Origin of the sequence: Nostoc sp. 106C, assembly GCF_002154725.1 — a bacterium.
Taxonomy (GTDB): domain Bacteria; phylum Cyanobacteriota; class Cyanobacteriia; order Cyanobacteriales; family Nostocaceae; genus Aulosira.
The window spans coordinates 1-57,671 of sequence record NZ_MTAW01000077.1 but is presented as its reverse complement, the minus strand read 5'-3'; the positions used below and the strand labels follow the sequence as shown (position 1 = coordinate 57,671).

The window sequence follows — 57,671 nt, the reverse complement described above, 5'->3', positions numbered from 1 at the left end:
ATTGTTTAGTGAGTATAGATAATAATATTTTTGATAAAACCCAAAGAGAACTACTGAATAAACCATATATATTAGTAGTTGGTAGTCTGGCTCCTCATAAAAATATTAAAACTATTATGGCAGCCTTTGATTTATTAGTAAATTCAAATAATGAAGAAATAAATTTGCTTTTTGCTGGTAATAGAGGCTGGCATTTAGAGACTGATATGCTGATCGAGTCGAATAGAATGTATGGAAAGCGTATACATATACTAGGTGCAGTAACAGATGATCAGCTTAGTCTTCTCTATAGAAACTGTTACTGTCTAGTTCAAGCCTCATTTTATGAAGGATTTGGATTACCCGTTGTAGAAGCACTTCAGTACTATAAGCCTGTAATTGCAAGCAATGGTGGTTCTTTACCTGAAGTCGGTGGAGATTTTTGCTTATATTTTGATCCTAATCAACCATCAGAACTTTACCAAGCTTTAAAAAAGCTACTTAATTCAGATATTTACTACAATCAGTTAGTAAACCATATTAAAAATCAGTATAAGCCATATTCTTGGCAACAGTGTGCTGAAGAATTCCTCTCATATTTTTGTAATTAATTTTATATAAAGATTAAAAATTGTTAGTCAATCTTTCTTTTTTGTCTAAAAAACCTACAGGTATCACAACCTATGCTAGTAATATATTTCCTTATTTTGAATTGCTGAATCCAAAATTACTAGTTGCAGAAGCAATCCCTAACTATACATGCTATGATATTCCTTCAAATTTAACACCCGACCAAGGTACATTAGGCCATTTTCGGCGCCTTACCTGGACAGAATTTCAATTACCAAAAATTTATAAAAAGCTCAAATCTCATCTATTATTTTCTCCTCTACCGGAAGCGCCTCTCTATGCAAATTGTCGTTTTGTTGTGATGTTTCATGACTTAATACCATTACGCTTTCCTAGACGCTTTTCACCTCTAATACCCTACAATCGCTACTACATCCCCCAAGTGCTCACTCAAGCACAGCATATTATCTGTAACTCCCAAGCCACAGCTAAAGACATCATCAACTTTTACCAAATTCCTATTAGTAAAATTACTCCTATCCTCCTCGCACACGATCGCAATCATTTTCGTTTCCTCAACCTCCCAACCTGTAATTACTTTCTTTACATTGGTCGCCAAGATTCTTACAAAAATGTCCATCGATTAATTACCGCCTTTGCTGCATTACCAAATTGTAAAGAGTACGAACTTTGGTTGGTAGGGCCTAGCGATCGCCGTTATACTCCTGCTTTACAAGCGCAAGTTGAAGAATTAAGTTTAACTAATCAGGTAAAATTTCTGGACTACGTTCCTTACAAAGAATTACCAAAAATTATTAATGGTGCGATCGCGCTTGTCTTTCCTAGTTTATGGGAAGGCTTTGGCTTACCTGTCCTGGAAGCAATGGCTTGTGGTACTCCTGTGATTACTTCTAATATCTCCTCTCTTCCTGAAGTAGCTGGCGATGCTGCGATTTTAATCAATCCCTACAATACAGGAGAAATAACAGAAGCTATGCAGGCTGTTGCAAATAATTCAAATTTGCGATCGCATCTTTCTACTCAAGGTATTGCTAGAGCAAATCAGTTCAGTTGGGAGAAAACAGGACAAGCCACCGCCGAAGTTTTATCACGCTATCTGTGAGTGCTAGGCTAAAGTAAACTTGCTAAATATTTAGCCAATAAATCTTATGGTTGTGCAAACTGCCCCCCGTCTATATTCTATTGAGGAATACTTAACGCTTGAAGAGAGTGCTGAGTACCGCAGCGAATACCGTAATGGGGAAATCGTACCAGTGACTGGCGGCTCGATTAATCATAATCAAATTATTATTAATTTAATAATTGCTCTCGGACTTGCTCTTATACAACAAGATTATCTTGTCTATACTAGCGATCTACGTCTATGGATTCCTCGTTATCGGGAATACACATATCCAGATGTCCTGATAATCAAAGACGAACCCATCTTTCAAGAAGGACGCACAGACACAGTTATCAATCCCAGTATTATTTTTGAGATACTTTCTAAATCTACTAGTAGTCGAGATAGAGGAGATAAGTTTACTTATTACCGTTCAATTCCAGAATTCCAAGAATATATTTTAATTGACCAATATCAATTTCATATTGAACAATTTAGCAAAACATCAGAGGGTAACTGGCTTTTTAAAGAATCTGACGATGAAGATGGAGTTTTAACTTTAGCTTCAGCCAACTGCCAAATTCCTCATCGCCAGATTTATGAACGAGTCAAGTTTGAAAATCCATCAGAGTAGATATTTTTGAGTAATTCACGTTGAATGTGAATTAAGTCTTGAAACCCTTGTAATTTCGTTGATAGACACAATACCATGATTTTGGGCTAGTTGAGAAACTCTTATGGGGTAAAAGACCTTTCTCATTCACATCAGGCGTAATTCATAATTACAAATTAGCAATTTTTTAAGGTGTTCCCACCGCCCCAGAGTAAATCAAACCCCGTTGCATATCCAGCGTTAAAATTGTCCCATCCCGGATTACTTGTGTCGCTTTCTTTACTCCGACAATCACTGGTACACCTAGACGCAAACCAATGACTGCTGCATGACTGGTAAGACTCTCTTCTTCTGTAATAATTCCAGCAGCTTTGCGAATTGCCTCAACAAAATCGGCAGTGGTACGAGGGGCAACTAAAATATCTCCAGGATTAAAGTGACTTGCATCCATACCCGTGTGGGCAACCCTGGCGCGACCGCTCACAGAACCTTGTCCCAGTCCAATTCCTTGACCGAGAATCGCCGTTACTACTTCAACCTTAATTAAATCTGTAGAGCCTGAAACCCCTTGGAGTGTGCCAGCTGTCATCACGACTAAATCACCCTCAGTGAGTAGCTTATTCTCCTGAGCAACATTGATCGCGGCTTGAAAAGTCTGACCAGTAGAAGGTAGTTCTAAGACTAACAGTGGTTTTACTCCCCACACCATTTGTAATTGTCGTGCTACATTCACATGTGGTGTGATGGCCAAAATCGGTGTTTGAGGACGGAATTTGGACACATTACGAGCTGTTGCCCCAGTTTGGGTTAAGGTCATAATTGCTGCCGCACCTAGCTGCTCTGCAATTTGCCCCACAGCTTGACTAATGGCGTTAGGAATGGAACGCCTCGTATCTCTTAACTGCCGAACGGCATTTTGCCTCTCTTCCTGTTCAATGCGCTCAGCAATTCGTGCCATAGTTGCGACAGCTTCCACAGGGTAGTTGCCCACAGCCGTTTCGTTAGAGAGCATGACCGCATCTGTGCCATCTAAAATCGCGTTAGCCACATCTGACACCTCAGCACGAGTGGGGCGGGGATTACTCACCATGCTGTCTAACATTTGAGTGGCGGTGATGATAGGAATCCCTAAGCGATTTGCTGTAGCAATCAGCCGTTTTTGCAACACAGGTACATCTTCTGCTGGTAGTTCAACCCCTAGATCACCTCTAGCAACCATAACGCCATCGCACAAAGCCAAAACTGCTTCCATTTGTTCAATGGCTTCGTGCTTTTCAATTTTGGCAACTACTGGTACATTCTTGCCTGTGCTGGAAATTAGCTCTTTAATTTCTATGAGATCCTGAGGATTGCGGACAAAAGAAAGTGCTATCCAGTCTACGCCCTGATCTAGACCAAACATTAGATCCTCTCGGTCTTTGTCGGTCATTGCCTTAATAGAAAGGTAAACACCTGGAAAGTTGACACCTTTATTGTTAGATAGTTTACCAGCTACGGTAATGCGACAATGTAAATCACCTTTATCGCGGTTAATCTCCTCGACTAGCATTTCTACTCGTCCATCATCAAGGAGGATTTTGGCACCAACAGGAACTTCTTCGGCTAAGTAGTCGTAGGTAACACAGCTGATGTCTTGTGTGCCGATGACGGGGCGATTGGTCAAGGTGAAGCGATCGCCTTTTGCTACAACTATAGACCCATTTTCAAACCGCCCCAAGCGAATTTTTGGCCCTTGCAAGTCTTGGAGAATTGCCACTGGCTGATTTAGTTCAAAAGCGGTTTGCCGAATTAAGCGGATACTACGCTGATGGTCGGCATGAGTTCCGTGGGAGAAGTTTAGCCTTAGTGTCGTTGCACCTGCTTCAATAATCGCTTTGAGTACTTCTGGACTGCTAGTAGCAGGACCAATCGTAGCGACAATTTTTGTGCGGCGTAGAGAGTCTCTTAATTGCATAGGGGCTGATTCTAGGATCTATCTAGGAAACCATCGTAAATTAAGGGGCATTTTTATTTCCGTCACTGCTATATCAATAAAGAGGCAGCAGTTAGAAAAGGGAATAAAGGCTAATACCGCTGCGCGGAACTCAAAAGCCAAAAATCTTGTATTCTAGGCTTTTGCGCTGTCTTGAATAGTATATTTATTATCGCCGCGCTGCATTACATTAGTAGTTGGCTACTAAAGACTCCCTCTAGCGGGGACTTCAAAGGAGTGGGATAGACTAGTTATCGTACACTAATCTTGGTTCCATCCATCCCAAGGATGATATCCTTCCATGCAATTCTTGATATTGCTACACCCCTACTAACAGCAAATACTTAAGTCTTGTTTGGAATCATAGCGTTATTTATCTACACTATCCGCAAAACTGCCGATCAAGCTTGCTATACAAAATTTTATAAAAGTTTATTATTTACTAATCTTTATCGTATATTCGTAATGTTTGATAAAGAAGGAGATCAGAATGCTCACGTCGGAGGCAAAGAAGCCACTGACAGTCCCTCCCAAGGAATTTTTAGCACCTCCCGGTGATTTTAACCCGACAATGCTGCTGTTTTTTGCAGCAGTGACGATGCTAGTTCTATCTAACTTTGGTTACTGGCTGTGGGAATGGCCGCACTGGCTATGTTTTAGTGTTAATACTTTGGCCTTGCATTGTTCCGGGACTGTGATTCACGATGCTTGCCACCAAGCTGCCCATCGTAATCGAGTAATTAATGCGATGTTAGGGCATGGTAGTGCCCTAATGCTAGCCTTTGCCTTTCCAGTGTTTACACGAGTGCATTTGCAGCATCATGCCCATGTCAATCATCCCAAAGACGATCCAGATCATTATGTCTCAACTGGCGGACCGTTGTGGCTGATTGCGGTAAGGTTTTTGTACCATGAAGTATTTTTCTTTCAAAGGCAACTGTGGCGGAAATATGAGCTATTAGAATGGTTCATCAGCCGCTTGATTGTCGGTGCAATTGTTTATATTTCAGTTCAGTATCACTTTTTGGGTTACATTCTCAATTTTTGGTTTATACCAGCATTTATTGTGGGCATAGCACTGGGATTATTTTTTGATTATCTACCTCACCGTCCCTTTGTAGAGCGCGATCGCTGGAAAAATGCTCGGGTCTACCCTAACCCAATTCTCAATATCTTGATTATGGGACAGAATTATCACCTAATTCATCATTTGTGGCCTTCCATTCCCTGGTACAATTATCAGCCCACTTACCATTTGATGAAACCACTGTTAGATGAAAAAGGTTGTTACCAAACTTCAGGATTATTACAAAAGAAAGATTTCTTTGAGTTTGTTTACGACATATTTTTAGGCATTAGGTTTCATCACCACAAACCAACTGAAACTAACAAATCATAGCGGACAGACTAATGGTTAGTGGATTTTCATGTTGCCAATTAACCATTAGCCGACTTTAGCAGTTTTCTGCTGAACTGCTTACTTGTTGGCTAAGATTGTGTCATTAAAATAGCTGTAAAATAAGGTAGTGTAAATTAGGTTATTGTGGAAAAAACCATGAACCGCAAATCCTACCCAACTGACTTAGCTGATAACCCAACTAACTTGGGAAATAGCCCAAAGACGAAGGTTTGGATATGGAGCGCTATTGGGCTGCTAATTACTAACTTAGTTGTAGTCGGGATTGTAGCGTTTTTGATCCACAGAGATAGCGTGCAATCTCAGCCTAATCAACCAGCAATCCAACAAAGGCAACTATAACCGCAGGTTAACGCTACTCCTTTGGCATTTGCAGTCGCAAATCTTGGACTTGAGGAGTAGGAGTAACTATTTGCACAGACCAATAGCTAACAATCATTAGAACTAATCCAGAAAACACGCCTACTACTAAGCCAATCAGCAAAGCAGGTTTCCTAGAAAAAATAGAAACAGTAGCATTGGTTGTCTGGGCACTATTATCTTTTACCGATAAGGGATTGTGAGATTCTTGTATTTGCGGGTAGATATTGGTTATCGGTAACAGCGTATCGGATAGTGTAATATCGCTGGGGTAATCATCCTCATCCCTAGAAACTTGGTTCGTATCCTGCCCAGCTAAAAGTAGTTGATATTCTAATTTCATATTGACCGATGCCGGAGAAAAAGCTGACTCCTGCGTTGGCATATAGAAATTACTTATTGCTAGGAGCGCCTCCATTACTTCTTTTGCCGACTTATATCGGTCTTGAAAGTGGTAGCGTACCATTTTATTCAGTACTGAGGCTAGTTCAGTACTAACTTGTGCCAAGTTTTGCCAGATAATCTCACCTGTATTGGAATCTTCTGGTAATTGTGTCGGATGTACGCCTGTAAGCGCTTGAATGCCAATCATGCCAAGAGCATAAATATCACTATTCAAGCGTGGTTTACCTCGCTGTTGCTCATTAGGCATATAGCCAGGTGTTCCAATCGCAATGGTGGTGTATTGTTCAATTGGGGTAAAGATTGCAGTTTTTTCTTGACCTCTAATTAATTGATTCCAAATTGGCTTAACAGCACCAAAATCAATCAGAATTAATCGATTATCCTGCTTTCTTCTAATAATATTGTTCGGCTTGACATCTCGATGAATCAGCCCATGACTATGAACAAAATTGAGGATACTCAATATCTCGTACAAAAGTTGAAAAACTTTGCTTTCCGACCAGCAATGGCCAGGCGACAGTTCGGCACTCAGAGGATGACCTTCAATGAACTCTTGTACTAAATAGAATTCAAGGTTATCTTCAAAATCAGCTAAAAGTTGAGGCACTAAGTCATAGTTGCTCAGTTTTTTGAGGGACTCTACTTCTCTGGTAAATAGCCGTCTGCGTATTTCTACCGGAATTGAATATTTACTACTAGGTAAGAAATGTTTGACGACACGGGTGGGATGATTGGGAAGGTAGGAGTCTTGGACTTTGTAGGTTTGACAAAACGCTCCTTGACTCAAGACTTCAACAACCTGGTAACGCTCCCCTAGTAACTTGCTGCCTAACATGTTACGGTATCCCTGTCGGTTGTATTAAGTGATTTTACTTAAAAAATACCTTTATAGAAATAATATATACTTTTATTAAGAAAATTCACTGTAATTTGACGGAAGTCTTATCTAAACTTTATGAAGACTGTATTTAGCAGTTGCAAGAAGATTAGAAAATAGATGATATGAGTATTCGATGATAAAGTTCAGATCAATCCTGATTCTATCTTACTGAAAACCAGCTAAATGACAGGAAGATAAGCAAGATGACTAATGATAGCAAAAAAAGTGTCCCACTCAGCCAAGATGCCGTACAGATGATTAGAGGTCTGATTATTGGCGAACTGGTGACTGTTGCCATCATTGGTGGACTTTGGTTATGGCTGAGACCGCGGCTCCAAGTCGATAACGGTGCTTTCGCTTCCTCTGGCCAAGGTGCAGCAACTACCTCTGCGCTTGCAGCTTCAAACTTTAAGACTGTTACCAATGTTCCCATAGGATCGTTCAACTATGGTGGTAGCACAGCTTGGGCACCAATCAGGCAACTGGTTGATTCTCAGATTCAGATCACTCGTCCGGAGCTACAGTTGCGCTATGTGAACCCCACTACCACTAGTCCTGGTTCTGGTTCTGGTATTCGCATGTTGCTAGATGGGAAGTTAGATTTTGCTGAGTCCTCCCGTCCTCTCACAGATGAAGAAAAAGATATAGCTAGACAGCGAGGCTTCATATTAGAAGAACGTCAGGTTGGGATTGATGGGGTAGCAGTAGTAGTCAACCCAGCACTTAAAGTGCCAGGCTTAACTGTTGATCAATTGCAACAGATTTATCTGGGACAAATTACTAACTGGAAGCAAGTAGGCGGGCCAGATCTTGCCATTGCTCCTTTGTCCCAACATCCAGAAAATGCCGATGTAGTTTTAATATCTGGCAAGCAAGTTTTAGATGAGCAAGCCCTTGGCTCTAATGTGCAGTATGTTTACTCCACAACAGAAGCACTGCGTCGTGTCAACCAAACTCCTGGTGGATTGTATTACGCTTCTGCCCGAGGAGTGGTGCATCAATGTATGGTCAAGGCTCTGCCTTTAGGTCTTACTTCCACACAGCTAACTCCTCCCTATCAAGAACCCTTTATACCACTAAACGAGTGTCCACAAAAGCGCAATCAGCTGAACACAGAAGCCATCAAAAATGGTAGTTATCCCATGACCTCTAAATTATTTGTGGTGATTAAGCAGAACAAGGGTAAAGAACAACAAGTTGGGGAAGCATATCTCAGACTTTTAGCAACTGAGCAGGGGCAAAAGGCAATTGAACAAGCTGGGTTAGTTGCAGAAAGGAGCCACGAGCCAATAGCCAGAGGTCAAGTGAATTTAAAGTAGTCTTCATACTTTGTGCGTACACCAATAATATGGGAGCCAAAAATCGGTAATACAGCCCAATTCGGTTATGTGGAGGCTGCTACACTGAGTCACCATGTCATAAAATTGAGTGGCAGTTTAAAAAGACTGCGGGATGCGATCGCCATCAGTTATATCATGTCCGATTGAACACTTGTCATTGCCTACTCCTTCGGAGAACCCGTTCGCGTAGCGTCTCCGGCAGGAGAAGGGTACGGAGTGAAGCAATCGCTCCAGACCTTATGATTGCTACCTGAAGGACTTCCCTTCGGGTTCGGGGTGACGCTCCTGCGTCGCTAACGCAATCGACGGGAAGAAGTCAGCGAAACTGACATTGCTGAGATTATTGCCAAGTGGACAGCCATTCCAGTGAGCCGATTGGTGGAGTCGGAAATGCAAAAACTCTTGCATCTAGAAGACGAACTGCATAAGCGTATATAATGAAGAAAAAGACCGTGAAACATATAGTTTCACGGCTTTTTGTGTGGTGTGAGGAGCTTAACTACATATCATCATAAGGTAGCTGAGCAGTCACAACACGCTCGTAACAATTTTGGTAACAGAATATTTACCGATAACAGCATCAACTCATTAGCCTAGAAATTAATTCAATGGAAGTTTGACGGAACTAAAACAGGGAGCATCCCACTTTTTTGAACGTCATTGCGAGCGGAGCGAAGCAATCGCATGGACTCGTTCTTAGTTGAAGATTTTGTGATTGCTTCGTCGTTCCTCCTCGCAATGACAGTTACTCTCTAGTTGCAAAATAAAAACTGGGATGCACCCACTAAAAGACGGCAGGAAGTAGCTCAGATAAGCCTTTAAGATTAATGTCGAGTGATTGATTAAATTTATACTAAAGCACCACTGCAACTAGAACCACATCCAGCCGTACAACCATAGCAATAGGCAGCAGTTTGGATCTCACTAATCAAATCTAAACTACCAGATTTTAGTAATTTAGTAACTGTTAAAGTTTCACCATTGCGAGTTTTTGCAGGCAGATTCATCATTTGATTAAAATCGCAATCATAGACATTACCCAAATAATCAATTGATAGTTGATCGCGACACATTAAATGTTCAACGGTACTAGGATTAAAATGCAATTCTAAAAACTGTAAATAGCTACTGTATAATTTTTTGCGTTCTAGATGCATTTTAGTTCTACCAACTGGTAGATTTGTAATCGTAAATAGGTTGTTGAACACAATTACAAAGTGTTCTTGCAAGAACACTTTGTAATCTTTTTCTAGGTTCGTCTGTTCAGGAGCTAAGGAAAATTTTTCTGAGGTTGGTAACAGTGGATTATATACTAAGTCTAAAATTAAATCTGGTTTTTTCCCATAGCCGAGACGGTTAAGCCATTGCAAAGCTTTGATGGAATTATCAAAAACACCAGTGCCGCGCATTTTATCTACATTATCTGCTAAGTAGCATGGTAGGGAAGCAACTATTCTCAGTTTGTGTTTGGCAAAGTATTCAGGTAAATCAGCAAATCCATCTTCAAAATAAATGGTCAAATTAGAACGGACAATTACTTGCTTTCCCGTTTTGCTTCCTGCTTCTACTAATGGCTTAAATCCATAATTCATTTCTGGTGCGCCACCAGTTAAATCAATAATTTTGATTTCGGGGAATTTGTGAATTAACTCAATCAGCTGTTCGCAAATTTCTGGGGAAAGTTCTTCTGTGCGTTTTGGGCCTGCTTCGACATGGCAGTGTGTGCAGGCGAGGTTGCAAAGTTTACCCAGATTAATTTGTAATATAGATATACCTGTTTTTGTCAAGGTATCGTCAAGTTTTTGCTTGAAGGGAGTTAGTTTTATATCTAATGAATTTAGTGATTGAGTCTGCATTATTTACTCTTCCCCTAGAAGATAAAAATCTGCGCCGCTAAACAATTTCAGGTCAGATTACTTGTAAAAACCTAAGTTGTAGAAATTAGAAATTATGTCAGGATGGCTGCGATCGCTGAGTAGGCGATCGCCTGGTTCACTGTGTTTAAAACCTAACAGCAACCACCACCGTTATAGTGCCATGTAGAATCGGTAATCACGATTTCTGTTGGCTTTAAAGCCGCGAGTTTAGCAGCAGTTTTATCACAGACTGCTGCGGGAATACCACGCTGTAATACATGACCTGCTGAGTCATCAAACCAGGATTCTGCACCAGCATAAATTGCTGTTTTGCCAGTAAAAATACAAGCTCCATCTTCTGGTATGCCAACTTTGAAAGAGACAGAATCAAGGCTTTCTAGCAGTAAATTTTCTTCCAAGTTATAAGTCAGTGCATCTAACAGGCGGTAAGGACGACGGGCACGAATTTCGACTTGACCAAAGCCAGCATTAACAATTAATTGAGTATATTCTTGATATGTGAGTGCACCTGATAAGCACATGGCACGTAGCCGTTCATCTTGTTGTAAATGCGCTGGAATGGGACGAGTCGCAATCGGATCGCTCATCTGTAAACGTCCGCCAGGTTTCAAGACGCGAAATGCTTCTTTTAAAGCACGAGTTAAATCTTTTGGTTCAAATATATTGAAGAGACAGTTTTGTGCAACCACATCTACAGAAGCATCAGCGACGGGTAAGTTGAAAGCGTCACCTTCGCAGATTTCCACAAAACTGGGATCAAACCAGGGATTTTCTTGAGCAGCAATTTCTAAATTGCGTGTGGCGGCTTCTCGCATCGCTGCAACTGGTTCAACAGCAATTACAGCACCCACATGGCGGGAAAAGTAAGCGAATTGTAAGGCTTCTAAGCCACCACCAACACCAACATACAAAACTGTAGGTTGGTTAACTAGTTCATTGGGGTGAACGGTAGTCCCACAACCATAATTCATTTCCTGCATTGCTAGAGGAACTTTCAGCCCAGGTAGTTGCAGGGGTGTACTTTGGACACAACAAAGTCCAACTTGCGGTGTTTCTGCAACTTCGCGGTAGAATTGCGCCGCTGTTTCTAAATAGGTCATTGGGATTTTAATATTGAGTATCGTTCTCTAGAGTCAACTTTGTGCATCCTAATATAATTAAATCTCAATTGCATGAGCTTTAGGTAAGGGACTTGCGATCAAATGGTGTACCAAAAGATCGGGCTTCGACTTCGCTCAGCCCTCGACGCTCAGCCAGTGGGTTGAGCGCAGTCGAAACCCACGATCCTGGGTATCTGGTACTTTATTTTCATGCACATCCCTAAGAGCACAAGATTCTCAAAACACTTATAAAATAGAGGAGTTTAATTATCTGAATTTTGCTTAAAAGTAGAAGATCCCCTAAACAGACATAAAATAGGAAGTTTAGGGAATCTGTACGAGTCAGAATTAAGCATTTAAAACGTAGCCGATACCATGCACGGTTTGAAGGAGAGGCTTTTCGTTATTGGCTTCGAGCTTTTGGCGTAAATAGCGAATATAAATTTCAATTATTTTAGAATCGCCTATAAAGTCATGACTCCAGACTTCTTCTAGAATCCGATCGCTTGTAATTACCTGTTGTGGATGAATAAGTAAATATTCCAGTAAATCAAATTCTTGGTCGGTTAAATCAATTAACCGTTGACCACGGTACACTTTCCTTGTAAGACGATTCAATCTCAGATCTTCAAATTCTAAGATATCTGCAACGTCTGTTTGCTGGATTCTGCGCAAATGGTTACGGACTCTGTCCACTAACTCTTCGGCACAAAAGGGTTTAGGTAGATAATCATCAGCACCAGCGTCTAGGGCTGCAATGCGATCGCTTGCTTCATCTTTGGCAGTTAATAAAATTATAGGGACTTTATCGCCAGTACTTCGCAGGCGGCGGCAAGTTTCCAACCCCGATAAACCTGGTAACATCGATTCTAAAATTACTAAATCAGGATGCAACTTCTGTGCTGCGGCAATGGCAGTTAATCCATCGTAAGCAACACTGACTTGATAACCCTCATAATTCAGTTCCAATTCTACAAATCGAGCGAGTTTGACTTCATCTTCAACCAGTAAGATGTGCGTCATAGATGATGTTGATAATTTCAGCAGGATATAGTTACAGAGATACAGATTCGGCAAGTTTTCGAGAGGTACTAACTACTAAATAGTTAGACATCTAAATAGTACTCCGTCAGCTTAGTATAGTTCTAAGTACGTAACAACCGTAAATCTGCGGTTCCCTATGACTGCTACATCACAAAAGCATGGATATTTAGCAGTAGACTGCGACATCTTCACCACATTCATCCGCAAGAAAACAGAGAGCTTTAAAACGCAAAGTTACTACTTGTTCGTAAAGAGGATTTAACTTACACATCGGTGGAATGTGAACTAACTTCCGACCAAAGATTTTGATGTCTCGTTCAAACGGGCATTGGGCAGGAATGGCTTTGCACAAGAAATGAGCTAGTTTAGGGTTATGAATTTCTATTCCTTCTAACCATTCACGTACTGGATAAAGTAGGTCGTGATTTAACAGAATTTGTGTAAGGCATGTCATAATTTTTCTCCTAATAATTTATAATTGCAAAGTTCGCTTAATTGTTTGGATTTTCATCCCTATAAATTTATACGCTAGATAATTGAGTTTTATGCAGACCATTATGAGTTTTTACTTAGTTCTGTTGTGGTTGCATTTCTCTTTTTGTGACAAATCTGACTACACAATCAATTCTCTGCATTCCGGATGATTTGCTGCGCTGCGCCTATCAGTTGTTTTTGGATCTAATTTAGTGCTGTGTTCCTTGTGGATAGGGATTTTTAATTGTGCGATCGCTATCCTATCGTCTTCAGATAAATTTGCCACGCTAAATTAGCGGTTTTTGGGTAGGCTTATCCGAACTTGATTGGGCGTTTATGCCTAGATGCACAAGTGCTAGCTTTAGGCTAGAGTACAGAATAAGGAAGACAAGGAAGGAATAACTAATTAAGCCTTGACTGTTGCTAATTTTTCAATCCTGACTCCTTGTCCTTTGTTCATTGTTGGAGGCGCAGCTTAAACTTTTTCACTGAGGCTGTAAATATAAAAAAGCTGCGAAAACAGATGACTCGTGACTTTATCAGTAACAAAAAGCAAGTTTTTGACATCTGGGCACCAAGCTACGATTGGCTTTTACCATCAGTGTTTTACCAAAGCATCCACAAACGGTTGCTAGAATACGTTGATTTACCACCTCAACCTCATGTACTAGATCTGGGTTGTGGTACTGGACGCTTGTTGGATCGCCTCGCTACTAAATTTCCTGATTTGCGCGGTACTGGATTGGATTTATCTCCGGAAATGGTGCGAGTAGCCAGACAAAGTAACCGCCATCGTCCGCGTTTGATTTATGTTGAAGGTAAGGCTGAGTCTCTTCCCTTTGCTGACGGTCAGTTTGACGCTGTTTTTAACACTATAAGTTTCTTACACTATTTAGAACCCAAACAGATTTTGCACGAAGTAGCGCGGGTACTCTCCCCTGGTGGACGCTTCTATTTAGTGGACACCACTTTTAAAAGTAAGGCAGAACTGCATCTGACGTTGGGTTCGCTTGGCAAAGTTAGGCTTTACAGCCCCGATCAACGGGAACTGATGGGTGCGTCTGCTGGATTAGCTTGTGTCGGTCACTACTATTTATTAGGGCCTGTGCTGCTGACAATTTTTGCTAAATCAGTCTTGGATTAATAGCTGTTGAACTTAGATTTCTTCTGTTCGCGGGAGTTTGGCGCGATTCCCCGCTTCTGTTTGTTGATAGTGCATGAATACTACAGGAACTCGAATCAGCTTTTTAGCTAACTCCGACAATCGAAACTTAGGCTTGAGCGATCGCGGTAAATCTTCAAAAGCAACGGGTACAAAGCCAAAGCGACTGTAAAACTGTGCTAATCGCTGACCTAGACATTCCAAATATAAAGGCTGAGTGGTTGTAGAGATCAAATGCTGTGTCAGAAAACTGCCCAAACCACGACCTCGCCAAGTCGGTGCAACAACCAAACTACCTAGTTCTTGAGTATCTAAAAAGTTACGTAGCTGTCCGCAAGCTACTAACTTGCGATCGCATTCAATTACCCAAAATTGCTGCCAACGTAATTGAGTTGGGTCGAGTTTCGCAGATAATACCAACAATCGAATCGGCCAATTATCCTCAGACGTTGCCTTGCGGAGGACAAATTCAGACGGTAAAGCTAAATTGCTCTGTTGCATTAATTCTACTTATATAATTTATCTTGCATAAATTACACTTTACTACTTACTCAAAGGCACTCAGAATTTACTTATAAATAGTAGTTATATCTCAATCAATGCTCTAGGAATATTGAGTAAATGATTGCCTATAATCTGCTTTGACGTTACTTCTTAGCTACTGAAAGCGGTTTCGATTTACCAAAAGATATTACTAAACATTACTTCCGATAGAGGGATAAAGCAGACACAACTATATTCTAGATAGATAAATTTTCATTCCTGTTGTTCTTAAAATGTTAATAACAAATCACAGGAGCTTTAAATATGTCTGAAGAACAAAAGCAAAAATCCAATAGTGAAGATACTACACCTTCCGCTTCTGGTGGCTATCAAACACCCCTTGAAGATAGTATTCGTAAAACTGGCGACGCTGAACAAAGTGATGCTAGACAAACTGCTAAACCAGAAGCACCTGGTGAAGATAATGTAGCAGGTAGCCCCAATCAAGGCACTGAATCTCGTTAATTAGCCTCAAACGGTAAAACTGACCTAGCCAAATAAGGCATTTTTCTGTTTATCCCAATTCAGCAAAACCCGAGTGGAAATTGTCGATGAGAGCGCAATTTTCCACTCATTTTCATTGCATAGAAAAGCTTGACTGAAATTTATTTTGTTTTGCTGGATAAGATGCGATCGCCCTTGCTACCCCATCATCAATTAATCTAGCTTACGTGCGATCGCCATCTCAAAATCCAGAACAGCCTCCACTGTTGAATAATTCAATATATTCTTGGAACTTTCTCGTTGTACCATCGTATAGAGGATGTTATTAACAGCTTGCCATTGAAACTAAATCTGATGAATGGCTCGGCAACGCTCCTGTGAATATGCGATGAACAGATTAACAGAAAAATTTATTGCAGGTGGTTTTAGTTTGGCACTACTGCTGTTATGTAGTGTAGGCGCAGCTTCCTACTGGAGTGTGCAAAAGCTGAATGAAGATCAACGATGGGTAATTCATACCAATCAAACTTTAAATATCCTCGATGATTTAAATCATGGATTTCTGAGTGCCGAAAGTGAAAAACGGGGTTATGTTCTCACTGGTAAGGCAGAGTATCTAAAAAATTATGGGGCAAACAAGCAGGAAGTTTATCAGGCATTTCAAGCATTGCGCCAGTTAACCAGGGATAACCCAAATCAACAACGCCGATTAGATGCACTTAAACCCTTGATTGATCGAAGATTTAATTTATTTGAAGAATCAATCAAATTTCTAAACCAAAATACTTCAGATGGGGCAACCAAAATCATTATTACAAATGAAGATAATTTAATCAGCCAACAACTTCAGAGAATTAGCCAAGCAATAGAGAATGAAGAGAAAAATTTATTGCAGAAGCGGACAGCATTAACAAATTATAGAGTTACTCAAATTATCATTGTAATTAGTGTTGGATATGGCTTGAGTTTTGCTCTACTAATACTGGTTTATCTTTTATTACATAAACAAATTTTAATCAATAAGGCATTATCAGAAGAAGCTATTCATCTAGAAAAGCAAGCCGCAAAAGCACAATTAGCCAATATTTTAGAAACAGTTTCGGATGCTTTCATTGCCCTCGATCGCAATTGGTGTTACACCTACGTTAATCAAAGAGCAGGACAAGTTTTTAACCGTTGCCCTACAGAACTAATTGGCAAAAACATTTGGGAGGAATTCCCCGAAGGTGTGGGACAAAAGTTCTATCATGCTTACTACCAGGCTGTAGCCGAACAGCAAATCATTGAAATAGAGGAATATTATCCACCTTGGAATCGCTGGTTTGAAAATCGTATTTATCCCTCAGAGGAAGGACTATCAATTTTTTTTCAAGATATCACCCGTCGCAAACTTGCAGAAATAGCGATAGAAAAGAGTGAAAAACGTTATCGCTCACTGGTAATTGCCACTGCTCAAGCTGTTTGGATAGCAGATGCTAACGGGTTACCCAAAGAATTTTCCTCTTGGATAAATTTGACTGGGCAAAGTGAAGAAGAAGTCAAGGGATGGGGTTGGCTGGATGCAATTCATCCTGAAGATCGACAATTCACGGAGCGTTTGTGGAATCAAGCACTGGCAGAGACAAGTCTTTATAACCTAGAACATCGCGTGCAGTTGGCTAATGGTAGCTATCGATTTTTTGCTGTACGTGCGATTCCTGTATTAGATGGAAATGGGCAGATTATAGAGTGGGTAGGTACTCACACCGATATTACCGAGAGAAAACTCGCTGATGAGGCTCTGCAACAGGCAAAAGCAGAGTTAGAAATCAAAGTTGCGGAACGAACAGCGGAATTATATAAGCTGAATGAGGATCTCAAACGCTCTAACCAAGAATTAGAGCAGTTTGCTTATGTGGCTTCTCACGATTTACAAGAACCATTACGCGCCGTGGCTGGCTATAGCCAATTGTTAGGACAAGAATATCAAGAGCTTCTAGACGAGTCGGCGCAGGAATACTTGGCTTACATTGTGGATGGGGCAACCAGGATGCGGCAGTTAATTCAAGATTTGCTTGCTTATTCCCGTGTGGGAACTCGCGGTCAAGCATTTGTCCCTACTGACTGCAATATCGTACTCAATCAAGCACTAAGTAATTTACAAGTAGCGATCGCTGAAAGCAAGGCTATCATTACCCGTGACTCTTTGCCTACTGTACATGCTGACAAAACCCAACTACTGCAATTATTTCAAAATCTCATCGGTAACGCCATCAAGTTTCGCCAAAGGGAGTCGCCCCAAATTCACATCGGTGCAGTCAAGGGAGCGGAAAACCTTGAAGCTAAATCTGAATGGCTCTTTTGTATCCAAGATAATGGCATCGGTATTAAGCCTCAATATCTGGAACGTATTTTTGAAGTCTTTCGACGCCTGCATACCCGTCGGGAATTTGCCGGTACAGGTATCGGTCTAGCTATCTGCAAAAAAATTGTTGAGCGACACGGTGGTCGCATTTGGGCAGAATCTCAGCTTGGAGCAGGAACAAGATTTTATTTTACCCTCAATGAAAAATAACTGTACTGTATAAAGTGTATGCCATATTTATAATTAATACTTAGAATGATTAATAACCAAGCATTCCGATGCATTGAAATTTTGCTAGTTGAAGACTCTCCTAGCGATGCTAACCTGACCATCAAAGGCTTCCAGAATGCCAAAATTGCCAACAATTTGCACTGGGTTGAAGATGGCGAAACGGCGATGAACTATTTACAGCAGCAAGGTGAATTTGTCAATGCTCCTCGCCCAGATTTAATCTTGCTTGATCTAAATCTGCCAGGTATGGATGGACGTGAAGTCCTAACAGAAGTCAAATTAGACCCCCATCTCAAATGTATTCCTGTTGTGATCCTCACAACCTCTACAGACGACCAGGATATTCTTCGCTCTTATAATCTTAGTGCTAATTGCTACGTAACCAAACCTGTTGATGTTTACCAATTTATCCAGGTTGTGCAATTGATTAAAGATTTCTGGCTAGCAGCAGTAGCGTTACCACGAGAGCAGTAGGTTTGAAAATTTCTTTTCTCGCAGGTAAACTACAAAATTACAGCCATTTGCCCCCCAGAGATAATGTAACGAAAAATTAATAAATTATAGATAAATGCATACAAAGATTAATAAGCACAGATAAGTCTGTATTTAATCTTAACGAGCACCTGTGAATGCTTAGTAACAGATGGGAAACAAGGAGATTATCTACCAAATCGAGCAAACCCTACCTATGGAAAAGAACATAATTCACATCCTATTGGTAGAAGATAGCCCTACTGATGCCATGCTGCTCCGTCAGGTTTTGTCGCGTGCAAATCCGGGAGAATGGCAGATGACCCATGTTGAACGGTTATCTGAGGCAATAGATATTAGTAGAGAAAGTACTAGGCAAATTTCAGATGACTCTCAACAGGAAAGTTTTAGGGAACACAGATTCGATGTCGTTTTGTTAGATCTCCACCTCCCCGACTCTACTGGATTAGATACGGTAAAAGAATATCGGGCAGCAGTACCTGATATTTCAGTTGTGGTATTAAGCGGGCTTGATAATGAAGATTTAGCACTCCAAGCCATGAGCGAAGGTGCACAAGACTATCTTGTCAAAGACCAGATTACTATCCAACGGTTAGTGCGTGCAATTCGTTACGCTATTGAACGGGGCGAAATTCTCAACAAGCTACGGGAGAGTGAAGAACGTAGCCGTCAAGCGTTAGCAAAAGAGCAGGAACTCAACGAGCTAAAGTCAAACTTTGTCGCAATGGTTTCCCACGAGTTCCGTACTCCCATGACCACGATTCGCACAGCAATAGAAATCCTAGAACATAACAACGATAAACTCACTGACGAACGCCGCGCTAAATACTTTGTTCGCATTCAAAAAGCCATTAACCAGACCCTTGAGCTTTTAGATGAGATATTATTCTTGAGCAGAACTGAAGCATCTAAACTAGAACTGTATCCTCAACCTTTGAATTTAAACAATTTTTGCAGCGAACTTACAGAAATTTTTCAAATCAGTACAGGTAGTCAGCACAATATCATTTTTACTTCTCAAGGAGAATGTATCACAGCCGTAATGGATGAAGAGTTACTCAATTGTATCTTCACCAATTTACTTTCTAATGCTATTAAGTATTCTCCTCAACAGAGCAATATTTTGTTTGATTTGACTTGTCAGGATGATATCGCAACCTTTCAAGTCCAAGACCAAGGCAGAGGAATTCCTCTCAAGGATCAACCGCATCTATTTCAAACTTTTTATCGCGCCAGTAATGTGGGAACAACTCAAGGCACAGGGCTGGGTCTTGCGATTGTGAAAAAGTGCGTAGATCTTCATGGGGGACAAATTAAAATAGAAAGCCACCAGGATATAGGCACAACAGTAACAGTAACGCTGCCATTATACTCTTTTGCTTCATCGGCGAATTTTAGATTTTAAATTTTGAATTTTGGATTGGAGAATTTCCCAATCTAAAATCCAAAATTCAAAATTGATTGACGATAATTCTTTCAACGGACATGATGTCACTCTAATAATTATGCAACCTCCTTGATTTGTTGGAAATTTTGCTTCAGCAGTTCAGTTATTCTATCGGCGGGAGCAGGGATACCAAAGTAGAATCCTTGTCCTTCTTGACACCCGCGCTCTTGTAAATAGTCTAGCTGTTGTTGAGTTTCCACTCCTTCAGCTGTGATGTTCAACTGGAGGCTTTTAGCTAGAGCAATAATGGCATCGGTTACAGCGGCGCTATCAGCATTAGATGTTACATCTTGTACAAATGACCGATCAATTTTGAGCATGTTTACAGGAAAGCGCTTCAGATAGTTCAAAGAAGAATAACCAGTGCCAAAGTCATCTAAAGCTAGCCATACCCCTAATTCTCGTAATTGTTTAAGAGTATTAACGGAATGTTGAATATCACTGACTAAAAAGCTTTCAGTCACTTCCAATTCTAGATAAGATGCTTGCAATTCTGTTTGTTTAAGAACTTGTCTGACAACCTGGACTAAATTTGGTTGTTCAAACTGTCTAGCTGAAAGGTTCACTGACATGCGAATCGGCCCTAGTCCGGATATCTGCCAAGCGCGATTTTGAGCGCAGGCGGTTCGCAAAACCCATTCACCAATGGGTACGATTAAACCGTTATCTTCAGCAATGGGAATAAACTTTCCTGGAGGAACCAAACCCCTGGTAGGATGTTGCCAGCGCACTAGTGCTTCCACTGCTGTTATTTGTCTGGTCTGCAAATCTACTAAGGGTTGGTAATAAACTACCATTTCGCCGCGCTCTAGCGCCCCACGTAATTCGTTTTCTAATGCCAATCGCTCCTGTAACTGAGCGTTCATTTCAGGTGAATAAAACTGATATTGACTGCGCCCTTGCTGTTGTGCTTGGTAAAGTGCTATGTGAGCCTGTTGCAGTAGTTGATCTACACTATTGGGATCGACTATTTCATTGATGGCAATTCCAATGCTAGCTGTAATATGAATTTGTTGACCTTCTATCAAGAAGGGTTTGGATAGCGTACTCAGTAGTATCTGTGATAGCTTAATTACACTTTCAAACGAAAGTATATCCGTGCAAGCGATCGCAAACTCATCCTGATTTAAATGGGCTAAGATATCGGTTTTAGCCAGACAACTATTCAAACGCTGGGCAACTGACCTTAAGAGACTATTGGTTATTTCATGTCCCAATGCATGACTTATACCAGTAAAATCATCAATGCCCAGCAAAAGCACAGCTACAAGCTGCTGGTAATGCTGAGATTGCGATACATTTTGATAAAGGCGATCGCGAAATAAATCCCGATTGGGCAATCCAGTGAGATTATCATAATTAGTGATCTGGTGAATCAGTTCATCTAATTTATAAAGAGTTTGTGAGGTATCTGCCATTAATGTGCCTGCCTCATCCACAAATTCTGTCGGCAGTTCGGGTAATTTTTTTGTATGCAGATAGTCTTGCAATGCAGCAGATGTCAAAATTACGGGAGCAAGAAGGTAATGCAGTACATAGATAGTAGCTGCCGTACCTGCAAGTGTAGCCAACAGAGCAATCAGCAACACTCGCATCGCCATTTCCCAAGAATAGGAGTTGGAAGTAACAAAACTGATTATTAAAGTTAACAGAGGTACGTGAGTGCCGATAAACGCCACTAACATAATTTTGGCGATGTAACTTTTTTTAAGTAATCCAAATTGAGCTAAAGACGAGTATAGATAAAGTTTTCTATTTATCTGCATACAATTTTATTCAAGAATTGAGCGTCAGCTAATGTTCTACTAAGCTTCTCTGAAATCATGAAAATATTGACTACTATTCCATGAAATAAGAGTCTAAAATAGTAGACTAAATATAGGTTTATGTACCTTGCTTTTGTGAATTATCTAAAATTCTGTGTTTTATTTAGCTAAATATTAGTTCTTGCCAGGTAGTTTTAATTCTTGCCTTAGCAAGGATTTTAGATATTTTTCTCCCAGCCTGTAAAATACTAAATATTTCTTATCTCTTAATAAAAAGCTTGAAAATTAGTTTGACAAAATACCTCTTATAGTTTTATTTAATTATGTTGATTATTAAAATTAATATACTTAATATTTATTTATACTTATCAGAATTTTATTAATTTTTTATATTTATGTTTTGTAAGCAGTATAAGCTCAGATATCTACGTACTACAATATTGAGTTTTTGTAAAAATTTTAATAAAAAATTCTAATGTTTATTGCCCAGTTCCCCGTTACCCGTTTCCTGTCTCCTCTTTTATTAATGGCGAAGTAGGTAAAGTAATTTTAAATACACTATCCTCCTCTAAGTGCGATCACACACTCACGCTACCACCCATACTTTCTACCAGCGTCTTGACAATCGACAAACCTAAACCAGAACCTCCAGTAGAACGGTTACGGGTTTCATCTACGCGATAAAATCGCTCAAAAATGGATGGATCAGCCCAAGAAAATCAGCTAATTGCATATAACACCTATTTACATAAATAATGAATTATGGGTAATCAATGAGTAGTGAAGAGTAAACATACTGAATAATACCGCTACCCAACCAGTAGCCGCTTGGCAGTAAAAACCTTTTATTCTTTTGCTTTAACGCTTTTTTGTAGAAACTATTTACTGATTGAATCTTCTTTTAACTACTCTCTAAAGGGGCATAGCCGAAAGTAGCATTGAATTTACGACACCATATGGCCACAGACTTAAATTCGCCTAGCTTCACTTTTGCAGGTAAAGCATAGCGCTGAGTACCGCTGGTTTTTTGTAAGCGAGCAATGCTCAGATAATCTTTCTCTTTAATGCCAGATTGTGGTGGAGCATCTGAACGATACAAAATCACATATAAATCTGGACCTTGATTAGTTTTAAAATGTTGATCGAACTCTAGGTAATGTTTTCCTTTTTCAGTGATGACTTTTACTTTTCCCTGCGTAGGCTGTTCTCCTGCTTTAAACGCTCCAACTCCTGCACCTGAACTGGCTACTGTTAATTTAGGCGTTGTTTGAGTATGTGTTTGATTTGAGGTTTTCTCATTTGCACAACCTATGGTTATGACAGCAACAATACTCAAAATGGCAAAATGCTTGAACTTCATAGCGCTTATATTATCATTTCCTCTCTAAGAATAGAGTAAAGCTTTGCTCTGTTAAAAAAATTAATTTAAGCTGAGAATTTATTAAAAAAAAATTAGCCTGTCAATTTTTATTTAATTTTTAAAATGGAGTAATTAATGATAATGACATTTTAGATAGCTCTTGACACAGCCAATTAAGGTAGAGAAAAATTTAAAATATAATGAAAGTAACTAGGCTTGTAACACCACTACACAATTCAAGATTAGTTTTATAGATGAGATTATAATCTATAATAAAATTTTTAAAGTTATTGTTTCACTTGGTGTATATGCAAATTAAACGGACATTTTCTGGCGCTGCTTGGGAGTCTAAAGTAGGTTACTGTCGTGGCTTAAGAGTTGGAAACCAGATTTATATTTCTGGAACTGTGTCAATTGATGCAGCAGGTAACGTCTTTGCTCCTGACGATGCTTATGCACAAGCAAAACGCTGTTTTGAAATCATCCAACAAGCTTTACAAGACTTAGATGCAGATTTAAGCAATGTAGTCAGAACTCAGATGTTCGTTACGGATATTAGCCGTTGGGCTGAATTTGGAAAAGCACATCAAGAATTTTTAGGAGAAAATCCGCCAGCTGCAACTATGGTAGAAGTGAAATCATTAGTTGAGCCAACAATTTTAATTGAAATTGAAGTTGATGCTATTCTCAACAGTCTAGATAACTAGCTTAAAAATTCTTCCACCCTAAAACTAGAGTCTGAAATTTTTTAGAGTAATTTATCTTCTTAAAAAACTTTGGGAGTGCCATCTAGCAAAATCTTCGATATTCGATATAGTTAGAAAATCAATTGTTTTGAACTGTCGATCAATAGCTGGAAAGCTACATATTTTTGCACCAATATTTAAGTATGCTTGCACTATATTAGGAATAGCAACATTACATGCATCTGAACATTGTTGAGTAACTTCTATAGAATATTGGGTATTTGGGTAAACCAAAATATTGGGATGCATCAAATTATTACGCTGAAAATAATGATAAGCACAAGCAGCTTGACAAGGATTTTGTGTTAGTAGTGATGCACATCCAAAAAAATATTTTCTTCTACTTTGGATAAGATAATTTCCTAACCCTTCCCAAAGTAATAAGAGTGCTTGAATATTGCGGTATTCTGGAGCTATACAAGCACGTCCAACTTCCACAGACATCTTAAGAATAGCATCAGGAATACCATTAAGATTAAAGATATCCGCAGCATCAAAACCCAATCCTTGAGAAGCCATTGTATAAGTTTGCATCCGATAAGTGCCAATTGTTCTACCAGTCAATTTTGAAATCAGCATTAAATGATGACAAACTTTATCAAACCTATCTCGATCCATTTGGGTAAGACTAGAAGTAGAAAAACCTCGATCTAGTTCAATATTAAAGACTTCAAAGCGTAAACGAAAGATTGATTCTAATTCTTCTTCTGTCGAAGCTAGCTTTAAGATATAATTTTTGCTTTGAAGTACTGGAAAATCTATTAATGGTGAAGCAGGACTCAGTGGGTTGTCAGTGTTGCGGCAAGAAATTTCCATCTGTCTTCCTACTGGGAATGGACAAAATATCCTACTAGAATTTAGGCACTGCGCAAATAGGCTATATTGTGTATTAACTTATTGAAGCGTTATCTGGTGTATTTTCTAGATAATTCTGCTTGTGAGCGTACTTTTTAACAAATTCTCCTTGAATATATAGTTAGTTTAATTACCCCCAATTACCTGAGAAAATTGCCTTTAAGCTCCCCTCTGTTTTCTAGAGAAGTTTAAATAAGTAGAGAGGTGAGGGAAGCGATGTTAGTATTATGAACATCATTGGCGAAAAAATCTGGCAATAAGATACAGAATTATCTCATCATGCATTTTATCTGTCTATTTCTCGCATAGAAGCAGAAAGCCCACGGATTTATCCGTAGGCCTCATAATTTTTTTAGGTAAATCCTGACACAATCTATCGATACTGTAAGCATTTTTTAGATTGCTCTTTTTGCTGGAGAGAAGAGCAGAAAACTAAAAAATTGGATAATGTATCATCAATTGCGGTGGTTATTACTGTAGCGAACCCTAGTTCCTGCCCAAAGCAATTTCTCGCGCAGGGTCTGATAATATGAATTGTTTTCCCGCAAAATAATAAATTTTGCGCGACAATCAGCCATCCGCACATCAACGCGGTGTCCTGGCCAAATCGAAGTAGCTAAAACTCCGTCTGTCCATAGCTTAGTACTCAAATCGTAATCACCCAAAGGCCAGACACTGACCACAGAACCAGGGGGTAAAACAAGGGGGCGACTAGAAAGACTCATGGGACAGATAGGAGTAATGGTAACCGCTTCCATACCATCGTGCATAATTGGACCGTTGGCAGAAACAGTATAACCAGTGGAACCAGTAGGAGTGGAAATAATTAACCCATCTCCAACATATTGATCGACGATCTCACCATCAATTTCCATTTCTAAAATTGAGGTAATCATGCGATCAGCAGAGGCGGGTTTAACACAGAATTCATTCAAAGCTAGATAGCGATCGCTGACTGGTTCTAAATTCGATCCATAGCCTTCAAACACTGCTGCTTGCAACATCATCCGCCGCTGAACAGCATAGCGGTCTTCAAACAGCCTGTCCCAAACTTTTTCCGTATCTTGAAATTCTTCAACCGACTCAGTTAAGAACCCCAGATGACCTCCCACATTCACTCCTAGAATGGGAATGCCAGCTGGAGCTAAATGTCTGGCACCAGTTAAAACAGTGCCGTCACCACCAAGCACCAATGCCAGATCGATTGGTTGACCTACTGAAGCCAAAAACACCGGGTAAGGGTTATCTTTTGGACCGCTAGGCCCTATCAAAACCTGACACTGGCGATTTTCTAGTTGTTTAGCACAGATCTCTGCCCAGCGTTTACTCTGGGCATCTCGCGCCTTATAAGCAATGATTACCTGCTTGAGTTGCACGCACAATTACCACTTGAGGAGATTAAACTGCTCCATATCGACGGTATCACGGTTGCGATAAATGGCAAGCACGATCGCCAACCCTACCGCCGCTTCGGCTGCGGCCACGGTAATCACAAATACGGTGAAAACCTGACCCTTAATTAATGTTGAGTCAAGATAGTTGGAAAATGCCATTAAATTCAAATTAACAGCATTGAGCAGCAACTCAATTGACATCAGCACCCGCACAGCGTTGCGGCTGGTAATTAAACCGTAGATGCCGATACAGAATAAAGCGGCTGCAAGTAATAAAAAGTACTGGAGTTGCATGAATCTTTTGAGTTTTTATTCAGATATCAGTTGTTAGTTGTTGGTTTTTCATCATTCGCGACGAGAACCGCCTCGATAAACAGGAGAATCACCAGATTCATTGCTAATGCTGCCTATTGCTGCCATTTCTCTGGGGCGTTCTGGTAAAGTTAAAACGCTTTGTGGCAGTTCTGAAGAAGTCGTTGGTTCTGGTAAGTATTCGCGACGTGCCAAAATAATTGCTCCCACCATTGCCATCAGCAACAAAACAGAAGCTAATTCAAAAGGTAGTAGAAAGTCACTGAAGAAATGCTCGCCAATCAAAACTATTGAACTTTCAAACACTACTGGAGTAGTTGAGTAAGCCCAAGGGGTTGCCAATATCATCGTGCTCAAAAGAGCAAACAATCCCAGACTGACCACAGCCGTTAGTATTTTCCGTACCCAAGCACTAGGAAATGGTACAAAATTCTGCCGCTTGTTGACCAACATAATCGCAAACAAGATCAGCACGTTAACTGCCCCAACATAAATCAGTACTTGTGCTGCTGCTACAAAGTCACCATTCAGCAACAGGTACATCCCAGCGATGCTGATGAATACACCACCAAGCAAAAAGGCAGAATAGACAATACTAGAAGACAACACCACGCCAAGCGCTGCCCCAATCATCATTACAGCCAGTACACCAAAGGAAACAACCTGTACTCCTTCTGCTAGATTCACTGTTTTTTGTCCTCAATTCGGTTGTCATTGGTCATTGGTCATTAGTCATTGGTCATATGACCCTTCGGGTACTCTGTAAGAACCCCTGCGGGGAACACCAGTTGCTCATGCGGGAAACTACGGCCGCCTGGTTCGCCAGTTCCCTAAGGCAGGAAACCCGCCTACCCTACCCTGCGAGAACTTTCTTTGAGGGAACGGGAACGGTTTCGCCGAACAGGACTGGACTCACCACTTGCTTTAAGTCGGCAGAGCCGCTCAACGCAGTGACTCTCCAAGACCGCACTGGTTCACAAAGAACAGATGACTAACTAAATTTATTTTTCTGCTTGTTCTACCAAGTCTTGTGGAACCGCACCAGGAAGTGGAGCATCAGCGGGTAGATCGTGGGGTTCCATGACGCCTTTGGGCAGGTAAACTAATTCGCGTAGTGGTGTCACCATTGGGTCATTTGTTACCTTGTATGGCAAACGTCCCAAGGCTACATTGTCATAGTTCAACTCATGGCGATCGTAAGTGGACAACTCGTAATCTTCTGTCATTGAGAGACAGTTAGTTGGGCAATATTCCACACAGTTACCGCAGAAGATACAAACTCCAAAGTCAATGCTGTAGTGATTAAGCTTTTTCTTCTTACTGGCTTTGTCAAATTCCCAATCGACTACAGGCAGGTTGATTGGACAAACGCGAACACAAACTTCGCAGGCTATACACTTATCAAACTCAAAGTGAATCCTGCCACGAAATCGTTCGCCAGGAATTAATTTCTCGTAAGGGTACTGCACAGTAATCGGCCGCCGCCGCATATGGTCGAAGGTGACAGATAGCCCTTCACCAATGTAACGACCGGCTTGCACTGCTTCCTTGGCATAATCGCCAACTTGTTTCAGGAACTTTAGCATCGTGATTTACTCTTTCTTGTGTCAGTTGCCATTGGTCATTTGTCATTTGTCATTTGTTAGATAACTCATGACTCATGACTTGTGACTAACCACCGAAGGCGACGGGAAAAGCTAGTTTTAAGGCTGCGGTTAACAGGAGATTAACTAAACCAACTGGTAGCAAGAATTTCCATCCTAAATCTAACAATTGGTCAATCCGTACCCGTGGTACTGTCCAGCGCAACAGGATGGCGACAAATACTAGCAAGTAGGCTTTGAATACGGTCATAATAATACCCAAAGAAGCAGTTATTACTTGCAAGACGGGATTTGCTTCACTGATTCCCAAGAAATTAGCGATCATATTGATGGGAATGGGAAAATCCCAACCGCCTAGGTATAAAATTGCAACCAGTAGGCTAGAAAGTATCAAGTTGACATAGGAACCCAGGTAGAATAAACCGAATTTCATCCCAGCATATTCGGTTTGATAACCTGCTACTAGTTCTTCTTCTGCTTCGGGTAAGTCAAAGGGCAAGCGTTCACACTCAGCAAGAGCTGCTATCCAAAAGATTAGGAAACCAGCTGGTTGTCGCCAAATGTTCCAGCCCAAAATACCGTAGCCCGATTGCTGATTCACAATATCAACGGTGCTGAGGCTATTAGACATCATCGCGATCGCAAGCACACTCAGCGCTAAGGGAATTTCATAACTAATTGACTGCGCTGCTGCCCGCAAGCCCCCTAAAAGTGAGTATTTGTTATTAGATGCATAACCAGCCATTAACAAGCCAATTGGCTGAATGCTAGAGAGGGCAATCCACAAAAAGACCCCCATCCCTACATTTGTAATTACAATATTCTGTCCAAAGGGAACAATCAAAAAAGACAGAAACACTGGAATTACAACAATAATTGGACCGAGGGTAAACAGCCAAGGGTCAGATTTGGCTGGTACTATATCTTCTTTAAATACAAGCTTCAGACCATCCGCGACTGGTACCAGCAACCCAAAAGGACCCATGTATTCTGGACCAATCCGCTGCTGAGCTGCGGCGGAAATTTTCCGCTCCAGCCAAGTCGCAACTAGTACCCCTACCGTTGCCCCAATCAGCATCAGTATCATTGGCAGAGGCATCCAAATAGCTTTGGCTGCGTCTGATGGTAGTCCTAAATCCGTAAGGGATTTAATAAAAGTTCCTTGGAGGTCAATTCCTGAGTTCATGTTTCTGCTCTTTAAGTCATCGAGTCATGGTGAATTACAACTATTAGTTAAATTAATACCTGTAAGTTCACCCATTAATATCTCTACCGAAACGACGCCTGATTGAATTATGGATTGCTAATTCCCATGCCTAGTATATCGTTGGATGGTTTTAGCCTCGCTCACAGAAATCAGAAGTTTTACTGATGGAAAGGATTGGGATTCACGCATCAAAATCCTTTGTTACCTTCAGATATAGTCTTTAACATCTGAGGGAGCAGAAGGTTTAAGAAAGACAAGGAAAGGATGTAAATCAGGAAGAATTTGCTTCTATCCTACTTCTACTTTCTCTTATCTTCCTCATTCTTTCAGTAAGGCAACACAAAGTTCCCGCTCCATTTTGGCAACGGTTTCCGCTTTATACAAAACTCGTGATGCCCCCAAATTGGGAGCTTGTATAAGTGGCAGTCGGGCTGCCCATTAGCGTTGGTCAATAGCGATATAAGGAATCTCGTGGCGACCGTTGTAAATTTGAGTAGGACGGAAAATCCGGTTTTCTTCTAGTTGTTCTTTCCAGTGAGCTAGCCAACCAGCAACACGGGCGATCGCAAAGATTGGTGTAAACAAGTCTGTGGGAATACCCATTTTTCTATACACCAAACCTGAATAAAAGTCAACGTTAGGATAAATTCCTTTGTGTCCCAGTTTTTCTGCTACTACCTGTTCCATCTCTTGGGCAATTTCATAATACTTATCGTCCCCAAATTTGGAAAACAACTGCTCTGCTAATTCTTGCAAAATCGTTGCTCTAGGGTCTTTCACCTTATAAACACGATGCCCAAATCCCATAATTTTAGCTTTGCGTTGAAGAAGATCTTCTACATAGGGACGTACATTCGCCACCGAGCCAATCTCTTCGAGCATTTGAATCACTTCTTCGTTAGCTCCCCCATGCAATGGTCCTCCCAAGGTTCCCACTGCACTAGCAACTACAGCATAGGGGTCTGTTAGGGTAGAAGCCGTCACCCTGGCACTAAAGGTGGAGGCATTCATTGTATGCTCGACATGAAGTATCAAGCAGACATCAAAAATTCGCGCTGCCAACGGATCGGGTTCTTTCTCGTTGAGCATGTACAGAAAGTTGCCAGAGTAGTCTAAATCATCGCGCGGCCGCACAGGATCGTTACCCTTGCGCATCAATTGAAACGCCGCCACCATTGTAGGAATAGTTGCTATCAAGCGAACTACGGCATCTCGGATATAGACAGGATTATGTAAATCCCGGCGGGAGTAAAACAAGCCTAATGCAGCAGCAGAGGCTTGTAGAGCATCCATTGGGTGACCGCTTTCTGGAAAGCATTTCATCATATCCCGGATGCGATATTTAATCCGCCTGTGGTGGCGGACTTCATCCTCAAATGCTTCCAATTCTTCTTTGCTTGGCAGTTCACCCCAAATTAAAAGATAAGCAGTTTCCAGAAATGTACTCTTTGCTGCTAGTTCCTCAATCCGGATGCCGCGATATTCTAGTATTCCCTTTTGCCCGTCAACATAGCTGATACTGGATTGGGCAGCAGGAATGCCTTCCAAACCGGGCTTGTATTCGCACACCGACATGGCAACACCATCTGCTTTATAAAAGATTTGCTCAGGCTAACTTACCAGAAATCGTTATCGCAATAACAGTGACAGTTACAACCTAAGTTCTTTCATAACTGTTATTAAAAAACCGTTATAGCAAGTACTTGGGTGGTGTCAACCAATACATCTGACTACGACCCAGAGGCGAGCCTATTTCTGGTAGTTTTATCCCGATCATACCTGCTTTTTTCAAGACTAAGCTTGCTTTGGCTTGTCCCCAAAGAAGAATTTCTGCCCATTGGCTCAAATCAGGTTCGTGTCCCACCAGAGCAAGTTGGGTATTTTGGGGATAATTTCTTGGTTCTAGCCAATCTTTCAGCCAATTCTGGATAAGACTATCAGGAGCAAGGTGATGAGATTCCTCCATCTGAGAACTTAGCCTAGCTTCTAAGAAAATTTCTGCCGTTTGGCGCGCCCGAACTAGGGGACTTGTGACTATCAAATCAAAATGCAAATCTAGTTGAACTAATCGCTGAGCTACTTTCTTTGTTTTTTGTCTTCCTTCTTTAGTAAGAACTCGTTCCTCATCTTTAATCCCAACAGATCTTTCTTGCGCGATACCATGACGAATTAGATGAAGTTCCACAATTTTGTCCTTAATCTTTTATTTTTGTCATTTGTCCTTAAGAACAAAGCCCAAAGTCGAGCCACTGCATTCCTTAGCCACCTCCATGCGGGGGTTCCTCCTGCTGAAGGAAGTAGCATGTCGCTCTGCGTCGGAAAGCAGGTGGCATTGAGTGGAGGAAACCTCAGATCAGAACTTTGTAAGAGAGGACAAATAACAAATGACTACTCTGACTGAATTGGGTTGTCTTTAGGATTGACTAACTTAAGCAGTTTTTGTTTGATTTGAGTATCGAATACTTCCCATTTCATTTTTGCATAGGCTGAGTTTTCGTTACCGCCAGATAAGAAACCCATCGGAATCTCAAAGCCGCCTGCACCCGTCCTTCCTCCACCAAAAAAGCGCCCATTATTATCTTGACCAAAGGCTTCTTTAATAAATTCATCAGGATCGAGAGTAAGTTTGGTAGTTCTTAGAGAACCGATAACTACCTCTAGCTCGTCATCTTCATCGTGAACAATACCGTAAACTACAGCGGTGTGAACGTTTTCTTCGGTTACTAAGAAATCTGCCGCTTGTGGGATGGCATCTCGATCATCGTAGCGGATGTAACCAACACCAGCAATAGAAAAGTTATTTTGGACGATGCGGTTTTTGAGCGCACGCTCAATCACATCCATCACTCGCTTAGAACGATTTGCCTGTAAAATTGCGTTCAGCAATTGGGCATCATAAAATCGGCTGAGATAGGCAGCAGCCATAAAATCTTCTTCTTGTGCTTGCATCAGCCTATTTGTATCTGATCGCAAGCCATGCATCAAGGCAGTAGCACATTTTACGTGCTGGTTGATGCTGCTATCTAATGTTAGTAAGCCAGCTTGAAGATACTGAGTGAAAATCGTTGCTGTTGCTCGCACATAAGGACGGACATCAACGAATTCTGGCTTGAGATCCGCCTGTACGCTGTGATGATCGATGACAGCAACTAGTGGAATACCTGCCTGCTGTACCGTTGACAATAGCTGACTTGTGGTTCCTTGGTTATCAATTAATACAAAACCTTGGTAAGATGACAAATCTTTACCTTTAAGGGTTTGCAGTGTCCAGCGCTGGGCAGGTAAATTAGTGAGCTTGACTAAGGCAATATTTTCTTGGTGGCTCAAGGTTCCAGCATAAATAATTTCACATTTGATATCGTATTGCTGGGCAATTAATTGGTACGTCCAGGCACAAGAAAGGGCATCTGGGTCAGGAAAATCTTGCAGAAGTATTAGCTGACGTTCGTGTCGGTGCGCTAGAAAAGTCTTTTGCAGCTCTTCTGACTTCTGAGACACCAAGGAATTACCACGCTGAACTAGATAGATACCTCCTTCACTAGTCGATGGCGGGATGGAGGTTTTGCTAAGTGGGACTTCAACGACGGGAACTGCGTCTATTTCAGCATCCTCTTGGTTCGGCTCTGTGGTCAATGACAAACTCTCAAACTGCATCAAAGAAGAATTCAATTGCATATGGAATGTTTGTGTAAGCGTGAGGCTCCATTCATTAGTTAAGAAATATTACAATCAGTGTTACGCTGATTTCGCCACACATTACGATCATCGCAAAAATATAGAAGCGTGGCACTATATATCTCGGTCTATTTTTTATCAGGGAAAATAGTTAGCATTGACCAAATTCGGTCAGCATATCTAGATAGGTTCTGATAAATAAGATACTTAGTATTTTCCAATACATTTTAAGGTAAAATAGTTTTTTTCATTTTCTTTAATTTTCTTTTTTAGAGAAAATTAAACAAGACGTTTCTTCTCATCTTTGAGCTAATAGCAGACCTTTAAAGGTAAAAAAATTGTGGATATAGAGGCTTGCTTTAATAGGGATTTCTTTACCCAATTATGCTGCAAATTGGATATTTTTACAGAATTTTTGCCATTTTTTGAATTTATTGAGTTTATTAAGCTTTTAACTTCATATTTCAGAGTTAATCATGAATTAAGGTGATTGTGTAGTTCATAGTTTTATCCTATTAATTCATACGCGATTAAGAGTTATTTTTATTGTTAATCAAAAATGTCTTTTTAAGATGTATGTTAATAATTATGCGAATTTAGCACCTTTAGCAGAGTTTTTACTCTACTAAATGGTATTGTGAGAGACTGACGAATAATTAAGCTACTAGCTCATACTCTAATATGGTTTGGGAAAAGCGAATTTTAATGCATACTGATTTGCGCTAATAAAGCATGTTCATCAGTTCGCAATTGCTTTTGAGACATCACAGTAATGTCCTGAGCAATCTCAAACAGGAGCAGCCGTTAAATGATGCTCTATAAGTTCTAATGGTTAAGATAGTAGCTTCAAAGACCGATTACATATTTTTGCCACTCTTGGTGCAATCCACTTTTAAGGTGTTTACTGACCTCAAAATAAAGGCTGCTGTAAGGTTGACGAGGTGGATGACGTAAAAGCATGTGGGCTTCGTGGGGTGTGCGACTGCCTTTCTTGACATTGCAACGCACACAAGCTGTAACAATGTTTTCCCAACTATCTCCGCCGCCACGCGATCGCGGGATTACATGATCTAACGTTAACTCATCCCCAGTGTAACCGCAGTATTGACAAGTGTGACTATCGCGGTGCAATATGTTTCGGCGAGTCAGCGGAATTTCTTTATAGGGAACACGCACGTAATGACGTAACCGGATTACAGTTGGCAATGGAAAATCCGAGTACAAAAATTTACCGTTGTGTTCAACGCGTTCTGCCTTGCCTTTTATTAACAAAACCGCAGCGCGACGCCAGCTCGTGATATTGAGCGGTTCGTAAGAGGCGTTTAGGACTAAAACCTTCCCCATTGGTAAGCGCTCAAGGCATTAGTTTTACATATATTAACACAAATCTACTCTAGTTGAGAGATGAGAATAAATGATACTTCCGGCATAATTCTCAAACTAAATAATCAGTGTTAGGTAATAAATTTACTTAACCTCTACAGGAGTAAATTAACTTCAGTATTTCACTTTTGAGGATAGTTAGGAAATTGTCCCCTAAAGTTGTTAAGGCTCAGTTGTCAAAATCACTGATACCTGATATTTAATGACGAGTCGAAATCCTTCAAACCCAAAAGTGGGGTAGGAAAAAATTTTCAGGAACATTGTCTGAGATTAAGCACAAATTAACTATGTAGCGGTCTTGTGGCAATTCCATAATCAAAGGTAAACTTCCAGGTTAATCTGATTCCGTTTCTGAGAATGGAATAAATAGATCATCTGGAAGCCGATTACTGGTGTGATAGGAGTGAGTGAAAATGTTAAGTAGCAAGCAAATTTCTGGTGTAGCTTCTGAGCAAGAATGTGATACGTATGCTTGGTTCTCTCAACGCGCTTGGGTAGAAATTGATCTAGCGGCTTTGTCCCACAATGTCCGGCAGTTAGTCGGGTTTTTATCGCCACGCACCCAACTTATGGCAGTGGTGAAAGCTGATGCCTATGGACATGGAGCCGTGACAGTCGCTCAAACAGCATTAGAATCAGGAGCTAGTTGGTTAGGAGTTGCAACAGTACCAGAAGGTATTCAACTGCGGGAAGGCGGAATTAAAGCTCCAATTTTAATTCTAGGAGCAACCCACACACCAGAACAAATTCATGCGATCGCTCATTGGAAACTACAACCAACTCTATGTAGCCCCAAACAAGCCTTGGTATTCTCAGATACCATAGAAGCCATGAAGTATGCCTCTCCTTTACCCGTACATATCAAATTAGATACAGGCATGTCCAGGCTGGGAACTAACTGGCAACAAACAGGTGAGTTTGTGCAGTTAGTACAACGCTTACCTCATCTTGCTATTGCCAGCATTTACTCGCATTTGGCAACAGCAGATAGTCCTGATACTACAGTAATGAAAGAACAGCATAGACGATTTGAGGAAGCGATCGCCCAAATCAAAGCTATGGGCATAGAACCACCTTGCTTCCACCTAGCAAACTCAGCTGCTACTCTCACAGATTCAACCTTACATTACGACATTGCCCGCGTAGGTCTGGCGGTGTATGGACTTTATCCATCTCCTCATTTACAAAATAAGATTAACCTCCAGCCTGTTTTACAACTTAAAGCGCGTGTTACTCAGGTGAAAACAATTGCACCTGGAACTGGCGTTAGCTACGGACACCAATTTATTGCTCCGCACGAACTACGCCTTGCTGTCGTGGGTATTGGTTATGCCGATGGTGTCCCGCGTCATCTTTCTAACAAAATACAGGTATTAATTCGCGGTCAGCGCGTATCCCAGATTGGCACAATTACAATGGATCAGTTGATGGTGGATGTGAGTGCCATACCCGATATCCAAGAAGGAGAAATAGTTACCTTACTTGGGGAACAGGGACAACAAAGAATTACCGTTGATGATTGGGCAGAGAAGCTAAATACTATTTCTTGGGAAATTCTTTGCGGATTCAAGCATCGCCTGCCTCGGGTGGCGATGATGTAGCCTTAAATCCTTAATTAATAGAGGAAAAAAGGTAAAAAGCAGATTTTTACCTTTTTTCTTTATCTACCGATCTCTCAAAATTTAGAGTTTTCTAGCTATTTCCATAAATAATTTGTTGTGTTATATTAGGAAACTGATGCGGATGTGGCGGAATTGGCAGACGCGCTAGATTTAGGTTCTAGTTCCGAGAGGAGTGAAGGTTCAAGTCCTTTCATCCGCACTTTTAAGTAATAGCTGCCCCAAAATTTAAGAAAATTTGTACTCATAGTCACCCACTGTGGCCACTGCTTTGTCAGCTATGCTGGAGAAAAGTAGCATTGACAATGCTCCCCCAGCGCGGTTTTACTTCGTTGATCAAAATGCAAAATCTGTATTACTGCTAATTTTTATTTATGAACTTACTTGTAGAGGTAGGGAACTCTTAACTGGAAATAAAGGAGGCAGAGGTATACAGAATTTTTTTTAAAATCAAACTAGATTCTGCTCTAAAATCTTCTCTTCAAAGAGAATTTAGGCAGGGGTCACCTTTTGATAATAACTGCTGTCGCCCGATCGCAACAATGGCATCATAGCCGCAATAGTGTAATTGAGGAAATCGTTAACCGCAACGAAAACACTAATTTTAGACCGCTGCTATTAAAAGCAAAAGTAATTTTTATCACTTTTAAGTAAACATACTTATTGTTAAATAAACAGTAAGCTGAGTTTTTGTACTAATTTTTTCTGGGTGTAAATACGTAAAAAAGTAAGTAAATATTGTTTTTTAAGCAGTATTATTACTTTAAATTTAAAAAAAATGATACTCAGAAGCAAGCGACTTTATCTAGTCTTTAAATTTTATTTAATAATTGTCCAGACATCTCTGATAATCTCAGTATAAGTAAGTAAATTGACAATAACTTCATAATTGAATAAGACTTTATAATCTGAAAACAAAGCTACTGTTAAGTCTACTCAGAAATAGGACAAATATTTTTGTATGTTATGCTACAGGGCACCAATATTTTCTAGCTTGATTGGAATTGTATAAGAGCGTCGGTACAAGTTTAGCTTACACGTATTGAATTTAGCTGAAGTAAAAGCAAAATGAGCACAACTCCTATAAGTAGCTACAAGTTGTTCCAGAAATTACATCCGTTATCGCTGTTGGCACAACTCACCAGTAGGCGTGCTACAGGGTGCTTAAGGATATATACAGAGACTACTTCTTGGTCCATCTATCTAGAGGACGGTAAACTGGCTTACGCCTCTTATTCAGATAAAGTATTTGAAAGACTTGACAGTCACTTGCGGCGCTTGAGTCAGCAAATTCCGACTCTCAATAGCGCTACTAGGGTGCAAATGCGGCTGATGTTTGAAACAAATGATCAAAATCAGTCAACATCAAATGCAGATTATCATGCTATCTGCTGGTTAGCTGCTCAGGATTATATTACTTCTCAGCAGGCAGCAACCCTGATAGATGAATTAGCTAAAGAAGTGCTGGAATCATTTTTAGCTTTAAAAGAAGGAAGTTATGAATTTAATCCAGAAATTACCTTAGATGGATTACCAAGATTTTGTAGCTTGGATTTGCGGTTAATAGTCGAACACTGCCAAAAGCAGCTCAGAAATCGGCAAATTATCCAGTCACCACTTCCATCTGCTGGAGGTTCTCCAGTCGTGCATACAACAAAGCTACCTCAAACTCAGTCGCCATCCCAAACCAAGCTGGAACAACAATTACCCAAACAAACTAATTTTGCTTTAGCTGAAGAGAGAAACTATACATTTAGTCAAAGACACTTTAGCAAAGGGCTTTATACTATTGCCTGTATTGATGATAGCCAAACTGTGTTGAATTCTATTAAACACTTTTTGGATGAGGAAACATTTTCTGTTGTCCTAATTAACGATCCAGTCAAAGCTTTAATGCAAATACTCAGAAGTAAACCAGATTTAATTTTACTAGACATTGAAATGCCCAATTTAGATGGGTACGAACTATGTTCTTTACTAAGAAGGCATTCACAGTTCAAGGATACCCCGATTATTATGGTGACTGGTAGAACAGGATTTATCGATAGAGCAAAGGCAAAGATGGTCAGATCTTCGGGATATTTAACAAAACCATTTACACAACCAGATTTGCTAAAAATGGTGTTTAAACACATCGGTTAATCATTAAGAAATAGATAGTTAGTATAACTAACATCACATTTAGTAACACCAATAGCATTTTTTAGGAGATTTAGTAGTGAATCTTACTTTGATTAGCACAATTCTGATTGTTGAAGATTCTCCTAGTGAATTAGAACTAATGAGTTATTATCTCACAGAAAGTGGCTACAACGTAATTCCAGCTACTGGTGCAAAAGAAGCATTAGAAAAAGCTTTATTACAACAGCCAGATGTCATTGTCACTGATGTAGTTATGCCAGGAATAAGTGGATTTGAGTTATGTCGTTATCTCAAAAAAAATCCGGTTACACAGAAAGTTCCGATTGTAATTTGCAGTTCTAAAAATCAAGAAATTGACCGATTATGGGCAATGAAACAAGGTGCTGATGCTTACCTGACTAAACCATACACTCGGGAACAACTCTTACGTGCTATTAAATCAGTAGCAAATTGAATCCATGAATAGTTCAAAAAATTCACTTCCCACCAAACCTATCCCCAATAATTTAGGAGATGGCTATATCAAGTTTCAGCTAAATCAACAGACTGCGGCGATTTTAGCAATGAGGCACACGCAAGAAGCGATTATCATGCCTGTTGAGTCTGTTACCTCAATGCCAAATATGCCCGCCTGCATCCTAGGATTAATGAATTGGCGAAGTCGCATAATTTGGGTAGTAGATCTGCCAAGAATGCTCAATTTAGAATCTTTAGATAATAGGCTGCGGCAGTACAATGTGATTATTGTGCGGGTAGAATCAATGCTTTTGGGCTTAGTTGTACAAGAGATAAAAGGTACAGCTAAGTTCTTGCCTGATGAAATTTGTTCTCCTATAGGACAAGTAGCATCCAGTTTAGTACCGTATCTATCTGGATGTGTTGGGCAACAGCAAGAGATATTGCTGGTATTAGATGCACAAGCTATTGTCCATTCTTCTATTCTCCGCAGTGATTAGGGTGTACTACTAAAAAAAGGATTTTTAGTGTTCTCATTCACATATCTAGGAGAATTAATTAATGTTTAATAAGACTGACACGGCTAAGAGTAGTGAACCTCAGAATCACTCATCAGTAATTTCATCCCAAAAACTTCCTAATACTTCAGCCAAACAACCAAATAAGCTTACTAATGAAACTGCAAATAGTTCTGTGTTTAAAAAAGCAGTTACTTATTTTAATAGGCTCAGCTTAGGTACAAAAGCTACCGTATTAGCGATCGCGATTGGAACTCTACCGACATTGGGCATTGGCGCGATCGCTTATAGTTTTGCCAATAACTCGATTAATAAGCAAATTACTCAAGCTCAAGAAGCAGAAGCAATTGGATTAATCGACAAAGTCAACCGTTACATGTTGGGACGATACGGAGATATTCAAGTACTCTCTAATCTGCCATTTTTGACAAATACCCAAGTCAGAGAAAGCATAAATCCGCAAGAGAAGCAAGCAGTTCTAGATCGCATTGTCAAGGCTTACAAAGCTTATGACAGTATTGCTGTCTTCGATCTAGAAGGTAACGTAATTGTCCAATCTACAGGCGAACCTCTAGAAAACCACAAAGACCGCCAGTATTTTCAGGATACTCTTAAACAAGATACTCCTATTATTAGTCAGCCAGAAAAATCAAAAAGTACTGGTCTTGTGAGTATTCACATAGCTGCACCTGTTAAAGATACAGTCACAGGTCAAAATATTGGCGTGGTGAGAGCGCGTATGCCCGCCAAATCTCTAGAAGAAACTATCAAAAACTATGCAGGTAAAGGGCATGAATACCATTTGCTAGACAAATCAGGCAAGATTTTTCTGGCAACCCAAAATAATCAAGAAGGTAGAGAGGCTAAAGCTGATTTTACGGGTTTAACTAAACTGCAAGGACAAAACAAAGTCAATAGTTTTATTACAGTTAACAAACTGGATAAAAAACAGCAACTTGTAAGCTATGTACCCTCTAAAAAAATTGAAGGTTTACCAGATTTAAAATGGGATGCTCTAATTGCGACTGATACAGCAATTACATTTGCACCGCAAAGAGAATTATTATGGACTATAGCAATTGGCACCGCATTAACCGCATTCATCGTAGCAGCGATCGCTGCCTGGTTAGCTAAACGTGCGACAAAACCAATCTTGAGTGCAACTGAGGCAGTCAGCAAACTTGGTGAAGGTCAACTCAATACTCGTCTAGAGGTACAAAGAGCAGACGAATTAGGGGTATTGGGTTTTAACATTAACCAAATGGCCGAGCAATTGCAGGTATTGCTACGAGAACAAGAGCGGGAAACTGAAAGAGTCAAATTGATTGCAGATATTACCTTACGAATTCGGAAAAATCTCGAAACTGAAGATATTTACACAACAGGAGTTAACGAAGTTCGCCAAGCGCTAAAAACAGACCGGGTAATCATCTATAAGCTGAATCCAGAAAACTGGGATGGTGTGGTTGTTGCTGAATCTGTGACTGATGATTGGCCGAAAATGATGGGAGTGCGAATTGACGACCCCTGTTTTCGGGAACGCCATGTAGACCTTTATCGAGAAGGAAGAGTCAGGGCGATCGCTAACATTTATCAAGAGCCAAACCTAGCTGATGCCAATTGTTACATCCAAATTTTGGAAAAATTTGCCGTTCAAGGTAATTTGATCGCACCAATTATTACTCAAGATCAACTCTTGGGTTTATTGATTGCCCATCATTGTGAAAGCCCGCGGATTTGGCAACAGCCAGAAATTGATTTGTTGAAACAAACAGCGATTCAAATTGGCTATGCCCTAGAACAAGCTAGGCTACTAGAAGAATTAGAACAAGCAAAGGCTGCTGCTCAACAAGATACTCAAGAAGAACGGCAACAAAAAGAAGCACTGCAAACGCAACTTTTAGAATTGCTGAGTAACGTAGAAGGTGCAGCAAGCGGAGATTTGACAGTGCGTGCTGATGTGACAGCCGGGGAAATTGGCACTGTTGCTGACTTTTTTAACTCCATCGTTGAAAGTCTCCGAGATATTGTCACTCAAGTTAAACAAGCTGCTACTCAAGTAAATACTGCGATTGGCTCTAACGAAGCAGCTATCCGCCAGCTAGCCGAAGAAGCACTCACCCAAGCTGCCGAAATTACCCGCACCTTGGATGCTGTTGACCACATGACACATTCCATCCAAGCTGTAGCCGAAAATGCCCAGCAAGCTGCGGTAATTGCTAACCATGCTGCCCACACTGCAACCAAAAGTGGACAAGCAATGGATTTAACAGTGCAAAACATTCTTTCTTTACGGGAAACTGTTGGTGAAACTGCCAAGAAAGTAAAGCGGTTAGGAGAATCTTCCCAACAAATTTCTCGTGTGGTGTCTTTAATTAACCAAATCGCCATCCAAACTAACTTACTAGCGATCAACGCTGGTATTGAAGCTGCACGTGCGGGTGAAGAAGGTCAAGGTTTTGCCGTAGTTGCCGAAGAAGTAGGCGAATTAGCAGTGAGAAGTGCAGCCGCAACTCAAGAAATTGAGCAAATTGTCGAGAACATCCAAAGGGAAACCAGCGACGTAGTGCAGGCGATGGAGGTGGGGACTACCCAGGTAGTCGAAGGTACTCGCATAGTTGAAGATGCTAAGCATAGTCTCAATGAGATTTTGGATGTGTCGCGTCAAATTGATCGGCTAGTGCAGTCGATTTCTCTGGCGACTGCATCCCAAGTAGAAACTTCGCAAACTGTCAGCAATTTGATGAAAGCAATTGTTGCTGTGTCACAGCGTACCAGCGATTCTTCCCGTTTAGTTTCCGAATCTTTACAACAAACTGTAGAGATTTCCCAAGAGTTGCAGGAGACTGTTGGCACATTTAAGGTCAGTTAGTTCTCTAGTCATTAGTCATTGCTGATTACAAGAACAACTGAATACCTATAACAAATCCTCTATTAGACGCGCATTAGCTTAACAACTCACGAAAACCATGTCACAGGACAAAGAACTGGAAATCCAGATGCAGTTTCTGGAAGAAGCCACTGATTATCTCAATACTCTAGAAGGGGTATTGCTAGAAATCGATATCAGTAATCGCATTGATTCAGATAAAATAAACGGGGCACTCCGAGCAGCTCATTCCATCAAAGGTGGTGCGGGCATGATGGGATTTCGGACTCTCAGTGATTTAGCACACCGTTTGGAAGATTCTTTTAAAGTTTTAAAAACTCGGAAAAACTCTTTAGACATTGACACCCAGTTACAAAGTTTACTACTATCTGGTGTTGACTGGTTACGTCAAATAGTGGAATTGCTCTCAGAAGGAAATGTTATAGAAGAGCAGTGGTTAGAAAGCTTTTGTTATCCAGTTTTTGATGAACTGCATGAGCGTTTGGGCGACCCCGTTCCAGAAGACGCTACAACCATGCTTTCACCGGAAGATGGGCAAGATATTATCCCCTTGCTGTTTGAAACAGAGGTGGAAGGCTGTTTACAGCGTTTAGAATCTGTGTTAGCAGATCGAGAACAGCCTTGTTTGCAGGAAGAAGTAGCAATCATGGCGGCTGAATTGGGCGGTTTGGGGGAAATGCTGCAATTGACAGCTTTTACCCAGCTTTGCGAGTCAATCACACATCAGTTAGAAACTGCTAACCCCAACCAAGTCGCAGAAATTGCCCAGTTAGCATTGCAAGCATGGCGGCGATCGCAAGCTTTAGTTCTGACACATCAACTAGATAGTCTACCTACAGAGCTGAAATTAGACGAGCTAGCCAATACCCAAGCGAGCAATATCTCACCTAAACAAGCAGCGATTGCGGAGTTTCTGGCCACAGATGCAGCTGCAACGCACTTGCTCGAACCAGAAATTCTCGCCACTGATTTTTTGCAATCAGAAGAAACTGAGGAAACTTGGAGCGAAGAAGATGCGATCGTTCCTACCAATTTTGAAACATTAGATGTAGAGTTTGCTGAGAACATTGCAGAGCCAGTCAATTTCTTAGATCCAAGAATAGTAGCTGCGCGCGAAATTTCCCCAGCAGATTACAAACTCATCGAACGCAAAGCCGAGCCAATTGCTAATGGCAAAGACCGTGACATTCATGAAAATACAGTCCGAGTTCCCAGTAAGCAACTTGAGCAAATTAATGATTTATTTGGGGAACTGATTATTCAGCGAAATGGACTGAACTTACAACTCGAAAGATTACGCAAACTCGTCCGCAATCTCAGCCAGCGTGTCCAAAATCTCGATCGCGAAAATCAGGAACTACGGGCAGCCTACGATAAAATCGCTACTCAACCTGTAAGACCATCTGCCGTGCTGTCATTGGCAGACGATCGGCATCATTCCCAAGATGTAAACGCTAACTTTGATGTCTTAGAACTGGATCGCTATAACGAATTAAACCTGCTATCGCAGGAAGTTATGGAAACCATTGTTCAAGTACAAGAAGTCACAACTGATGTTCAACTCAGCGTTGATGATACAGATCATATAGCTCGCAAGCTGAATAAAACATCAAAACAGTTGCAGACAAAGCTGACACAAGTTAGAATGCGCCCCCTATCCGATTTAATTGAGCGTTTTCCACGAGCCTTACGCGATCTAAATGTGGAGTATGGCAAAAATGTGCAATTGAAAATTGAAGGTGGTAACACCTTGATTGAACGTAGTATCTTGGAGGCTTTGAATGAGCCTTTAATGCATCTTTTAAGGAATGCCTTCGATCATGGTATTGAAGATTCAGCCACCCGCAGCAACTTAGGTAAACCAGAACAAGGCTTGATTGAAATTAAAGCTACTCACCGTCGCGATCGCACAATCATTAGTATACGTGATGATGGTCGGGGAATTTCTCTAGAAAAAATTCGCGATCGCGCCCTTGCTATGGGGTTAGATGCTTCTCTGTTAGCTGGTGCTAGTGATGATGAACTGTTATCACTCATCTTCGAGCCAGGGTTTACTACCTCCGACCAAGTTACAGCCTTATCTGGCCGTGGTGTTGGCATGGATGTAGTGCGCAACAACCTCAAACAGGTGCGGGGAGATATTAAAGTTGATACTGAGCCAGGAGTTGGAACTACCTTTACCCTTGCAGTACCATTTACACTTTCAGTCGCCCGAGTGCTGTTAGTAGAAAGCAGCAGGATGCTATTGGCATTTCCTACAGATGTCGTTTCAGAAATATTTTTACTCCAAAACGACCAGGTTATTGCGATCGCAGGCAGTGAATTTATTAATTGGCAAGGAATGATGCTGCCATTAATTCGCCTCAGTAGCTATCTGGAGTTTAATGGCCCCCGCTACGATAACCCAGAGTTGGAAACCCCCCCAGCTATTAATGCTAGTAGTGTATTAATAGTGAAAAGTAATAATCAATCGGTAGCTATACAACTAGACCGTTGTTGGGGCGAGCAAGAAGTCGCTATTCGGCAGGTAGAAGGCAATATACCTCTACCAGAAGGCTTCGGCAACTGTACTATTCTCGGTGATGGTCGCGTAGTAGTACTAGTAAATACTAATGAATTACTGTATGAATTTAGTACTAATCAGCGCACTTCTAGACACAACCAATTACCATCAGCGCGGTTAAAAACAGCGTTTCTGTTCCCCCAGGATGATAAACAACTAGTACCTGCTTCTACTAAGAAAAGCACTATTTTGATCGTGGATGACTCGATTAATGTCCGGCGTTTTTTAGCTTTAACTCTGGAAAAAGGAGGGTATCAAGTAGAACAAGCAAAAGATGGTCAAGATGCTTTAGAAAAGCTTCAGAGTGGATTACAAGTCCAGGCTGTAATCTGCGATATTGAAATGCCTCGTCTTGATGGTTATGGCTTTTTAGGTCGTGTCAAATCCAGTGATGAGATGAAAAATATCCCAATTGCCATGTTAACCTCTCGCAGTAGTGATAAACATCGTCAATTGGCAATTCAATTAGGTGCACGCGCCTACTTCTCTAAGCCTTACAACGAACAAGAGTTACTCCGAACACTACAGGACATAATTATTTCTGCTGATGGAACAGTAGCATCTCATAATTAAATTGAGAATTTAGCCATGAGTAAAGATGACTGTCAGTTGTAAGCTAATTTTTGCTTGACAATTTACAACTGACAAATTATCCATTTGTTAAGTTATTTTGCTAAAACTTTGCTAAATTCTATTTAAGAAATGCAAGTATTTTTTTGCTGGGTAAACTATTTGGTGAAACTCCACCCTGAAAATTATTTCTCTTTTAATTTTATTTTCTGGATATAAGTCTCTTTTTATACTATTAAAACAAAATTCTATAGTTTCAGAATGTTCAATATGACATTTTAGAAATCAGAAACGAGAGTAAAAGGAAATATCCCTGTTACTAGTTATTGACAAAGGTAACAACAGATCGAGTAAATGTTGAAGTTTGGTTTATTTTGTTCTTATGGAGACTAAGTTTCTTCTGAGTTATGTTCCTAGCTAGGAACAGACAAGAGATTCAAAGTCGGCACATGAGTTGCTATTAGATGCCATACCAAGTTAAATAAGAAACCATTATTTGTTTGTAAGAAAACTGCACTTAGATTGATTCGGTTTCAGAGGATTCACTCTTGGTAGGATCATAGCAAGATCAAAAGTATATACCAACTAAATTGGTAAATCTATGCCAAGAAAAGAACAGGGATGGGTAACATTTCAAACTTCAGAAGAAGAGCGCAAAATACTGGAAGAGTTTTGCAACCAGTCTCAGCGTACTAAAACTGAAATCTTAAGGGAATTGGTACGTGGTTTGAGTCAATACTCTTCCCCAGCATTGCCACCAACCAACCAGGATACTAAAAAAGATGTTTACACTGCTGAGGTAGAAATTAGTAGTCAAAAGAAACCATTAAAAGTTAGCTCGCGTAATATCCTCAAGGGAGTTGTCAAACGGGTAATTACAGGAGCTGTTAATACTGAAGTGACTCTAGAGATTGTTCACAAAGTTGAACTAACTTCTATGATCACTAGAGTCTCAGCAGAGGAGTTAGGTCTGTCTGAGGGGACTGAAGCCTATGCAGTAATTAAGTCCAACGATATTGTGATTGCTAGAGAATAAATACTAAATTTTCAGAAGTTTCTGGTGTTGAACACAAGAACAGCCTTTTCTCGCTGAAGATGCTAAGGCGATGCTCATTAGTGTCAATTAACGAAAAAATCCAATCATAGTATAGTTTTCTGGCTTTGCTACTTTTTCTCTCAGTATTCTTTGTGCCATACAAGGATATAAAAAGCTCCACACAGGATGCAGAACTAGAGCAGATAAAGGAATTGATGTTGAGTACTATTTAGGCTTGGAGCTTCAATCGATACTAATGAGCTAGGCTGCTGTTGAATTATAAGAATAATACATAAAAGTTACATTAATTAGTAATATCGGTTTTTACCCAGAGGCGTTAGCGTAGCTCCTCCCTAAGGAGGCTTGTGTTCACAAATAAGCATGAAAATCTTTCCTAACCCCCTACCGCCTGGAAATAATTTTATCAATCTGCTTCAACCTTTCTATAGAGGTATAGTGATTTTTCTACTTCTGTGTTATGGATAACCAGAGAATAACTATGGTTAATTGGTGTCCTGATATTTACACATAGATAATATGTGTGCTAAATCTGCTGAGGCTAATGTCATTGCAAGTATTAAATTATTCTAAGTCAATTCTTGCATCTAAGCTAATTCCGATAACTTCTAAAGCAACTCCACAATTTTCTCTACCAAAATATTTCTATGATCTATTCTGCTAATGTGTCGTATAACTCTGTCATTAAAGAACAAATACCCCATCGCTTATTTACCAGACGCGAAATGATCCCACCACGCAACGATGTACTGTGGCGAATCGAACATGGTGCAGTTCGCACCTTAACCTGGAGTGAAGAGGGAACATTTATTACTTTAGGTTACTGGGGTGCTGGAGATTTAATCGGTTCTCCTTTGTCTAAAGTCAAGCCCTACCAAATTGAGTGTTTAAGCAATGTAGAAGTTAGTATAGTGCCACCTCATCTTTGGTATCAGGATGTCACGGCTTTACTTTCTCACATTCAACAGGCAGAGGAACTTCTAAGCATAGTGCATTGTAAACCTATGTCTCTGCGTTTGTGGCAATTTTTAGTCTGGTTAAGCCGGAAATTTGGTCGTCAAGTAGAACAAGGTAAACTAATTGACCTGAATGCTACTCATCAAGAAATGGCTGAGGTATTAAATACAACAAGAGTAACTGTAACACGCCTTCTACAGCAATTTGAAGAAGAAGGAACGCTGTTACGTCAAAAACGCCAGATGATATTGCGTTTGCCAAATGAATGAAGAAATCTTTCAAAAATTCTGGTGGTTGAGTTGTATCAACCACCAAAAAAATTGGTTAAATTATGACTGCTAGCTAGGGTAAATACCTTGGAAATTAAATGATTCCAAGAGTTAAGTACAGATTAATTTCGGCTAAGCCTCGACTTTGACACCTCGCCAAAAGGCAACATAGCCTTCAATATTTTTAGCTTTTTCTTTGGCGCTGGGATAGTACCAAGCAGCGTCTTGATTAATTTGCCCATTGACTTCGACACTATAGTAACTAGCGACACCTTTCCAAGGGCAAGTAGTGTGAGTATTACTTTCTTTGAAATACTCTTTCTTAATAGCCTCAGGTGGAAAGTAATAATTACCTTCTACAACTATAGTATTATCGCTCTCGGCTAAAGTAGCGCCATTCCAAATTGCTTTCGGCATAAGTGACTTTTCCAATAAACTTTACACATAATATTATGATTCGTGACGTAGTCTTTTTGCAGACCGTAAGCATTTGGTAATGCTATTGCGATCGCGAAAGAGCAATCTGCGCAAACTGTATAATATGGATAAATATTGCCAAGTAATTCAACTAAATGGTGATGTCATTTTGCTGATTTTTTGCTTTTGAAAAATCTTAACTCATTTGATTTGGAAGTAAAAAAATACCCTTCCTTGTCACTTAGGTGATTGAAACAGAAAGGGGGTATATGAGCAACTATGATTTAGTTGACTTATGAAAATAGCTTATTGACCAATTTATTTACCGCCGTAGAAAAAGGCAATTTCTTTTTCTTTCAAAGGTGCAAAACCAGCATCTACTAGCAATGTATCGAGTTCTGCTTGGGGAATGTGTTTTGCACCAATTCGGACAATGCGCGATCGCATAGTATTTGATACGCCGCTACGCTGTCTATTTGCCTCTAGTGCCATGACTTTGTTATACAGTTCTAGCTTGGCGGTTGGAATGGGAGAACCGTCAAAATCAATTCCCTGTGTGATCGCTTCGTCAATAGCATCAGCACCTGTGGTTGTTTGATTTACTTGATTAGTTTCGGCAGTCATGAAAATTTGCTCATCAGGCTATGAGTATATTTTACCAGCCATGCTGACGCTAAAAACTGTTTGTGCTACTATCGACATCTTCAGTAGTGATACTGGCTTGCTTGCTGCTACAAGAGAAATTTCATTTCTGTAGCTCTGAAGCTGACTGTACTCTTGTCACTTTTCAAGATTTTGGTTTAATCTCAAACCATCGGTGTAGCTATAGGTGATGCTATGTCTGACGCTCAAACTCCCCAAAACCAGGGCCGTACTCTTGAACAAGCTCTGACAAACAAAATCATAGATGATTATTTTGACAACTCTGAAAGCTGGCTCAGAGCCATTCTGCGGATGTGTATCTTCTCTTTGGCGCACCTGGATGAAAAACCGGTTTTCGTCGTCGAGTGTCCAAATCAAGCAGTAGCCAAGCGACTCAGCCGTAAAACTTATCCTTTTCGCGGAATTATATATTATTTAACCGATTATCTTGATGGACACGATCGCACTCTATTTTGCTACCAAGAAGTTAAAAGCGGAAATTGGCACTGTTATGATAGCAGTACACAATCTTGGAAAACCCTGAGCCATTTGCAAGCACCCACAGCCTCAACGGATAGTCAATAGTTTAAAGCCATTTACTTTTGACTAATTACGAGTTTGATGTGTTGCCAAACCAGCGACAAATGCTCCCAAAACTGTGCCTATCCATAGTCCTGTCGTGCTACCTTGCCACATTGCTCCTGGTATCACCCAGGTGTTGCACATTTGCTTTAAGGCCCAAGGCTGGTTTTGACACTTCTGACTATGCCGCATTAAGGTGATTTGTCCGCAGATGTAACCACCAAAAAAGCCTGATGATAATGCCACTAAGGTGCAAATTAAAATTCTATTTTTAATCATTGGTTAATTGTCAGCAGTTAGAGTGGTTAGTTGTATGTGTTTTAGCACTGACCACTGACCACTGACTATTAACTTTTCAACCTGTATTTCTCATACCTGCCGCAATTCCGTTAATAGTTAACAATGCTCCTCGCAGTAACTCGCCTTTACTGTAACGGGAGTGAATCACCCCAGATGGAGCAGTATTGCGTGACTGTCGCAGGCGCTTGAGTAGGGAAACTTGGATAAAACCTAAAGGTACAATGGTGCCATTGCGTAACTGTACTGAACGCTGCAATACAGGATCGCCATCTAGAAGTCGATTGTGTCCGGTAATTTTTAAGACTAAATCTTTGGTGCGATAGTATTCGCTAGCAATTTGCTCAAAAACCCGATCAAATCGGGGTTTATCTTCTGGATTTGACAGTTCTTGGACGTAGTGGCTGGCCATTTGCATGTCTACTTTTGCCAAGGTCATTTCTGCTTTAGAAATAACCATCTTGAAAAACGGCCACTTCACGTAAAAGTATTGCAGTAGTTTTAAATGTTCTTCTGGTTCTGCTTGCAAAAATTCTTGCAAAGCTGTACCAACACCGTACCAGGAAGGTAGTAAAAACCTAGTTTGTGTCCAACTGAATACCCAAGGAATCGCTCTGAGACTGCTTAAATCTTTTTTACCCGATGGACGGCGCGCCGGACGAGAGCTAATTTGTAACTGGCTAATTTCTTCAATGGGAGTTACTTGGTGGAAAAAGTCGATAAAATCCGGTTGCTCATAAATTAACGAGCGATAATGAGTACGCGATCGCGCTGCTAATTCTTCCATAATTTCATTCCACGGTTCGATATCATCAAAACCTGTCTTGAGAAGGCTGGCTTGAATTACAGCAGTGGTAATCGTTTCCAAATTGTACAAAGCCAAATCTAACAGGGAATATTTAGAAGCTAGTACTTCCCCCTGTTCGGTAATTTTGATTCTGCCATTAATACTGTGACCAGGTTGAGCCAAAATCGCTTCATAAGCCGGGCCACCACCTCTTCCTACAGAACCGCCACGTCCGTGAAAAATCCGCAGATTTACACCATACTCTTCTGCTATGTGCTGGAGTGATTTTTGAGCTTTATGAATTTCCCAATTGCTGCTTAAAAAACCAGAGTCTTTATTACTGTCAGAATAACCCAGCATCACTTCTTGTAGATTCAGGGTCAGCGGACAAGTGGCGTGACTAGAAGAGGTGGCTTTCGCTTTTTCTTCCTTGTCCTCTACCTGCTGATAGCCTCCTGCTAATAAAGCACGATATAACGGTAGTTCAAATAGTTCTCGCATTACACTTCTGGAGCGTAGCAAGTCTTCTACCGTCTCAAATAGAGGCACAACCTGAATTGTACCCACAGCGATCGCTGGGTCAAAAAGTCTAGCTTCTTTGGCTAAGAGTAAAACTTCTAGTACATCGCTGACTTCGCGACACATACTGATAATGTAAGTTTGGCAGATGTGGACACCAAACTCTTGTTGTAGCGATCGCACTATCCGGAAAGTTTCAATTACATCGTTGGTCTTTTCAGAAAATGGTAATTCTGCTGGAATTAACGGCCTGCGGGTTTGTAATTCTCCGGTTAACCAGGCGACTCGCTGTGCTTCTGATAGTTCATTATAAGATTGGGGCAAAACTTGCAAATATTCCAAAATCTCATTTAGGGTATCAGAGTGACGTGAAGATTCTTGGCGAATATCTAACTGGGTGAGGTTAAACCCAAAAATTTCTACCTGAGCAATCAGATTATCTAGCTCTCGACAGCTTAAACCTGTTTCGGTCAAGTTGCGTTGAATCAACCGCAGTTCTGCCAAAAAATCCGACCCCGAACGGTACATGGGTTTGTCTTCATTTTTTGGCGTTTCCCGCTTATATAAAGTTAGATTGCGATCGCGTGTATTTTCTAGCCTTTTTAAAACATATGACAACTTTAACCGATAGGGTTCTTGGCGATAACGTAGCGCTAAGGCGTCATATATTTCGCTCAACTGCGACTGATCCAACTCCAGAGATTCCAGTAAATCTGGTAAAACATCACTCCAGTGCATTGACACACTCAATAATTCAATCAGCTGCTTCACTGACTGAATATACCTCTCCAACACCATTTTCCGCTGATAACAAGCGGTCTGCCAGGTAATTTCTGGTGTGACTGAGGGGTTACCATCTCTGTCTGAACCCACCCAAGAACCAAAGGAGCAGAAGTTTTTTTGTGGTGGTTCTAGCCAAGGAAAAGTTTTACTTAGAGCATATTTAAAACGTTTGTGCAGTTGCGGGATACCATCAAATAAAACTTCTTGGAAGTAGTGCAGGGCATAGTCTACTTCATCTAAAACAGTAGGCTTAAACTGGTGTAGTTCATCAGTGCGCCACCACAGGCGAATTTCTTCTAGTAATTTTTCCTGTAATTCTGCTGCTTCCCAAGGATACCCCCCTACTGTGTTACCAGAGCGGTTTTCCACAGTATCCAATTGTTGTAATAGGTTTACCACCTGTCGTTGCTTATCCCGGATAGTATGACGCACAATTTCCGTAGGATGAGCTGTAAACACTAATCGCACATCTAATTGGGCAATCAGGCGTTGAATTTGCTGTGGTGGTACGTTCAGTTTGAATAAATGCGGGAATAAAGCCGCGAAAGTACCTTTTTGTTTGTCTTTTTCTTTGGCAACCCAACTCTTAGCTAGCAAATCTGCGCCTATTGCCCTGGTAACAGGTGCATCGTTTTCTCTTTGGTTAGATGAATAGCTAATATTGGGTAAAACTTCTGAATCTTCGATCTCTGCCTCTGCCTCAGAATAGCGAGTCAATTGCTGTCGTTGTTCATATTCCTGCTCTATGATGTTGATCAACTGAAAATATAGAGCAAAGGCACGAGCTGCCCGAATGGCCTCGTTAATATTAAGTTGTTCAATCAACTTTACTGCCGATGAGGCTTGGTCATGAGTGGCTTGCCCTTCTGGCGAACACAGATCGCGCAGTTGTCCTAACAAATCTACCATTTTTTGTCCGCATTCCTGGCGGAGTACTGACTCCCACAACTCCTCCACTATTTGGAGGCGATGACGCAAAAATAATTCCGATGCTGGGTAGATATTCGCCGCCTGAGACAAAGAGTATAAAAGGGAACTCATATTCTCTATTCTTGCAAGACAATTATTGTTTTGAATGCTATGTTCTGTAAGCAACACTCATAGGAATACCCCAGAGTGGTTAATTTCTTAGAGTAAAATTTTTAACTGTTCTTTAATTCGTTATCTTCTGGAAAGTCGAGTATGGGTAGGCGATCGCCCCGAAATAATTCTTCACTGGCTTGCCCCAAAGATTCTAGGGCTTTGACCGAGACTTGTCCTGCTGTCAACAGCAGTAGTATAGACGCTGTACCTATATTTAAGAGTAAAGATTGGGGAATGCTAAACAGCAACAGATTTAATTCCGGGTTGGGTGAGGGTTTTTGGTTGGCAGGAGACATTGCTAATTCCTGGTTATTTGCAGATTAGTAAAATAAACGAAAAATCCAAAATTCGCATGGCTCACAATTGTACATAAATATCTATCTTTGCCCATTTTGCAAGCCAAGAAGGTAACAAAAGTGTTAAAACCAAACGTCAGGGTGTGATAAATCTATGGTTCTAGTTTACAAGTGCAGGCACTATCCCCCAATACTCGCTTCCTCTAAAGTTAACTGCCCATGAAAACAGCATCTCAACTAGATCGCCAAAAATCCTTAGTGCAATGGGTAAGCCAAGCAACTGGGATTAGCACTGTCGGGGTGAAAATCCGGTTGCGGGGAAATGACTTACATATCCTTTGTGAAGGGACAGAGTGCCCGCGACGTTGGCGGACTCTGTCTGACTTGCTGCAAGCAATCCAGCAAACCGACTTAGATGTCCTAACAAACAGCGAACAAACCTCAATATACCAAGTATTGGTCTACGGACGAAAAAAAGGGGAGATCCGGCCCCAATGGTGTCATCGGGTTTATTTAAATCAACTTGATAGACATTTGGAGCAGGTGAACCAAGCCTTGTTAGAAGATAAGAAAAAATCTCAAGCACCAGGTGGAGCGCTGATTATATCTAACGAAAGTCTGGCTAAACAAGGACATCCAGATGCTATTGCTCGCTATCTTAGTGAAACCCTGAGTCGGTTAGGTGTAGCGGTACAGGTAAAAGTTAAGCCGCAACAGCCTACACAAACAAGCTCCTGTGAGGAACATCGCCTATGGATATTTTGTCAGTCAGGTTATAGTCCTGATCCTTCATTACTGGCAGAGCCAATAGCCCAGAAGTTGCGATACCTTAAGCTCAACGGCTACCAAGATGCAGTGATTGTTTCGCAAGTGAATGGCGAAACCACACCGGATTGGCTGCTGCGGGTGGATTTGACGCCACCGGAAGTAATGCTGAAAGAGTGGGCGCGTTGGGGAGATGTGCAAGCGATCGCCAGGCTGTTAACTGAGCTGTTATCAGAGTTTAAAGTGGCTGTCCAAGCTTCGCTGCAAGAATCAACCCTACATATATTTTGCACTCCAAGCTCTGACCCGCTAGAAATTGCCCCAGCGCCAGATAAGCATTTATGCTTGCAAGCGATCGCCGAGCAACTAGATATCATCGCTCCTCAAGGTATCAAAGCTGCTACTGTATATGGGCAAAAAACTGCTGATCAGCAACCAGCTTGGATTGATTGGCTGACTTTACCTGCTGCTCAGAATCCAGCCCAGTCACCATCAGCCTTAGAGTTGGCAACTGCTGGTGATGAACCTGCTGTCCATTTCTTACTAGAACGTTTACTCAATCCTGACTTAGATTGGCGACTGAAGACAGGTGGTATCCGCGTAGTACCGCTTGTTAAAGGCGATTTATTACACATTATGTGTGATGCTCCTGTTTGCCCATCTCGGAAAAAAGTTGCAAACAAAGTCGTTCAGTTAATCCGCCAGTTAAAAATTCCGGGGGTTTTAGGCGTGCGTGTCTATGGCCGTCGTGCAGGTAACAAGGAACCTGCATGGCATCATGGCGAAGATTTTGTGCGTCGCCAACGTCTAGTACCAGAAGCTACTCCCGAATTTGCTGCCGCTGCTATTTACATTAAAGATCTGGTACCCTCTCAGACGAATGAACCAATCTTGCGTCCTGACTTGACTACAGAGGAAGTTCAAACTTTTATTACAGAAGTAGCGCGAGATTGGATTACAACAACAACAGCCAAAGTCAAAAAGTTACTGTTACAAACGCAACTTTTTACGGAAATCGACCAGCCAACAGAGTATAACCCAGAAGCTCAAGGAATTAAGGTTGCTCTTGTCTGGGGTACTCTGGGATTATTGCTCACAATGCAAACTGATTGGGTGTTGGGTCAAATCATTACCCGTACTAACCCAAGTCCGCCATCTCAGGTTGTTAGTACGGTAACTCCATCATCACCCGCTAATCAAAAGACATCTCCTAAGTCTGGAGCAAATCAAAACCAGAGAACAGCATTTTTCGCTAACACTAATAAGACTAAACCAAATCAGGGTAAGAGTTCTGTATTTAATGCTTCTGGCTTTACCCAAAATGAGGATACCGAGACAGAAAGCTTGGAAGCTGCGCCATTGAAGGAAAAAGCCACCGCCACCGCAATTTTATTAGCAGCCCGATCGCAGATGCCCAGTTTTAATGCTAGGCAATTAGATGAACAAATAGCGTTGTACAAACAGCGTTTGGCTAAAACTGGTACTCCTCCTCATGTGTTGATTATTGGCTCTTCTCGTGCTCTTAGGGGAGTCGATCCTGCCGCCCTTTCTCAAGCTTTGGCGACTCAGGGTTATGCCAAAATTGATGTATTTAACTTTGGTATCAATGGTGCTACAGCCCAAGTCGTAGATTTTATAATTCGTCGGGTATTAGAACCTTCAGAACTACCAAAAGTCATTGTTTGGGCAGATGGTTCCCGTGCCTTTAACAGCGGGCGCAAGGATATCACTTTTGCAGCGATCGCTGCATCAGCAGGCTACAAACAAGCATTGCAGAAAGCAATAGCCGCAGGCACTACTGATGAATTGCTCAAAGATCCGGCAATTTCATCTAGTGAAGAAAAAGCTAAAACCGAAAAACCAGAACTGAGCAGCTATCAACTGGCCAATCAATGGCTCAATCAAGCTGTAGCTGCTGTTTCTGCTAGCTACTCAAACCGCGATCAGATTAAAGAGTTATTGCAAAAACAACTCAACTCTTTACCTTTGATGAGCGATCGCACTCATGTCAGTACATCGTCTATAAAGTTAAGCAACGATGCTCCAGAAGAAGAGACTTCTCAGCAGTCCGTTGACTTTGATGGTTTCCTGCCTTTGTCTATCCGCTTTCATCCTGCTAGATACTATCAAAAACATCCCAAGGTGACAGGAAATTACGACAACGATTATCAGTCTTTCAAAGTGGAAGGTGAACAAGACACTGCCTTTCAAGCACTGCTTCAGTTTACTCAAACTCGGAAAATTCCTTTAGTATTTGTCAACATGCCGCTAACGGCAGACTATTTAGACCCAGTACGTCAACAATATGAGCAAGAATTTCAACAATATATGTTACAGATGGCTAACAATCCCAACTTTATTTATCGAGATATAAGTAAACTGTGGACAAAAGTTAACGACTATTTTTCCGATCCTAGTCACCTCAACCGCTTTGGAGCCTATGAAGTCTCGAAAAAGCTAGCTCACGATCCAATGATTCCTTGGCCTGCAAAGTAGAGAGATGAGAAAGCAAGAGGGACGACAAGGAAAATAACTGTTGACTAATGACTAATGACTAATGACTAAAAAATGAACTTTATATCAATTTTCTACGGGCTATTCTTGCTGAGTGTGCTGGGAATTTACTGGTCTTTGTCAGAACAAAAGTTACGTTTGTGGACATTATTAATTGCCAGTCTGATATTTTATGGATCTTTAAATGTTCAGTACATACCTCTACTATTAGCACTTACTTTTATTAACTTTCGTTTGGGGCTGGAAATTGCTAAAAACACCTCATCTGGAAAAAATTCTCTTGACGGGCAAATTTATAACGAAGAGTTGTTGCTTTCCCAAGCTGACTGGAATCTTCGCCGTTTAAAGCTTTTGTGGCTAGGAGTGATTCTAAATGTTTTACTGTTATTAGGATTTAAATATTTGCCTCTGTTGTTAAACGCTGTTTTCCCAGTGCCAACAACCTCACAAGATGCAGCTTTTAAATTCATTGCACCTTTGGGAATTTCATTTTTTACTTTTGAATGTATTTCTTATTTAATTGATGTCTATCGTGGTGCTCCTGCTACTAGGCAATTCCTAAAATTTGCAGCTTATAAATTATTCTTTGCTAAACTAATCTCCGGACCAATTACTCGCTATCATAACCTAGCAACTCAAATCAATATACTACAATTTCCTAGTCCCAACCAAGCGGCTGAGGGACTGTGGTTAATTGCTAGAGGTGCAGTTAAAAAAGGTATATTGGCAGACCATTTAGGAATTTTTGTAGATTTATGTTTTGGCAATCTGCAACGAGCAGGTAGTACAGATCTCTGGCTAGCTACATTTGCCTACGGTTTACAGCTATATTTGGATTTCAATGGTTATGTAGACATTGCCCGAGGCAGTGCGCTGTTATTTGGCTTTGTTTTACCTGAAAATTTTGACTTTCCTTACTTCAGCACCAGCATTGCAGAATTTTGGCGGCGCTGGCATATGACATTGGGCGATTGGCTGCGTAACTACGTTTACTTTCCTTTAGGTGGCTCCCGCAGAGGTTTGACTCGCACCTGCTGGAATTTAATGATTGTGATGATAATTGCTGGTATTTGGCATGGTTCATCCTGGGGTTTTATTGTTTGGGGCGCATACCACGGGTTAGCTTTGATAGTTCATCGTCTTACAGATGCGATCGGCGATCGCCATGAGAACTTGGAGCATTTTTGGCAAAAACCTCTAGGCATATTTTTAGCTTGGCTGTTCACCCAACTAATGGTTTTTACTTCTTGGATATGGTTCCGCTTACCCAATCTCCAAGATTCTTCTTTGGTATTTCGGCACCTATTGGGTTATCCATCAGATATCCAGTTTGCACAAAAGGTTTACGTTGAAGCCCTAAACATCAGCCAGTCCCAACTTGCTGGGAGATTAATATTTTTGGCTCTGCTCATGAGCCTTGTCTATGCTTTCAAGATTCGGCTCAAGGTAGAATTCAATTGGCCTGTCAAGCTTGTCTTCGTACCTCTTTGCTTCTATGCCGTTTGGTTATTAGCTCCTGAAGGTAGCTTGCCATATATCTATTTCGACTTTTAATGATAACTTCCACATCTGAGCAGGCTGGGCAATACCTAAACCAAATTTTTCCTTTATATAAGTAATCTTAATCACTAAATGCAAAAGATTATGAAAAAATAAATAACATTTTTAACTTAAATTCATGTAGAGTTAATAAGTATCGGTGAAATTTATTTTACCGTAATTCATTTTTCAGCATTAATCGCACTCATAAAACAATGACAACAACCTTACAACGGCGCTCTAGCGCTAACGTATGGGATCGGTTTTGCGAGTGGATCACCAGCACCGAA

General features: G+C 40.8%; 50 protein-coding genes, 1 tRNA gene and 1 pseudogene (1 of these 52 running past the window's edge). 27 read left to right on the top strand and 25 right to left on the bottom strand.

The features are described 5' to 3' along the window. The 3 genes in view from BV375_RS07860 to BV375_RS07850 are tightly spaced (at most 46 nt apart) and all read left to right on the top strand, a layout consistent with a single transcriptional unit that may run on beyond the window. Window positions 1-590, top strand: partial view of a glycosyltransferase family 1 protein gene (locus BV375_RS07860; RefSeq protein WP_086759078.1) — the end only. The gene continues 727 nt to the left of window position 1, outside the view; 590 of the gene's 1,317 nt are visible here — the last part of the coding sequence; its start codon lies beyond the left edge, outside the window; the stop codon is at window positions 588-590. A gap of 41 nt (window positions 591-631) precedes the next feature. Continuing rightward, on the top strand, window positions 632-1,672 hold the full coding sequence (locus BV375_RS07855; protein WP_243713877.1) for a glycosyltransferase family 1 protein: 1,041 nt from the start codon (window positions 632-634) through the stop codon (window positions 1,670-1,672). 46 nt (window positions 1,673-1,718) lie between these two features. Next, window positions 1,719-2,306 (top strand): Uma2 family endonuclease, encoded by a 588-nt coding sequence (locus tag BV375_RS07850; protein ID WP_086759073.1) that lies wholly within the window; start codon window positions 1,719-1,721, stop codon window positions 2,304-2,306. A 166-nt stretch (window positions 2,307-2,472) separates the two neighbouring features. Here BV375_RS07850 and pyk read toward each other — a convergent pair whose 3' ends face one another. Further along, the gene (pyk, locus tag BV375_RS07845) at window positions 2,473-4,239 is read right to left on the bottom strand and encodes a pyruvate kinase (protein WP_086759070.1); all 1,767 of its coding nucleotides are present in this window, start codon (window positions 4,237-4,239) and stop codon (window positions 2,473-2,475) included. Window positions 4,240-4,747: 508 nt separating this feature from the next. Here pyk and crtR point away from each other — a divergent pair. Then, window positions 4,748-5,656, top strand: a complete 909-nt coding sequence (crtR, locus tag BV375_RS07840) for a beta-carotene hydroxylase (RefSeq protein ID WP_086759067.1) — start codon at window positions 4,748-4,750, stop codon at window positions 5,654-5,656. Between the two features lie 156 nt (window positions 5,657-5,812). Next, on the top strand, window positions 5,813-6,016 hold the full coding sequence (locus tag BV375_RS07835; protein WP_086759064.1) for a hypothetical protein: 204 nt from the start codon (window positions 5,813-5,815) through the stop codon (window positions 6,014-6,016). Window positions 6,017-6,029: 13 nt separating this feature from the next. On the opposite strand, the gene BV375_RS07830 is transcribed toward BV375_RS07835, so the two are convergent. Beyond that, entirely contained in the window at window positions 6,030-7,274 is a 1,245-nt protein-coding gene (locus BV375_RS07830; RefSeq protein ID WP_086759061.1) for a serine/threonine-protein kinase, read from the bottom strand. Between the two features lie 248 nt (window positions 7,275-7,522). Here BV375_RS07830 and BV375_RS07825 point away from each other — a divergent pair, with 248 nt between their 5' ends. After that, window positions 7,523-8,638 carry a substrate-binding domain-containing protein gene (locus BV375_RS07825; RefSeq protein WP_086759059.1) on the top strand — a complete coding sequence of 372 codons (1,116 nt, stop codon included), beginning with the start codon at window positions 7,523-7,525 and terminating at the stop codon, window positions 8,636-8,638. A gap of 12 nt (window positions 8,639-8,650) precedes the next feature. Further along, entirely contained in the window at window positions 8,651-8,806 is a 156-nt protein-coding gene (locus BV375_RS36670; protein ID WP_166507404.1) for a hypothetical protein, read from the top strand. Window positions 8,807-9,507: 701 nt separating this feature from the next. Here the strand turns inward: BV375_RS36670 and arsS are convergent. From arsS to BV375_RS07805, 4 genes are all read right to left on the bottom strand, one after another. Next, the gene (gene arsS, locus BV375_RS07820; RefSeq protein WP_086759056.1) at window positions 9,508-10,515 is read right to left on the bottom strand and encodes an arsenosugar biosynthesis radical SAM (seleno)protein ArsS; all 1,008 of its coding nucleotides are present in this window, start codon (window positions 10,513-10,515) and stop codon (window positions 9,508-9,510) included. 152 nt (window positions 10,516-10,667) lie between these two features. Beyond that, window positions 10,668-11,636, bottom strand: a complete 969-nt coding sequence (gene arsM / locus BV375_RS07815; protein WP_086759053.1) for an arsenosugar biosynthesis arsenite methyltransferase ArsM — start codon at window positions 11,634-11,636, stop codon at window positions 10,668-10,670. Window positions 11,637-11,984: 348 nt separating this feature from the next. Beyond that, window positions 11,985-12,659 (bottom strand): response regulator transcription factor, encoded by a 675-nt coding sequence (locus BV375_RS07810; protein WP_086759051.1) that lies wholly within the window; start codon window positions 12,657-12,659, stop codon window positions 11,985-11,987. 187 nt (window positions 12,660-12,846) lie between these two features. Next, complete coding sequence (locus tag BV375_RS07805) at window positions 12,847-13,134, bottom strand: Mo-dependent nitrogenase C-terminal domain-containing protein (RefSeq protein ID WP_086759048.1); 288 nt, start codon at window positions 13,132-13,134, stop codon at window positions 12,847-12,849. 543 nt (window positions 13,135-13,677) lie between these two features. Between BV375_RS07805 and BV375_RS07800 the strand changes: the two genes are divergently transcribed. Beyond that, a complete protein-coding gene (locus BV375_RS07800; RefSeq protein WP_086759046.1) occupies window positions 13,678-14,298 on the top strand; it encodes a class I SAM-dependent methyltransferase in 621 nt (206 codons plus the stop codon). A gap of 12 nt (window positions 14,299-14,310) precedes the next feature. On the opposite strand, the gene BV375_RS07795 is transcribed toward BV375_RS07800, so the two are convergent. Continuing rightward, entirely contained in the window at window positions 14,311-14,817 is a 507-nt protein-coding gene (locus BV375_RS07795) for a GNAT family N-acetyltransferase (protein ID WP_086759045.1), read from the bottom strand. A gap of 306 nt (window positions 14,818-15,123) precedes the next feature. On the opposite strand from BV375_RS07795, the gene BV375_RS07790 reads away from it, so the two are divergent. From BV375_RS07790 to BV375_RS07775, 4 genes are all read left to right on the top strand, one after another. Beyond that, window positions 15,124-15,324, top strand: a complete 201-nt coding sequence (locus tag BV375_RS07790) for a hypothetical protein (protein ID WP_086759043.1) — start codon at window positions 15,124-15,126, stop codon at window positions 15,322-15,324. Between the two features lie 337 nt (window positions 15,325-15,661). Then, window positions 15,662-17,857: a CHASE3 domain-containing protein gene (locus tag BV375_RS07785; RefSeq protein WP_243713876.1), complete on the top strand. Its 2,196-nt coding sequence runs from the start codon at window positions 15,662-15,664 to the stop codon at window positions 17,855-17,857. 45 nt (window positions 17,858-17,902) lie between these two features. Next, entirely contained in the window at window positions 17,903-18,352 is a 450-nt protein-coding gene (locus tag BV375_RS07780; protein ID WP_086759040.1) for a response regulator, read from the top strand. A 169-nt stretch (window positions 18,353-18,521) separates the two neighbouring features. Further along, a complete protein-coding gene (locus BV375_RS07775) occupies window positions 18,522-19,775 on the top strand; it encodes a hybrid sensor histidine kinase/response regulator (RefSeq protein WP_347812725.1) in 1,254 nt (417 codons plus the stop codon). 98 nt (window positions 19,776-19,873) lie between these two features. Here the strand turns inward: BV375_RS07775 and BV375_RS07770 are convergent, their stop codons facing one another. The 3 genes and pseudogenes from BV375_RS07770 to BV375_RS07760 all read right to left on the bottom strand — a co-directional run bounded on the left by BV375_RS07770 (window position 19,874) and on the right by BV375_RS07760 (window position 22,943). Further along, window positions 19,874-21,583 carry a bifunctional diguanylate cyclase/phosphodiesterase gene (locus BV375_RS07770; RefSeq protein ID WP_086759037.1) on the bottom strand — a complete coding sequence of 570 codons (1,710 nt, stop codon included), beginning with the start codon at window positions 21,581-21,583 and terminating at the stop codon, window positions 19,874-19,876. Between the two features lie 578 nt (window positions 21,584-22,161). Further along, window positions 22,162-22,281, bottom strand: a pseudogene (locus tag BV375_RS07765) (ATP-binding protein); the annotation flags it as partial. Window positions 22,282-22,484: 203 nt separating this feature from the next. Continuing rightward, a complete protein-coding gene (locus tag BV375_RS07760) occupies window positions 22,485-22,943 on the bottom strand; it encodes a DM13 domain-containing protein (RefSeq protein WP_086759034.1) in 459 nt (152 codons plus the stop codon). Between the two features lie 308 nt (window positions 22,944-23,251). On the opposite strand from BV375_RS07760, the gene BV375_RS07755 reads away from it, so the two are divergent. Further along, window positions 23,252-23,650 carry a RidA family protein gene (locus tag BV375_RS07755; protein WP_086759031.1) on the top strand — a complete coding sequence of 133 codons (399 nt, stop codon included), beginning with the start codon at window positions 23,252-23,254 and terminating at the stop codon, window positions 23,648-23,650. A gap of 51 nt (window positions 23,651-23,701) precedes the next feature. On the opposite strand, the gene BV375_RS07750 is transcribed toward BV375_RS07755, so the two are convergent. From BV375_RS07750 to BV375_RS07735, 4 genes are all read right to left on the bottom strand, one after another. After that, window positions 23,702-24,505: a GNAT family N-acyltransferase gene (locus tag BV375_RS07750; RefSeq protein WP_086759029.1), complete on the bottom strand. Its 804-nt coding sequence runs from the start codon at window positions 24,503-24,505 to the stop codon at window positions 23,702-23,704. Window positions 24,506-24,999: 494 nt separating this feature from the next. After that, window positions 25,000-25,920 carry an NAD(+) kinase gene (locus BV375_RS07745; protein ID WP_086759026.1) on the bottom strand — a complete coding sequence of 307 codons (921 nt, stop codon included), beginning with the start codon at window positions 25,918-25,920 and terminating at the stop codon, window positions 25,000-25,002. Window positions 25,921-25,926: 6 nt separating this feature from the next. Beyond that, on the bottom strand, window positions 25,927-26,232 hold the full coding sequence (gene nuoK / locus BV375_RS07740; protein ID WP_011319473.1) for an NADH-quinone oxidoreductase subunit NuoK: 306 nt from the start codon (window positions 26,230-26,232) through the stop codon (window positions 25,927-25,929). 51 nt (window positions 26,233-26,283) lie between these two features. Continuing rightward, window positions 26,284-26,937, bottom strand: coding sequence for an NADH-quinone oxidoreductase subunit J (locus tag BV375_RS07735; protein WP_086759023.1), 654 nt, complete (start codon window positions 26,935-26,937; stop codon window positions 26,284-26,286). 107 nt (window positions 26,938-27,044) lie between these two features. Here BV375_RS07735 and BV375_RS35840 point away from each other — a divergent pair, with 107 nt between their 5' ends. Continuing rightward, window positions 27,045-27,245, top strand: coding sequence for a hypothetical protein (locus BV375_RS35840; protein ID WP_134075871.1), 201 nt, complete (start codon window positions 27,045-27,047; stop codon window positions 27,243-27,245). Window positions 27,246-27,251: 6 nt separating this feature from the next. Here BV375_RS35840 and ndhI read toward each other — a convergent pair whose 3' ends face one another. From ndhI to BV375_RS07705, 6 genes are all read right to left on the bottom strand, one after another. Continuing rightward, window positions 27,252-27,836, bottom strand: a complete 585-nt coding sequence (gene ndhI, locus BV375_RS07730) for an NAD(P)H-quinone oxidoreductase subunit I (RefSeq protein ID WP_086759020.1) — start codon at window positions 27,834-27,836, stop codon at window positions 27,252-27,254. A gap of 85 nt (window positions 27,837-27,921) precedes the next feature. Next, window positions 27,922-29,040 carry an NADH-quinone oxidoreductase subunit NuoH gene (nuoH, locus tag BV375_RS07725; RefSeq protein ID WP_086759018.1) on the bottom strand — a complete coding sequence of 373 codons (1,119 nt, stop codon included), beginning with the start codon at window positions 29,038-29,040 and terminating at the stop codon, window positions 27,922-27,924. Between the two features lie 459 nt (window positions 29,041-29,499). Next, entirely contained in the window at window positions 29,500-30,636 is a 1,137-nt protein-coding gene (locus BV375_RS07720) for a citrate synthase (protein WP_086759016.1), read from the bottom strand. Window positions 30,637-30,751: 115 nt separating this feature from the next. Further along, complete coding sequence (gene sixA / locus BV375_RS07715; RefSeq protein ID WP_086759013.1) at window positions 30,752-31,246, bottom strand: phosphohistidine phosphatase SixA; 495 nt, start codon at window positions 31,244-31,246, stop codon at window positions 30,752-30,754. Window positions 31,247-31,449: 203 nt separating this feature from the next. Continuing rightward, window positions 31,450-32,736, bottom strand: a complete 1,287-nt coding sequence (locus tag BV375_RS07710; RefSeq protein WP_086759010.1) for a bifunctional oligoribonuclease/PAP phosphatase NrnA — start codon at window positions 32,734-32,736, stop codon at window positions 31,450-31,452. An 846-nt stretch (window positions 32,737-33,582) separates the two neighbouring features. Further along, window positions 33,583-34,080 carry an HNH endonuclease gene (locus tag BV375_RS07705; protein WP_086683665.1) on the bottom strand — a complete coding sequence of 166 codons (498 nt, stop codon included), beginning with the start codon at window positions 34,078-34,080 and terminating at the stop codon, window positions 33,583-33,585. Window positions 34,081-34,532: 452 nt separating this feature from the next. Here BV375_RS07705 and alr point away from each other — a divergent pair, with 452 nt between their 5' ends. The 9 genes from alr to BV375_RS07655 all read left to right on the top strand — a co-directional run bounded on the left by alr (window position 34,533) and on the right by BV375_RS07655 (window position 47,157). Continuing rightward, entirely contained in the window at window positions 34,533-35,720 is a 1,188-nt protein-coding gene (gene alr, locus BV375_RS07700) for an alanine racemase (RefSeq protein WP_086759008.1), read from the top strand. Window positions 35,721-35,858: 138 nt separating this feature from the next. After that, window positions 35,859-35,940: transfer RNA gene (locus BV375_RS07695), tRNA-Leu, on the top strand. Window positions 35,941-36,806: 866 nt separating this feature from the next. After that, on the top strand, window positions 36,807-37,880 hold the full coding sequence (locus BV375_RS07685; RefSeq protein WP_086759003.1) for a response regulator: 1,074 nt from the start codon (window positions 36,807-36,809) through the stop codon (window positions 37,878-37,880). 76 nt (window positions 37,881-37,956) lie between these two features. Next, window positions 37,957-38,334: a response regulator gene (locus tag BV375_RS07680; protein WP_086759001.1), complete on the top strand. Its 378-nt coding sequence runs from the start codon at window positions 37,957-37,959 to the stop codon at window positions 38,332-38,334. 4 nt (window positions 38,335-38,338) lie between these two features. Next, the gene (locus BV375_RS07675; RefSeq protein ID WP_086758999.1) at window positions 38,339-38,836 is read left to right on the top strand and encodes a chemotaxis protein CheW; all 498 of its coding nucleotides are present in this window, start codon (window positions 38,339-38,341) and stop codon (window positions 38,834-38,836) included. A gap of 61 nt (window positions 38,837-38,897) precedes the next feature. Then, the gene (locus BV375_RS07670; protein WP_086758996.1) at window positions 38,898-41,726 is read left to right on the top strand and encodes a methyl-accepting chemotaxis protein; all 2,829 of its coding nucleotides are present in this window, start codon (window positions 38,898-38,900) and stop codon (window positions 41,724-41,726) included. A gap of 97 nt (window positions 41,727-41,823) precedes the next feature. Beyond that, window positions 41,824-44,880 (top strand): hybrid sensor histidine kinase/response regulator, encoded by a 3,057-nt coding sequence (locus BV375_RS07665; protein WP_086758995.1) that lies wholly within the window; start codon window positions 41,824-41,826, stop codon window positions 44,878-44,880. Window positions 44,881-45,478: 598 nt separating this feature from the next. Next, the gene (locus BV375_RS07660) at window positions 45,479-45,913 is read left to right on the top strand and encodes a molybdopterin-binding protein (RefSeq protein ID WP_086758993.1); all 435 of its coding nucleotides are present in this window, start codon (window positions 45,479-45,481) and stop codon (window positions 45,911-45,913) included. A gap of 665 nt (window positions 45,914-46,578) precedes the next feature. Further along, window positions 46,579-47,157 carry a Crp/Fnr family transcriptional regulator gene (locus tag BV375_RS07655; protein ID WP_086758990.1) on the top strand — a complete coding sequence of 193 codons (579 nt, stop codon included), beginning with the start codon at window positions 46,579-46,581 and terminating at the stop codon, window positions 47,155-47,157. Window positions 47,158-47,289: 132 nt separating this feature from the next. On the opposite strand, the gene BV375_RS07650 is transcribed toward BV375_RS07655, so the two are convergent. After that, complete coding sequence (locus BV375_RS07650; protein ID WP_086758987.1) at window positions 47,290-47,574, bottom strand: DUF427 domain-containing protein; 285 nt, start codon at window positions 47,572-47,574, stop codon at window positions 47,290-47,292. A gap of 318 nt (window positions 47,575-47,892) precedes the next feature. Then, complete coding sequence (locus BV375_RS07645) at window positions 47,893-48,198, bottom strand: DUF4090 family protein (RefSeq protein ID WP_086758984.1); 306 nt, start codon at window positions 48,196-48,198, stop codon at window positions 47,893-47,895. On the opposite strand from BV375_RS07645, the gene BV375_RS38660 reads away from it, so the two are divergent. Together BV375_RS38660 and BV375_RS07640 are read left to right on the top strand one after the other, a co-directional pair. Beyond that, a complete protein-coding gene (locus BV375_RS38660) occupies window positions 48,197-48,331 on the top strand; it encodes a hypothetical protein (protein ID WP_279432910.1) in 135 nt (44 codons plus the stop codon). The two genes, BV375_RS07645 and BV375_RS38660, sit on opposite strands and share 2 nt — an antisense overlap. An 80-nt stretch (window positions 48,332-48,411) precedes the next feature. Beyond that, entirely contained in the window at window positions 48,412-48,801 is a 390-nt protein-coding gene (locus tag BV375_RS07640) for a hypothetical protein (protein ID WP_086758981.1), read from the top strand. 21 nt (window positions 48,802-48,822) lie between these two features. On the opposite strand, the gene BV375_RS07635 is transcribed toward BV375_RS07640, so the two are convergent. From BV375_RS07635 to BV375_RS07625, 3 genes are all read right to left on the bottom strand, one after another. Further along, window positions 48,823-49,077, bottom strand: coding sequence for a hypothetical protein (locus BV375_RS07635; protein WP_086758978.1), 255 nt, complete (start codon window positions 49,075-49,077; stop codon window positions 48,823-48,825). A 76-nt stretch (window positions 49,078-49,153) separates the two neighbouring features. Continuing rightward, a complete protein-coding gene (gene ppc / locus BV375_RS07630; protein WP_086758975.1) occupies window positions 49,154-52,225 on the bottom strand; it encodes a phosphoenolpyruvate carboxylase in 3,072 nt (1,023 codons plus the stop codon). Window positions 52,226-52,326: 101 nt separating this feature from the next. Further along, complete coding sequence (locus tag BV375_RS07625; protein ID WP_086758972.1) at window positions 52,327-52,563, bottom strand: hypothetical protein; 237 nt, start codon at window positions 52,561-52,563, stop codon at window positions 52,327-52,329. Window positions 52,564-52,782: 219 nt separating this feature from the next. On the opposite strand from BV375_RS07625, the gene BV375_RS07620 reads away from it, so the two are divergent. Continuing rightward, on the top strand, window positions 52,783-55,824 hold the full coding sequence (locus BV375_RS07620) for a DUF1574 domain-containing protein (protein WP_086758970.1): 3,042 nt from the start codon (window positions 52,783-52,785) through the stop codon (window positions 55,822-55,824). Window positions 55,825-55,896: 72 nt separating this feature from the next. Next, a complete protein-coding gene (locus BV375_RS07615; protein WP_086758967.1) occupies window positions 55,897-57,396 on the top strand; it encodes an MBOAT family protein in 1,500 nt (499 codons plus the stop codon). The last annotated feature ends 275 nt before the right edge of the window (window positions 57,397-57,671 follow it).

Coding starts and splice junctions, on each gene's coding strand:
- BV375_RS07850 (WP_086759073.1), top strand. CDS start 1,719: ATGGTTGTGCAAACTGCCCCCCGTCTATATTCTATTGAGGAATACTTA.
- pyk (WP_086759070.1), bottom strand. CDS start 4,239: ATGCAATTAAGAGACTCTCTACGCCGCACAAAAATTGTCGCTACGATT.
- crtR (WP_086759067.1), top strand. CDS start 4,748: ATGCTCACGTCGGAGGCAAAGAAGCCACTGACAGTCCCTCCCAAGGAA.
- BV375_RS07835 (WP_086759064.1), top strand. CDS start 5,813: ATGAACCGCAAATCCTACCCAACTGACTTAGCTGATAACCCAACTAAC.
- BV375_RS07830 (WP_086759061.1), bottom strand. CDS start 7,274: ATGTTAGGCAGCAAGTTACTAGGGGAGCGTTACCAGGTTGTTGAAGTC.
- BV375_RS07825 (WP_086759059.1), top strand. CDS start 7,523: ATGACTAATGATAGCAAAAAAAGTGTCCCACTCAGCCAAGATGCCGTA.
- arsS (WP_086759056.1), bottom strand. CDS start 10,515: ATGCAGACTCAATCACTAAATTCATTAGATATAAAACTAACTCCCTTC.
- arsM (WP_086759053.1), bottom strand. CDS start 11,636: ATGACCTATTTAGAAACAGCGGCGCAATTCTACCGCGAAGTTGCAGAA.
- BV375_RS07810 (WP_086759051.1), bottom strand. CDS start 12,659: ATGACGCACATCTTACTGGTTGAAGATGAAGTCAAACTCGCTCGATTT.
- BV375_RS07805 (WP_086759048.1), bottom strand. CDS start 13,134: ATGACATGCCTTACACAAATTCTGTTAAATCACGACCTACTTTATCCA.
- BV375_RS07800 (WP_086759046.1), top strand. CDS start 13,678: ATGACTCGTGACTTTATCAGTAACAAAAAGCAAGTTTTTGACATCTGG.
- BV375_RS07795 (WP_086759045.1), bottom strand. CDS start 14,817: ATGCAACAGAGCAATTTAGCTTTACCGTCTGAATTTGTCCTCCGCAAG.
- BV375_RS07790 (WP_086759043.1), top strand. CDS start 15,124: ATGTCTGAAGAACAAAAGCAAAAATCCAATAGTGAAGATACTACACCT.
- BV375_RS07785 (WP_243713876.1), top strand. CDS start 15,662: ATGGCTCGGCAACGCTCCTGTGAATATGCGATGAACAGATTAACAGAA.
- BV375_RS07780 (WP_086759040.1), top strand. CDS start 17,903: ATGATTAATAACCAAGCATTCCGATGCATTGAAATTTTGCTAGTTGAA.
- BV375_RS07775 (WP_347812725.1), top strand. CDS start 18,522: ATGGGAAACAAGGAGATTATCTACCAAATCGAGCAAACCCTACCTATG.
- BV375_RS07770 (WP_086759037.1), bottom strand. CDS start 21,583: ATGCAGATAAATAGAAAACTTTATCTATACTCGTCTTTAGCTCAATTT.
- BV375_RS07760 (WP_086759034.1), bottom strand. CDS start 22,943: ATGAAGTTCAAGCATTTTGCCATTTTGAGTATTGTTGCTGTCATAACC.
- BV375_RS07755 (WP_086759031.1), top strand. CDS start 23,252: ATGCAAATTAAACGGACATTTTCTGGCGCTGCTTGGGAGTCTAAAGTA.
- BV375_RS07750 (WP_086759029.1), bottom strand. CDS start 24,505: ATGGAAATTTCTTGCCGCAACACTGACAACCCACTGAGTCCTGCTTCA.
- nuoK (WP_011319473.1), bottom strand. CDS start 26,232: ATGCAACTCCAGTACTTTTTATTACTTGCAGCCGCTTTATTCTGTATC.
- BV375_RS35840 (WP_134075871.1), top strand. CDS start 27,045: ATGCGGGAAACTACGGCCGCCTGGTTCGCCAGTTCCCTAAGGCAGGAA.
- ndhI (WP_086759020.1), bottom strand. CDS start 27,836: ATGCTAAAGTTCCTGAAACAAGTTGGCGATTATGCCAAGGAAGCAGTG.
- nuoH (WP_086759018.1), bottom strand. CDS start 29,040: ATGAACTCAGGAATTGACCTCCAAGGAACTTTTATTAAATCCCTTACG.
- BV375_RS07720 (WP_086759016.1), bottom strand. CDS start 30,636: ATGTCGGTGTGCGAATACAAGCCCGGTTTGGAAGGCATTCCTGCTGCC.
- BV375_RS07710 (WP_086759010.1), bottom strand. CDS start 32,736: ATGCAATTGAATTCTTCTTTGATGCAGTTTGAGAGTTTGTCATTGACC.
- BV375_RS07705 (WP_086683665.1), bottom strand. CDS start 34,080: ATGGGGAAGGTTTTAGTCCTAAACGCCTCTTACGAACCGCTCAATATC.
- alr (WP_086759008.1), top strand. CDS start 34,533: ATGTTAAGTAGCAAGCAAATTTCTGGTGTAGCTTCTGAGCAAGAATGT.
- BV375_RS07685 (WP_086759003.1), top strand. CDS start 36,807: ATGAGCACAACTCCTATAAGTAGCTACAAGTTGTTCCAGAAATTACAT.
- BV375_RS07675 (WP_086758999.1), top strand. CDS start 38,339: ATGAATAGTTCAAAAAATTCACTTCCCACCAAACCTATCCCCAATAAT.
- BV375_RS07670 (WP_086758996.1), top strand. CDS start 38,898: ATGTTTAATAAGACTGACACGGCTAAGAGTAGTGAACCTCAGAATCAC.
- BV375_RS07665 (WP_086758995.1), top strand. CDS start 41,824: ATGTCACAGGACAAAGAACTGGAAATCCAGATGCAGTTTCTGGAAGAA.
- BV375_RS07660 (WP_086758993.1), top strand. CDS start 45,479: ATGCCAAGAAAAGAACAGGGATGGGTAACATTTCAAACTTCAGAAGAA.
- BV375_RS07655 (WP_086758990.1), top strand. CDS start 46,579: ATGATCTATTCTGCTAATGTGTCGTATAACTCTGTCATTAAAGAACAA.
- BV375_RS07650 (WP_086758987.1), bottom strand. CDS start 47,574: ATGCCGAAAGCAATTTGGAATGGCGCTACTTTAGCCGAGAGCGATAAT.
- BV375_RS38660 (WP_279432910.1), top strand. CDS start 48,197: ATGAAAATTTGCTCATCAGGCTATGAGTATATTTTACCAGCCATGCTG.
- BV375_RS07645 (WP_086758984.1), bottom strand. CDS start 48,198: ATGACTGCCGAAACTAATCAAGTAAATCAAACAACCACAGGTGCTGAT.
- BV375_RS07640 (WP_086758981.1), top strand. CDS start 48,412: ATGTCTGACGCTCAAACTCCCCAAAACCAGGGCCGTACTCTTGAACAA.
- BV375_RS07635 (WP_086758978.1), bottom strand. CDS start 49,077: ATGATTAAAAATAGAATTTTAATTTGCACCTTAGTGGCATTATCATCA.
- ppc (WP_086758975.1), bottom strand. CDS start 52,225: ATGAGTTCCCTTTTATACTCTTTGTCTCAGGCGGCGAATATCTACCCA.
- BV375_RS07625 (WP_086758972.1), bottom strand. CDS start 52,563: ATGTCTCCTGCCAACCAAAAACCCTCACCCAACCCGGAATTAAATCTG.
- BV375_RS07620 (WP_086758970.1), top strand. CDS start 52,783: ATGAAAACAGCATCTCAACTAGATCGCCAAAAATCCTTAGTGCAATGG.
- BV375_RS07615 (WP_086758967.1), top strand. CDS start 55,897: ATGAACTTTATATCAATTTTCTACGGGCTATTCTTGCTGAGTGTGCTG.